Source organism: Agromyces seonyuensis (assembly GCF_009789225.1).
Lineage (GTDB): Bacteria > Actinomycetota > Actinomycetes > Actinomycetales > Microbacteriaceae > Agromyces > Agromyces seonyuensis.
In genome coordinates this window covers 1-56,347 of the sequence record NZ_WSTA01000015.1, presented here as the reverse complement: position 1 = coordinate 56,347, position 56,347 = coordinate 1, and the positions used below count along the sequence as shown (strand labels likewise).

Annotated in this window: 36 protein-coding genes; 10 read left to right on the top strand and 26 right to left on the bottom strand. The window is 71.8% G+C overall.

Annotated elements, in window-relative coordinates:
- Positions 1 to 160 precede the first annotated feature (160 nt).
- The 4 genes from GB864_RS05170 to GB864_RS05155 form a co-directional block, all read right to left on the bottom strand.
- Entirely contained in the window at positions 161 to 1,264 is a 1,104-nt protein-coding gene (locus tag GB864_RS05170) for an AI-2E family transporter (protein ID WP_160423278.1), read from the bottom strand.
- 203 nt (positions 1,265 to 1,467) lie between these two features.
- The gene (locus tag GB864_RS05165) at positions 1,468 to 3,177 is read right to left on the bottom strand and encodes a SulP family inorganic anion transporter (RefSeq protein ID WP_160423277.1); all 1,710 of its coding nucleotides are present in this window, start codon (positions 3,175 to 3,177) and stop codon (positions 1,468 to 1,470) included.
- On the bottom strand, positions 3,177 to 3,911 hold the full coding sequence (locus tag GB864_RS05160; RefSeq protein WP_336603881.1) for a GAP family protein: 735 nt from the start codon (positions 3,909 to 3,911) through the stop codon (positions 3,177 to 3,179). The genes GB864_RS05165 and GB864_RS05160 overlap by 1 nt, the downstream gene beginning before the upstream one ends.
- A gap of 137 nt (positions 3,912 to 4,048) precedes the next feature.
- Positions 4,049 to 8,248, bottom strand: coding sequence for a discoidin domain-containing protein (locus tag GB864_RS05155; protein WP_160423276.1), 4,200 nt, complete (start codon positions 8,246 to 8,248; stop codon positions 4,049 to 4,051).
- Positions 8,249 to 8,410: 162 nt separating this feature from the next.
- On the opposite strand from GB864_RS05155, the gene GB864_RS05150 reads away from it, so the two are divergent.
- Entirely contained in the window at positions 8,411 to 9,445 is a 1,035-nt protein-coding gene (locus GB864_RS05150) for a LacI family DNA-binding transcriptional regulator (RefSeq protein WP_160423275.1), read from the top strand.
- Between the two features lie 10 nt (positions 9,446 to 9,455).
- Here the strand turns inward: GB864_RS05150 and GB864_RS05145 are convergent, their stop codons facing one another.
- The 3 genes from GB864_RS05145 to GB864_RS05135 all read right to left on the bottom strand — a co-directional run bounded on the left by GB864_RS05145 (position 9,456) and on the right by GB864_RS05135 (position 14,504).
- Positions 9,456 to 11,150, bottom strand: a complete 1,695-nt coding sequence (locus GB864_RS05145) for a SulP family inorganic anion transporter (RefSeq protein WP_160423274.1) — start codon at positions 11,148 to 11,150, stop codon at positions 9,456 to 9,458.
- 51 nt (positions 11,151 to 11,201) lie between these two features.
- Positions 11,202 to 13,073, bottom strand: a complete 1,872-nt coding sequence (locus GB864_RS05140) for an alkyl/aryl-sulfatase (RefSeq protein ID WP_160423273.1) — start codon at positions 13,071 to 13,073, stop codon at positions 11,202 to 11,204.
- Positions 13,074 to 13,163: 90 nt separating this feature from the next.
- Positions 13,164 to 14,504, bottom strand: a complete 1,341-nt coding sequence (locus GB864_RS05135; protein WP_160423272.1) for an ion channel protein — start codon at positions 14,502 to 14,504, stop codon at positions 13,164 to 13,166.
- A gap of 166 nt (positions 14,505 to 14,670) precedes the next feature.
- Here GB864_RS05135 and GB864_RS05130 point away from each other — a divergent pair, with 166 nt between their 5' ends.
- The 3 genes from GB864_RS05130 to GB864_RS05120 all read left to right on the top strand — a co-directional run bounded on the left by GB864_RS05130 (position 14,671) and on the right by GB864_RS05120 (position 18,279).
- Positions 14,671 to 15,072: an SHOCT domain-containing protein gene (locus GB864_RS05130; RefSeq protein WP_160423271.1), complete on the top strand. Its 402-nt coding sequence runs from the start codon at positions 14,671 to 14,673 to the stop codon at positions 15,070 to 15,072.
- A gap of 175 nt (positions 15,073 to 15,247) precedes the next feature.
- On the top strand, positions 15,248 to 16,663 hold the full coding sequence (locus GB864_RS05125; protein ID WP_160423270.1) for a DUF2252 domain-containing protein: 1,416 nt from the start codon (positions 15,248 to 15,250) through the stop codon (positions 16,661 to 16,663).
- Positions 16,660 to 18,279 (top strand): MFS transporter, encoded by a 1,620-nt coding sequence (locus GB864_RS05120; RefSeq protein ID WP_202106992.1) that lies wholly within the window; start codon positions 16,660 to 16,662, stop codon positions 18,277 to 18,279. The genes GB864_RS05125 and GB864_RS05120 overlap by 4 nt, the downstream gene beginning before the upstream one ends.
- Here GB864_RS05120 and GB864_RS05115 read toward each other — a convergent pair.
- From GB864_RS05115 to GB864_RS05100, 4 genes are all read right to left on the bottom strand, one after another.
- The gene (locus GB864_RS05115) at positions 18,215 to 19,450 is read right to left on the bottom strand and encodes an AI-2E family transporter (protein WP_160423269.1); all 1,236 of its coding nucleotides are present in this window, start codon (positions 19,448 to 19,450) and stop codon (positions 18,215 to 18,217) included. The two genes, GB864_RS05120 and GB864_RS05115, sit on opposite strands and share 65 nt — an antisense overlap.
- 89 nt (positions 19,451 to 19,539) lie before the next feature.
- Complete coding sequence (locus GB864_RS05110; protein ID WP_160423268.1) at positions 19,540 to 20,031, bottom strand: DUF2017 family protein; 492 nt, start codon at positions 20,029 to 20,031, stop codon at positions 19,540 to 19,542.
- Positions 20,028 to 20,324, bottom strand: coding sequence for an ATP-dependent Clp protease adapter ClpS (clpS, locus tag GB864_RS05105; RefSeq protein WP_160423267.1), 297 nt, complete (start codon positions 20,322 to 20,324; stop codon positions 20,028 to 20,030). The genes GB864_RS05110 and clpS overlap by 4 nt, the downstream gene beginning before the upstream one ends.
- 169 nt (positions 20,325 to 20,493) lie before the next feature.
- Positions 20,494 to 21,612 carry a class I SAM-dependent methyltransferase gene (locus tag GB864_RS05100; protein ID WP_160423279.1) on the bottom strand — a complete coding sequence of 373 codons (1,119 nt, stop codon included), beginning with the start codon at positions 21,610 to 21,612 and terminating at the stop codon, positions 20,494 to 20,496.
- Between the two features lie 177 nt (positions 21,613 to 21,789).
- On the opposite strand from GB864_RS05100, the gene GB864_RS05095 reads away from it, so the two are divergent.
- The gene (locus GB864_RS05095; RefSeq protein ID WP_160423266.1) at positions 21,790 to 22,527 is read left to right on the top strand and encodes a hypothetical protein; all 738 of its coding nucleotides are present in this window, start codon (positions 21,790 to 21,792) and stop codon (positions 22,525 to 22,527) included.
- 9 nt (positions 22,528 to 22,536) lie between these two features.
- Here GB864_RS05095 and GB864_RS05090 read toward each other — a convergent pair whose 3' ends face one another.
- The 4 genes from GB864_RS05090 to dnaK form a co-directional block, all read right to left on the bottom strand.
- Positions 22,537 to 22,950, bottom strand: a complete 414-nt coding sequence (locus tag GB864_RS05090; protein ID WP_160423265.1) for a heat shock protein transcriptional repressor HspR — start codon at positions 22,948 to 22,950, stop codon at positions 22,537 to 22,539.
- 2 nt (positions 22,951 to 22,952) lie between these two features.
- Positions 22,953 to 23,945: a DnaJ C-terminal domain-containing protein gene (locus tag GB864_RS05085; RefSeq protein ID WP_160423264.1), complete on the bottom strand. Its 993-nt coding sequence runs from the start codon at positions 23,943 to 23,945 to the stop codon at positions 22,953 to 22,955.
- A 153-nt stretch (positions 23,946 to 24,098) separates the two neighbouring features.
- Complete coding sequence (locus tag GB864_RS05080; protein WP_160423263.1) at positions 24,099 to 24,713, bottom strand: nucleotide exchange factor GrpE; 615 nt, start codon at positions 24,711 to 24,713, stop codon at positions 24,099 to 24,101.
- Positions 24,714 to 24,715: 2 nt separating this feature from the next.
- The gene (gene dnaK, locus GB864_RS05075) at positions 24,716 to 26,587 is read right to left on the bottom strand and encodes a molecular chaperone DnaK (RefSeq protein WP_160423262.1); all 1,872 of its coding nucleotides are present in this window, start codon (positions 26,585 to 26,587) and stop codon (positions 24,716 to 24,718) included.
- Between the two features lie 326 nt (positions 26,588 to 26,913).
- Here dnaK and GB864_RS05070 point away from each other — a divergent pair, with 326 nt between their 5' ends.
- Complete coding sequence (locus GB864_RS05070; RefSeq protein WP_160423261.1) at positions 26,914 to 28,650, top strand: hypothetical protein; 1,737 nt, start codon at positions 26,914 to 26,916, stop codon at positions 28,648 to 28,650.
- Between the two features lie 18 nt (positions 28,651 to 28,668).
- Here GB864_RS05070 and GB864_RS05065 read toward each other — a convergent pair whose 3' ends face one another.
- Positions 28,669 to 29,172, bottom strand: coding sequence for a GtrA family protein (locus tag GB864_RS05065; RefSeq protein ID WP_160423260.1), 504 nt, complete (start codon positions 29,170 to 29,172; stop codon positions 28,669 to 28,671).
- Positions 29,169 to 30,590 carry a UbiA family prenyltransferase gene (locus tag GB864_RS05060; protein ID WP_160423259.1) on the bottom strand — a complete coding sequence of 474 codons (1,422 nt, stop codon included), beginning with the start codon at positions 30,588 to 30,590 and terminating at the stop codon, positions 29,169 to 29,171. Before GB864_RS05060 ends, GB864_RS05065 begins: the two co-directional genes overlap by 4 nt.
- A 172-nt stretch (positions 30,591 to 30,762) precedes the next feature.
- Between GB864_RS05060 and GB864_RS05055 the strand changes: the two genes are divergently transcribed.
- Positions 30,763 to 31,320: a GNAT family N-acetyltransferase gene (locus GB864_RS05055; protein ID WP_160423258.1), complete on the top strand. Its 558-nt coding sequence runs from the start codon at positions 30,763 to 30,765 to the stop codon at positions 31,318 to 31,320.
- 31 nt (positions 31,321 to 31,351) lie between these two features.
- On the opposite strand, the gene GB864_RS05050 is transcribed toward GB864_RS05055, so the two are convergent.
- From GB864_RS05050 to GB864_RS05025, 6 genes are all read right to left on the bottom strand, one after another.
- A complete protein-coding gene (locus GB864_RS05050; protein WP_160423257.1) occupies positions 31,352 to 31,777 on the bottom strand; it encodes a DUF1801 domain-containing protein in 426 nt (141 codons plus the stop codon).
- Between the two features lie 33 nt (positions 31,778 to 31,810).
- The gene (locus GB864_RS05045) at positions 31,811 to 33,034 is read right to left on the bottom strand and encodes a nitrate/nitrite transporter (protein ID WP_160423256.1); all 1,224 of its coding nucleotides are present in this window, start codon (positions 33,032 to 33,034) and stop codon (positions 31,811 to 31,813) included.
- Between the two features lie 3 nt (positions 33,035 to 33,037).
- Positions 33,038 to 33,838 (bottom strand): respiratory nitrate reductase subunit gamma, encoded by an 801-nt coding sequence (gene narI, locus GB864_RS05040; protein ID WP_160423255.1) that lies wholly within the window; start codon positions 33,836 to 33,838, stop codon positions 33,038 to 33,040.
- On the bottom strand, positions 33,835 to 34,497 hold the full coding sequence (gene narJ, locus GB864_RS05035) for a nitrate reductase molybdenum cofactor assembly chaperone (RefSeq protein WP_160423254.1): 663 nt from the start codon (positions 34,495 to 34,497) through the stop codon (positions 33,835 to 33,837). Before narJ ends, narI begins: the two co-directional genes overlap by 4 nt.
- On the bottom strand, positions 34,494 to 36,188 hold the full coding sequence (gene narH / locus GB864_RS05030) for a nitrate reductase subunit beta (protein WP_160423253.1): 1,695 nt from the start codon (positions 36,186 to 36,188) through the stop codon (positions 34,494 to 34,496). Before narH ends, narJ begins: the two co-directional genes overlap by 4 nt.
- A gap of 142 nt (positions 36,189 to 36,330) precedes the next feature.
- Positions 36,331 to 40,065 carry a nitrate reductase subunit alpha gene (locus GB864_RS05025; protein ID WP_160423252.1) on the bottom strand — a complete coding sequence of 1,245 codons (3,735 nt, stop codon included), beginning with the start codon at positions 40,063 to 40,065 and terminating at the stop codon, positions 36,331 to 36,333.
- A 278-nt stretch (positions 40,066 to 40,343) separates the two neighbouring features.
- Between GB864_RS05025 and GB864_RS05020 the strand changes: the two genes are divergently transcribed.
- From GB864_RS05020 to rlmN, 3 genes are all read left to right on the top strand, one after another.
- Complete coding sequence (locus GB864_RS05020) at positions 40,344 to 41,222, top strand: serine protein kinase RIO (protein ID WP_160423251.1); 879 nt, start codon at positions 40,344 to 40,346, stop codon at positions 41,220 to 41,222.
- 215 nt (positions 41,223 to 41,437) lie between these two features.
- Positions 41,438 to 51,103: a DUF7927 domain-containing protein gene (locus GB864_RS05015; RefSeq protein ID WP_160423250.1), complete on the top strand. Its 9,666-nt coding sequence runs from the start codon at positions 41,438 to 41,440 to the stop codon at positions 51,101 to 51,103.
- A gap of 52 nt (positions 51,104 to 51,155) precedes the next feature.
- Positions 51,156 to 52,397: a dual-specificity RNA methyltransferase RlmN gene (rlmN, locus tag GB864_RS05010; RefSeq protein WP_160423249.1), complete on the top strand. Its 1,242-nt coding sequence runs from the start codon at positions 51,156 to 51,158 to the stop codon at positions 52,395 to 52,397.
- A gap of 160 nt (positions 52,398 to 52,557) precedes the next feature.
- On the opposite strand, the gene GB864_RS05005 is transcribed toward rlmN, so the two are convergent.
- From GB864_RS05005 to GB864_RS04995, 3 genes are all read right to left on the bottom strand, one after another.
- Positions 52,558 to 54,276, bottom strand: coding sequence for an AMP-binding protein (locus GB864_RS05005; protein ID WP_160423248.1), 1,719 nt, complete (start codon positions 54,274 to 54,276; stop codon positions 52,558 to 52,560).
- 80 nt (positions 54,277 to 54,356) lie between these two features.
- On the bottom strand, positions 54,357 to 55,598 hold the full coding sequence (locus tag GB864_RS05000) for a glycosyltransferase (protein WP_160423247.1): 1,242 nt from the start codon (positions 55,596 to 55,598) through the stop codon (positions 54,357 to 54,359).
- 20 nt (positions 55,599 to 55,618) lie between these two features.
- Positions 55,619 to 56,347, bottom strand: a 729-nt coding sequence (locus tag GB864_RS04995) for a TOPRIM nucleotidyl transferase/hydrolase domain-containing protein (RefSeq protein ID WP_236778898.1), incomplete at its 5' end; no start/stop codon positions are given.

Here is a 56,347-nt window from a genome sequence, read left to right as displayed (position 1 = left end):
GGGGGTGCGGGGGGCGCGGCGACCGACGCCGGGACGACCGCGGCAGGGACCGGTGCGTTCGCCGCCGACGCCGCCCCGGGCGCGTCCGGCGGGAGTCCCGCCGCGACGGCGCCGTCGGGTTCGGGCGTGCCCGGCTCGCCGCGTCCCTCCGACGACGCGGTCATGCCTTCGCCTGCCTCGGGACGACGACTTCCTTGATGATGAGCAGGATGCCCGCCGAGATCGGGATCGCGACGAGCGCGCCGAGCAGGCCGAGCAGGGTGCCGCCGGCGAGGGCGGAGATGAGCACGAGCGAGCCGGGCACCTGCACCGCCTTCGACATGACCCGCGGCGTGAGGATGTACGCCTCGACCTGCATGTAGATCAGCATCGCGATGAGCACGATGATGCCCGCCGTCGGGGAGACGAGCAGTGCCACGATCGTCATGACGACGGTCGTGATGATCGTGCCGATGAGGGGGATGAGCGTGATGAAGAGCGCGACGACACCGATGATGAGGGCGTACTTCACGCCGACCGCGTAGAGCAGGATCGTCGAGTACACGGCGTTGCAGAACGCGAGCACGACCATCCCCGAGAGGTAGTGGCCGACCGAGGCCATGATGCGCTCGCTGTAGCCGATGACGTTGTCGCGATGCGAGGCGGCGACGAGCCGGTAGCACGCGGCCTTCGTGGCATCCAGCGTCGCGATGAAGTAGATCGACAGGATGAAGACGAAGAAGCCCGTCGAGACGGCGTCGAGCACGGCGGCGCCGAACGCGAGCGCGCCGCTGCCGACGCTCGTCCAGAAGTTCGGGTCGCTGAGCGTCGTGCCGATCCACTGCAGCACCGTGGTGGCGAGCCCGTTCGTCACGTCGTCGACGTTCTTGAACCAGTCGGTGTCCTGCACGTTCGCGATCTGCCCGGGCAGGGACTGCGCGAGCACGACCGCCTGCGAGACGACGGGCGGGATCACGATCCAGACGATCACGACGACGACGAGGATGAACAGGAGGATGACCGTGACGATCGCCGTGCCGCGCTTCAGCCCCCGGCGCTGGAACCAGCGGATGAGGGGATCGAGCCCGAGCGCGACGAACGTCGCGATGAAGATCGACAGCAGCACCGACTGCAGGTTGAAGACCGCGAAGCCGAGCACCGCCGCCGCCATGAGCCCGATGCCCACGAGGAACGCCCAGCGCATCGGGTACCGCGAGACCGTGCTCTGCCCGCCCTCGTCCTCGCGTTCCCGTCGTCGCCGTTCCAGCCGCCCACCCGTGTCCATGCGTTCCCCTTCCGCCGGGCCCGAACGCCCCGCGACCGGGGCACCGGATGCTCCGCGCGATTCGCCGCGCGGCCGAGGCCGGATGCGGGCACGTCGCCGAGTCATCCGCCATTCTGCCTGCGGAGGCCCGCCCGGGGCGGCAGGCGGGCCGGAATCCTCCTGCCGGACGACGCGAGGCGGGACGGGCGGATCCTCCGGAACCGTCAGTCCGACGCCGGTGCCGACGGGTCCGTCGCCGCCGCACGGAGCTCCTCGGCGCGCTCGTAGGCCGCGTCGAGCGCGACGGTGAGCCCGGGCGTCTCCTCGAAGACATTGTCCGCGCCGATGACGTCGAGCGCGTGCGTCCGCTCGAGGAGGCGGTGCGTCGACGGCGCGACGCCGGCGATCACGAGCGGGATGCCTTGGGCCCGGAGCGCGGCGACCCGGCGGTCGAGCGACTTCAGGAACGTCGCGCTCGGCACCTCCGCGGATGCCCGGATCGACAGGACGATCGCGGCGCGCTCCGCGCCGGCGAGGTCGGGCCACTCCTGCTCGATGCGGTTCGCTTCGGCGAAGAAGCCGACGCCGCTGTAGTGGAGGACGGTCGTGCGGCCCGAGGCGAGCTCGGCGGGCGGATCTTGGATGCGCCACCCGCCGGCTTCGTCCGGGACGAGTTCGACGACGCGGCCGATGCGCGAGATGCTGACCGCCGTCAGGACGATCGAGAGCCCGGCGCCGATGAAGATCGCCTGCTGCAGCGGCAATTGCGTCGTCACGAGGAACGTCACGACCATGGCGATGAGCGAGAGCCAGGAGGTGCGGGCGACGAGCACGATATCGCGCCGGCGGCCGACGACGAGCTCGCCGCCGATGACGAGCATGAGCCCGCCGATGACCGCCATCGGGATGTACCCGGCGAGCGGGCCGAACAGCAGCACGATCAGGGCGAGCGAGACGCCCGCGAAGATGCCCGACCAACGGGTCCGGGCGCCCGCGCTCGTCGCGACGCCGGTGCGCGAGAGCGAACCGCCGGTCGGCAGCGCGGAGAAGAATCCTCCGGCGATGTTCGCGATCCCCTGCGCCGTGAAGTCCTTCGAGGCGTCGGAGCGGGATCCGTCCGGGTTCGCGACGGCCGCGCTGATGCCCGCCGCCTGAGCGAGCGCGACGAGGGCGACCGCGATGGCACCCGTGGCGAGCGCCGGGACGGCGGCGAGATCGGGCAGGGTGAGGGGCGGCAGCGAGCGGTTGATCGCGGCGATGTCGGAGACGAGTTCGACGGGCACCCGGATGAGCGCGGCGGCGACCGAGACGAGCACGAGGGCGAGCAGCGTGGCGAGCGACTTGAGCGGCTTGACGAAGTGGAACACGGCCCAGACCGCGACGGTCGCGGCGGCGACGCCGACGGTCGCCCAGTCCCACTCGGGCAGGTGCGCGAACGCCTCGACGAACTTGCCGATCGTATTGTGCACGTCGGGGTCGAAGCCGGTCGCGTCGCCGATGACGCCGGCGATGATCTGCAACGCGATGCCCGTCGTGAACCCGGTCATCACCGCGGTCGACACGAACGACATGACCGAGCCGAGTTTCAGCAGCCCGAGGATCAGCATGACGAGACCGGTCAGCACGGTGAGGGTCGCGACCGCGCCGAGGTCGCCGGGGTCGAGCCCGGCCCCGGCGAGGACGCTCGACGACGTCAGCGCGATCGCGCTCGTGAGCGTCGTGACCATGAGCACGGTGCGGGCGAAGACCGAGCCCAGGATGGTCGGGACGATGCCCGACCAGAGGCCGAGCGGAGCGGCGAAGCCGCCGATGCTCGCATACGCCATGCCCTCCGGGATCGAGAAGAGCCCCGTGACGAACCCGGAGACCACGTCCTTGCCGGTCGGCCGGCCGAACTTCGACCGCCCGGAGCGCCGCGGCGCGTCATCCGTCATCAGAACGCCGCGATTCCCTTGCCGACCAGTACGACGCCGATGACGAGCAGCAGGATCGTCATGATCGTCGCGTTGTTCGCCACCAACCAGGCCCGCAACGACTCGAGCGGTCCTGCGAGCCGCTCGGATGCCACGAGATAGGCGATCACGGGCCCCGCCACGGTGATCGCGGCGATGACGACGAACACGAGCGCCGCGACGACGACCTGCGCGACCGGAAGCTCGGCCGTGCCGATCTCGACGCCCGCGCCGGCGGCGAGCAGCAAGTTCTTCGGGTTCACCGCCGCTAGGACGAAGGCGAGGCCGAACCCGCGCCCGGCGCGCATCTGATCGATCGCGGACATCCAGCCGGGCAGCTCCGGTGCCTCGCCCGCCTTCGGGCGCCCTCGCCACTGCCGCCAGGCGAGGAGGAGCAGGGCGACGCCGAGCAGGAGCTTGATCGTGCCGGCGATCGGCTGCGAGGCATCCGGGTCACCGTCCGGGATGACCGCGGCGAGGAGGATGAACGCGGTCAGCGCGACGACGATGCCCGCCAGCCAGCCGAACAGGAACCCGACGCTCGTGCCCTTCGCCTGCGGCGAGAGCAGCATCAGGATCGCCGCGATGATCGGGATCGGACTGATCGCCACCCCGAGTGCGTAGGGCAGGATGCCCCCGATCACTTCGCCCAACGCCCACCCCGTTCCGCTCGTGCCGTGGAGGTGCGCGTCGCGCACCGCCGTCGGCTCCCCCACCTCCGAGCCTGCCGCATCGGCGGGGCCGCCCGTCGTCGCGGCGCGCCAGCACGGTCATCCTCGACCGCGACGCGGCGCCCACCCGTTCGGGGTGGACGCCGCGTCGCGGTGCGAACGGCCTCGGCGGCCGGGCCGGATCAGTTCAGCGTGAAGCGGACCGTGGTGCTGTTGCCCGCCACGTCGAAGACCACGAGGGTGTTCTCGCCGCGGACCGCACCGAACACGCCGGGCGCGATGAAGTTCACGTCGGACCACGCGTCGTTCGTCAGGTCCTTCACGACTCCGTTGATCGACACCTTGTCGATCTTCTGCGCGTCGAAGAGCTTGAAGCTGACCTTGTCGTACCCCGCGGCCGTGCCCGCGGTGAAGGAGGCGCCCTCCTTCACCGTCGCGGTCGGAGCGGTCGCGTCGACCGTGAACGCGAACGTGCCGGTCTTCGAGATGTTGCCCGAGAGGTCCTCCGCGTTGTACTTCACGGTGTAGTCGCCCGACGGCAGGTCCACCGTCGCGCTGTGCGACCCCGAGCGCGCACCGTGCAGCGCCGTCTGCGTGCTCTTCACGAGCGTCGAACCGCGGTAGACGTTCGCCACGATCCGCCGCAGGCCGACCTCGTCGGCGGCATCCACCTGCACCTGCAGACCCCGGAAGGGGCCGGCCGTGGTCGGCGAGACGAGCGTCGCCTCGGGTCGCGTGCCGTCGGCCGTCGGGAGCACCTGGAGCGCGGCCAGGCCGGCATCGCCCTCGGACCAGTCGGTCGACAGCGCGACGTACCGCGCGTGATCGCCCACCGCGACCGAACTGCCGGCGGTCGGGGTGCCGACCTCGCGGAACGTCACCCCGTCGTCGCTCACGGACACGGTGGCCGACGGCGCATCCGCACCGTCCCAGACCGCGAGCACCGAGCCGATCTCGCGCGGGGCGCCGAGGTCGGTCACCATCCGACCGTCCGGACCGGGGGTCCAGGTGGTCGCGAGATCGCCGTCGACCGCCGACTTCGGCGACGACATTCCGGCCGGCAGCACCGATGCGGGGAACGTGAGGGTGCTGAGCGCGAGGTCCTGCACCGGGAACGGCGTCGCCCCGAGGAAGCGGACCGGCACCGCGTTCGGCGTGCCGTCGAGCGCGACGGTGCGGGTCTCCCCGCTCTCGGCGTTGCGCACGTCCACGCTCGTCGGCGTCGTCGCGGCGAGCCGCAGGTCGCGACCGTCGAGGACCTCGACCGTGAGCGCCCCGGCTGCGGCGGCCGCGGCGGGCACGGTGGCTCGCGGGGCGAGCACCTGCGCGGTGTTCGCCGGCACCGTGACGGTCAGGCTCGAGGACGACTCCCCGAGTCGCTGCGATCCCTCGAAGAGCCCGACGGCGTCGCCGGAGTAGGGCACCGTGACCGTGACGTCCGCGTCCTCGTCCGTGAGGTTGAAGAGCGAGAGGTAGCCATCGAGCAGGCTCGCGACGACGCCGGGGCGATCCGTCGTGGGCACCGCGCGCTGCTGCTGCGCCGCCGTCGCGGCGGCGTCGCCGGGAACCATCTCCACCAGGAACGGCGAGTCGGCGCGGTCGGCGAGCCGCACGCGGTGCGCGTCGCCCTCCCGCGAGACCGTGATCGGGGCATCCGAGCCGCGGACGACGAAGCCCGCCTCGCCCTCGACGTTGAGCCACGACCCGTCGGTCTCGAGGACCCGGTCGCCGGTGTAGCGGTAGCTCGCGGCATCCGTCCAGGCCACGCCGTCGAGCGAGGTCTGGATGCGGTACTCGCGGCCGGCGGCCGCCTCCCAGCCGAGCTGCACCTGGGCGATCGCCGTCGGGGCGCCGAGGTCGACCTGGATCCACGAGTCGGCGCGGGTGCGGTCGTCGCGCGAGACCGCCCAACGGGTGCCCGCCTGGCCGTCGGTGACCGCGCTCGCGGTGCGGCCGCTCTCGGTGCTGGACGCCGTCGCGGGCCGGCCCGCCGCCGCGTCGGTGCCCTGCGGCGTGAACGCGCGGAAGTGGTACAGCGAGTAGCCGTAGGTCGGTGCCCCCTGGACGCCCTGCATCCGCACGTAGCGGGTCGTCACCGGGGCGGTCGTCCCCGCTGCGGCGAGGTCGATCGTGTCCATCCGCGCGACGTTCGCGTCGGCCGCGCCGTTGTAGGCGGCGCGGGTCGTCCACGTCGTGCCGTCGACGGAGGTCTGGACGAGGTAGCGCTCTCCCGCGCTCGCCTCCCAGGCCACCCGGACGGCGCCGACCGAGCGCTCGCCTCCCAGGTCCACCTGGATCCACGAGTCGGCGCGCGTCCGCTCACCGGTCGCGACCGCCCAGCGGCTGTTCGGGTCGGCGTCGGTCACTCGTGCGGCCGTGCGGCCGGCACCGGCATCCTCGCTCGACGCGGTCGCCGAGGCGCCCGCCGCGAGGTCGGTCGGGGTCGCCGGGTCGGCGCCGTAGACGTGCAGGGAGTACATGGAGTAGCCGTAGCGGGCGTTGCCCTGCTGCCCCTGGACGCGGACGTACCGGGCGTCGACGGGAGCGAACTCCAGCTCGTCGAGGCGCGCCGCCTTGACGTCGGCGGGGTCGGCGGGCCGCTCCACGGGAAGCGCCTCGGTGACCTCGCCGTCGGCGGTCGCGTAGGTGCGGGAACCGTCGAGTCCGGCGTAGCCGCCCATGTCGAGGTTGCGCACCTCCACGGTGCCGTCGTCGGCGCCCGCGCCGGAGGAGGCGTAGACCGCGCCGCCCGTCGGCAGGGTGACCTGGCCGGCGTGGTCGCCGCCGAGGCGGAACATCGACGCCGTGCCCTCGAACCCGTCTCGGGGTTCCGTGTACGTCGCGGTCTCGCGGTCGTCGACGGTCGCCCCCGTGTCCGGGTAGAGGAACGGCGTCGAACCCGAGACGCCGAAGAGCCACGAATCGTGGGCGGGCACCCAGGGGAACTTCACGAAGCCCTTCCGGCTCGAGGCCGCGGCCCAGGCGTTCGAAGACTGCTGGAGGGTGAGCCCGGGGCCGGCGCCGAAGTCGCGCACCCCTGCGAGCCGCTCGAAGAACACGTCCTGCTCGGTCGGGACGACGGGGCCGTCCGCGGACTCGTCGGCGTGGACGTGGAGCAGGTAGGAGATGGCGATCTCGGCACGGGCCTCGGGCTCGTACTTCGGCTCGCCCGAGAACTTGGTCAGCCGGTCGACGGGCGCGTAGGCCTGGTAGTCCTCGAGCGCGGCGGCGAGGTTGGCCTCGGCACGCGCCGCGTCGGGGTCGCGCAGCACTTGGCCGAGGAAGGCGATCGGCAGCACGTCGCGGCCGTAGAGGAACTCGCGGTCGGCGACCATCGGCATGAACGGCTCGCCCTGGTTCGACATGACGAGCTTGATCGATTCCCAGAGCTCGGCGGAGTTCGGCTGGTGGGTGAGGATCTCGGGCAGCGGCCGGTCGTTGAGGATGAACTGGATGGCGTTGCGCCCGCCCGAGCGCCAGATGTCCGACTGGTAGTGGGGACCGAACGACCCGTGGTTCTCGACGAGGTACGTGTCGTAGATCGTCTGCATCGTGTTGCTCGAGATGGGCTTCCCGGCCACGATCGCGGGGTTGTTGAGGTCGGCGGTCGGCTGGCCGGCGGCGTTGCGTCCCCAGTCGGCGAGCTGCTCGGCCCAGCGCGAGGCGTCCGCATCCCCCGGAGCCCACGCGAGCCCGGGCGCGAGCGCCTGGGTGTAGACGCCGGCCTCCTCCTGCGCGGTGTCGCCGATGTGCTTGCCGGTCGGCCAGTCCGCGGTCCAGCTGCCCGAGAGTGGATCGCGGCCGTGGTCGAGGTCGGACGCGTACGCGGACTGGCCGGTGGCGATCGTCGTGAGGTTGCGCTGCGTGACGGGATCGAGCTCGTCCCACATGAGGCGTCCCGCGTCGAGGAAGTACGACTGGAACGTGGAGTCCCAGAAGAGCTTCTTGCCCCAGACGCCGTTCGGGTCGACGAGGCGGTTGTTCGCCGCGTAGTGGCGGATCGTGGCGATGGTCTTCGCGCGGAGCTCCGACTCGGGGATGCCGGCGACGGACTCGTCGTAGTCGCCGTAGGTGAGGAGCACGGCGTTGCCGAGCACCACCGCGAAGTTGAAGTCCTTCAGCTCGTAGGCGCCGCGGGCGGAGTCCCAGACCCCGTTCACCCATCGGGTGTGGCGCAGCAGCGCACCGTAGTAGTCGGCGGCGATCTCGTCCGGTGCACCGTACTCGGCGGCGGTCGTCCCGACCGCCGGGGCGGCGGTCGCCGGTGCGACCGGCGAGAGCGAGAGGGCCGAGATGCCGATGCCGGCCGCGAGCGCGGCCGCCAGCGGGCGGGACTTCCAGGTCGCCCTCCGTGCGGGAGGTCGTGATTCGAGGGCTTCCACTGTGTCGACTCCTTCGGCGAGCGGGTGATCGGGCTGCCGACAGCGAGTTGCGCACTGGATATGACAACGCTGTCAGACGATGCTGGCGATGCTAACCGCATTTCGATGCCGGTGTCTACCGGGCGGTTCCTCGGAGCGGCACGGACCACTACCGTGGCTTCGATGAGCGGACCTTCGACACCTGCGCGACCGACCATGAGCGACGTCGCCGCGGCCGCCGGAGTCAGCCTCAAGACGGTGTCCCGAGTGGTGAACGCCGAGGGGTACGTGAGCACGGACACCGTCGCCGCGGTCAAAGCCGCGATCGAGCAGCTCGGGTTCCGCCGGAACGACGCGGCCCGGCAGCTCAGGCAAGGCACGGCCGCCACGATCGGCCTGATCTTCGAGGACCAGTCCGACCCGTTCTACTCGACGCTCGCGAGAGCCGTCGAGGACGTCGCGCTCGCCCACGGCTCGCTCCTGCTCATCGCCAGCTCGAACGGCGACCCGGCGCACTCGCAGACGATCGTCGATGCGTTCACGTCGCGAGGCGTCGACGGCCTCATCGTCGCCCCCGCAGCGGGGACGGAGCCCGGGCTCCTGCAGCGCGAGGCGGCCGCCGGGCGGGCGATCGTGTTCGTCGACCGCCCCGTCCCCGGCGTCGACGCCGACACCGTGCTCGCCGACAACGTCGGCGGTGCTGCGGCGGCCACGGCCCATCTCGTCGCGAACGGCCATCGCCGCATCGCGTTCTTCGGCGACGACCCCGGGGTCTTCACCGCGACCGAGCGGCTGGCCGGGTATTCGCGCGCGCTCCGCGAGGCGGGTCTGGAACCCGACGATCGGCTGGTCCGTCTGGCGGCGCCGACCGCCGACGGCCTCGACGACGTCATCGGGGGTGTGCTCGATCAGACGGACCCGCCGACGGCCCTGATCACGGGGAACAACCGGTGGAGCATCCGCATGCTCCGCCACCTGAAGGCGCACGCCTCGCGCGCGCCGCTCGCCTTCGTCGGGTTCGACGATTTCGAACTCGCCGACGTGCTCGACCCCGCGGTGACGGTGGTCGCGCAGGCGCCGGCGGAGATGGGCCGTATCGCCGCCGAGTTGCTGTTCCGCCGCGTGGGCGGGGCAGAGGAGCCGATCGAGTGCATCCGCATCCCGCCGAGGTTGATCGTCCGCGGTTCCGGCGAGCTCCCGGGGCCGGCGCTCGCCTGAGCGCGCACGCTCACCCCCGCTCGACCCACTCGCTCGCTTCGGCATAGGCGCGTCGCACGCCCTCGGTGACCCATTCGCCGCTGCGAACGAGGCCCTCGGGTCCGAGTTCGGCCAACAGCCCGCCCGCGTCGAGCTGGGCGAGCACCTTCTCCTCGCTCACCACGAGGACCAGTCGGCTGTCGCGGTCGGCGAGCTCGTGCGCGTAGCGTCGGAGCACGCCGACGAGGGAGAGCCCGATCTGCTCGACGCCGCGGAGCCGCACGATGACGACCGACCGCGTCGTCGTCGGGGTGAACGCGGGCAGGGCGCGCTCGAAGACCGGCGCGCTCGCGAAGAAGAGGCTGCCGTAGGGCTGGAGCACGACGACGGTGCGGGCGGGCAGTTCGGGATCCGGCGCGCGTTCGCGGAGCCGACCATCGCCGCCGAGATCGAGCTGGCGCACGCGCAACCCGTTCGACTGCTCGGCGACGAAGAGCAGGATGCCGAGGCCGACGCCGACGAGGACCGCGAACTGCAGCGGGATGACGAGGGTGAGCACGAACGTCACCGCCATCACGGCCGTCTGGAACGGTCCCGTGCCCAGCACCGAACGGATGCGCGCCGGCTTGATCGAGCTGATCCCGACGACGATGAGGAGCGCTGCGAGCGCGGGCATCGCCACGTAGGCGACGAGGCCGGATGCCACGAGGAGCAACGTCGCCATGGTGCCCGCGGCGATGAAGAGCGCGAGCTTCGTGCGGGCGCCCGCCGCGGCGACGATCGAGGAGCCGGACATGGTGCCCCCGACGGGCATCCCCTGGAAGAGCCCGGCGAGGACGCTGCCCGCGCCCTGCCCGACGAAGTCGCGCGAGGCGTCGCTGCGCCGGCCGTCCGGGTTCGGCAGCGCGTCCGAGACGGCCGCCCCCTGGATGAGCGCGACGAAGGAGAGCGAGAGCGCGGGCAGCAGCAGGTCGAACCAGCGCGAGAGATCCGGCAGCACGGGGCCGGGCAGACCGGGCGCGACCGGGGCGACGTCCTGCACGACGGCGATCGACGTGCCCGCCCACGCGTCGAGTGCCGCCGTGAGCGCCGAGCCGGTCACGACCGCGACGACGAGCCCGAGCGAGCGCAGCCGGCTGCGGGTGAGCCAGACGACCAAGCCCGCCGTGACTGCACCGACGAGCACCGTCGGCCAGTCGAAGCGGCCGACGTGCAGAATCAGGTCGACGGAGCGCGTGAGCCGGTTGCCGCCCTCGCCCTCGGCGCCGGTGAAGTTCGCGAGCTGGCCGAGCACGATGTTGACCCCGACGGCGGTGACGAACCCCGTCATGACGGCCGTCGGCACGAACCGCAGCAGCCGGCCCCCGCCGAGCACGCCCGCGATGATCATCACGAGCCCGGTGAGCAGCCCGAGCACGACGAGCGCGCCCGCCGGGTCCGGCCCCGCGCCGATGCCGGTGTCGGCGATGACGAGCGACATCGCGCTCGTCGCCTGCACGGCCATGAGCGTGCTGCTCGTGAACCACGTCGCGCCGAGCAGGCCGAACAGGTAGGCGTAGACGCCCGCGAGCGGGTTCAGCCCCGCGAGCAGTCCGCTCGCGAGTCCGTCCGGGATCGCCTCGACGCCGAGCACGACGCCGGCGACGGCATCCTTGCCGATGGTCTCCTTGCGGAAGACCCCGCGCACCCCGCCCCAGGCGGTGCGGGCTGCGTCGCGGAGTCCCATCGGCGCCTCCAGTTCGGGAGACGGGGCGAGCCGCGGCCCGCCCCGTCCGGGTCAGGGGAGGACGATCTCGAAGTCGGGGTCGCCCGGGGAGAGCACGCCGAGCAGCGTCCGCAGAATGCCGATGTCGCCGACGACCTCGATGCCGGGGCCGTCGACATCGCCGCCGGCCAGGGCGAGCAGTCGCGGCTTCGTCAGCGTCAGGTGCAGCGGCGAATCGGGGGCGGGCGCCTTCTCGACGTAGATCAGCACGCCGTTGCGGAGCGTGAGATGGAAGCTCCGGTCGAGGTCGCTCAGCGAGATGTCGAACGCGAGGTCGAGGTCCCAGGCCTTCGGGCCGTCGACCGTGATCGCGACGGAGTCGAAGAGCTGCTCGGGAGAGAGTTGCGCGATGATGTCGGGCGCGTTCGCGACCGTGGGCGTGCCGAAGTTCCCCTCCCGCAGCTCCGTCGCCCCCGAGAGGAAGAAGTTGCGCCAGGTGCCGTTCTCGCTGCCGTACCCGAGTTGCTCGAGCGTGTCGGCGTAGAGCGCTTTGGCTGCCCCGTGCGTCGAGTCGGCGAACACCGCGTGGTCGAGCAGGGTCGCCGCCCACCGGAAGTCGCCGGAGTCGTAGGCCGCCTGCGCGAGTTCGACGACGCGGTCGATCCCGCCGATCGCGTCGACGTAGCGCTCCGCGAGGGCCTGCGGCGGGTGGGGCCACAGGCGCGCCGGGTTGCCGTCGAACCAGCCGAGGTAGCGCTGGTAGATCGCCTTCACGTTGTGGCTGACCGAGCCGTAGTAGCCGTGCGTCGACCACTGCGCCTCGAGCGCGGGCGGGAGCTGGAAGGCCTCGGCGATCTCCGCGCCCTGGTAGCCCTGGTTGAGCAGACGGAGCGTCTGGTCGTGGAGGTAGGCGTAGAGGTCTCGCTGGATCCCGAGGAAGTGCTTGACCTCATCGGTGCCCCACGTCGGCCAGTGGTGCGAGGCGAAGACGACGTCCGTGCGGTCGCCGAATCGCTCGATCGCCTCGGTGAGGTACTGCGACCAGACATGCGGATCCCGCACGACGGCGCCTCGGAGCGTCAGGAGATTGTGGAGGGTGTGGGTCGAGTTCTCCGCCATGCAGAGCGCCCGGTACCTCGGGAGGTAGAAGTGCATCTCGCTCGGCGCTTCGGTCCCGGGAGCCATCTGGAACTCGATCTCCACGCCGTCGATCGTGTGCGTCTCGCCGGTGAGCGCGACGTCGATCGTCGGCACGATGAGACCGGCGGCGCCGGTCGAGGTGCTCTGCCCCAGGCCGGCCCCGACGGCGCCCTGGGGCCCACGCGCGAGCGCGGCACCGTACATGTACCCGGAGCGCCGGCTCATCGCCGTGCCCGCGTACACGTTCTCGGCGATGGCATGCTCGAGGAAACCCTCCGGTGCGAGGACCTGCACTGTTCCGGCATCGACCTCGGCCTGCGTCGTCACGCCGAGCACGCCGCCGAAATGGTCGATGTGGCTGTGCGAGTAGATCACGGCGACCACCGGTCGGTCGCCGCGATGGATGCGGTACAGACTCAGTGCGGCGGCGGCGGTCTCGGCCGAGATCAGCGGGTCGACGACGATCACCCCGGTGTCGCCCTCGATGAACGACGTCACCGAGAGGTCGAAGCCTCGGACTTGGTAGACGCCCTCCACGACGCTGTAGAGGCCGTGCTTCGCGACGAGCCCGGACTGGCGCCACAGGCTCGGGTGCACGGTCGCAGGCGCGTCCCCGGCCACGAAGTCGAACTCGGCGGTGTCCCAGACCTGCTTCCCCGCAGGATCTCGAATCACCGCTTCGTCGAGGGTGCCGAGGAAGCCGCGGTCCGAGGCGGCGAGGTCGCCCGTGTCCTCGAACGGCAGTTCGTCGCGCTGCGCCGCGTTGGCGGTCGCGATCGACGGAGTGGCCGGGTTCTGCTGCATGTCGGTGTCCTGCGCTTTCTGTTCGGTTTCGGTCGATGGAGGTCGATGGAGGTCTGCGGCGCCCGGCCGCACTGCGCTGCGCGGTCCGGATCAACTCGTTTGCGGAGCTGCCGAGCCGACCGTCGGCGGTGCGGTCGCGCGGCGCTTGACCACGAGCTCGGGCGCCTTGGTGACGAGGAGCCAGAGCGGCAGCACCGCGATGCACAGCAGCGGCAGCACATGGAGGTCTCCGACGAGGGCGACGCCGACGAAGATGGCGATCCACCCGTCCTTCGTGGCGGCGAGCGTCGCCCCGAAGGCGCCGGCGGCGATCGCGGCGGCGGGCGGCGCGTCGGGGAACACCGCCATGGCGAGCACGCCGACCGCGGTGCCGATGAAGACGATCGGGAAGATGCGGCCGCCCCGGAACCCGGCCGCTGCCGCCACCACGAGCGCGAACACCTTGATGAGGACGATCAGCACGAGCTGCCAGGCGGTGTAGGCGGTGGGGTCGTCGATGAGCTCACCGGTCTGCTCGAGCCCCTTGAAGAGCGTGATCGGACCGCCGATCGCACCGAGGAGGCCGAGCACGAGCCCGCCGAGGGTCGTGAAGACGATCGGATGCTTCAGGGCGTGGAAGAGCCGGTGGACGTGCGGCAGCAGCCAAGCGGCGAGGATGCCCGCCGCTGCGCTCGCGATCGCGATGCCGATGATCCAGGCCAGCGCCGAGAAGTCGACCGTCTCGAGCGGTTCGACCGAGAAGGCGAACGCCGGAGAGCCGAGCAGATGCATCGTGACCGCCCCGGTGCCGGCGGCGGCGAGCGGCAGGAAGAGCTTGTCCCAGAGGCTGCCGCCCATGCGCAGCGTCGCGACCGTGCCCGTCAGCACGAGCGCGGCCGCCACCGGCGTGCCGAACAGGGCGCCGATGGTCGCGGCCGAGGCGAGCAGCATCCCGAGCTTGCCGGGGATGCGTGTGAAACGCGTCAGCGCGGCGACGGCGATGGCGCTGTTGATCGCGATAATCGGGTTCTCGGGCCCGAGGCTGACACCGCCGGCGAGACTGATCGTCACGACGACCAGGAGGCTCGGCAGCACGTGCAGGGGCAACGGCGGCTCGTCGTCGCCGATCTCCGCGTGGGCCGAGTCGGGACCGGCGTGGCCCGGCACGAACTGCACGACGGCGCCGATCGCGAGGCCGACCACGGTGAGCATCCCGATGATCCACCACGGCGAGTCGGGCGAGATGCCGAACGCGCTCGGCAGGCTCCCCCACAGCCAGTCCTGGAGGTACTCGGCGAGCCGATCGAGGCACCACAGCACGAGCGCCGAGACCGCTCCGATGAGCAGCGCGGGGATCGCCATGAGCGCGAGCGTCTTCACGCTCGGCGCAAGGGCTTCCCCCTCGGGCGCGGCACCCGCCGCCGCTCGCTCCGAGTCCGTGCCGTCGGCCATCGCACCTCCCCCAAGGTCCGCAACCATCCTGGCCCAACCCCCGAGGTCATTGCGAGTCATCCTCGCGATTCGCTGGACGTTTCATGAGGATGGGCGATACCGTTCAGGCACCGGCGCGCCCGGGAGAGACGCGGGGGCGCATCACACCGAGGGGGAAAATCCGACCATGAACTTCTGGGAGAGCTTCTGGGACATCATCTGGTGGTTCCTGTGGATCTTCGTGTTCGTCGCCTACCTGTTCGCGCTGTTCGCGATCATCGGCGACCTGTTCCGCGACACGAAGCTCAACGGCTGGTGGAAAGCGGTGTGGATCATCTTCCTGATCTTCGTGCCGTTCCTCACCGCGCTCGTCTACCTCATCGCCCGAGGCACCGGCATGGCCGAGCGCTCGGCGAAGGAGGCCAAGCAGGTGCAGTCGGCGACGGATGACTACATCCGGCAGACTGCCGGCACCGCGGCGAGCCCGTCCGACGAGATCGCGAAGGCGAAGGGGCTGCTCGACACGGGTGCCATCTCGCCCGAGGAGTTCGAGTCGCTGAAGGCGCACGCGCTGTCGAAGACGAAGTGACGTCGCACGGTCGGGGCTCTCCGGCCGGGACGACGACGAGGGGCGGATGCTGCGGCATCCGCCCTTCGTCGTGCCGGGCGGACATCCACCACTCGCCGTGGGGCGTCGCCCGGGAATAGGCTCCGAGCATCGACGGCGCGCGGGGGCGACGCCGCGGCAAGGATCGGGGGATCCGATGACCGACACGATCGCATTCCAGAGCGAGGCGGCTGAGCGGCGCCGCGACCGCCGCGCAGACGGCCGGGCCGTGCGAGATCGGCTGCCGCTCGCCGACCTCGCCGTGCTGCCGCCCGTCGACCGCGACCCCATCGCGACGCTCGAGGAGCAGGCGAAGACCCGCGTGCCGCGCCTCATCGCCTTGCGGCACGGGCGGATGGCCGCGTCGCCGTTCGCGTTCTACCGCGGCGCCGCGGCGCTGATGGCGGACGATCTCCGGGCCGGGCCCGACACCGGTCTCGTGACGTGGCTCTGCGGCGACGCGCACCTCTCCAACGTCGGCGCCTATGCGTCGCCCGAGCGCACGCTCGTGCTCGACCTCAACGACTTCGACGAGACCTCGAAGGGGCCCTTCGAGTGGGACGTCAAGCGCATGGCCGCGAGCTTCGAGATCGCGGGCCGCACCCGGGGGTTCGACGAGGCGACGCGGCGCGGGATCGTCGCCGACCTCGCCCGCGCCTACGCGGAGGCCGCCCGCGACGCGTCCGAGATCCCGACGCTCGAGCTCTTCACCGCGCACGTCGACGTGCAGGACGTGCTCTCGCGCATCGCCGGCCGGTTGTCTCCGACCGCCACGAAGCGCCTGCGCAAGAGCGTGGCGAAGGCGCGCACGCGCAACAGCCGCCAGGCGGCGGCGAGCCTCGCCGACCGCGTCGACGGCCTGCCGCGGTTCCGGTCGGAGCCGCCGCTGCTCGTCTCGCTCGACGACGTCGCCGCGGAGTTCGGCGTCAGCACGCCGGACGCCACGAGGCGGATGGAGGACATCCTCGCCGCCTACATCGCGACCCTGCCGCCGGAGCGCAAGCGCATCCTCGAACGCTTCCGGCTCGTCGACGCCGCCATGAAGGTCGTCGGGGTCGGCAGCGTCGGCACGCGCGCGTGGCTCGCGCTGCTCGTCGGCAACGGCCCGAAGGACGTGCTCGTGCTCCAGGCGAAGGAGGCGCAGCGCTCCGTGCTCGACGACGCATCGCAGCCGAGCGTCTACCCGAACGAGGGGGAGCGGGTCGTGCACGGCCAGCGCATCATGCAGGCGCTCGGCGATCCGCTGCTCGGCTGGACCCGCGCCGAGGGGCTCGACGGCGTGGAGCGCGACTTCTACCTCCGCCAGTTCCGGGACTGGAAGGGCGGTGCCAGCACCGAGACGATGGAGGCCGAGACGATGACGGTCTACGCCGAGTACTGCGGGCTCGTGCTCGCCCGGGCGCACGCGCGCGGCACCGACGCCGCCCGCATCTCGGGCTACCTCGGCCGCTCGAAGGAGTTCGGCGAGGCGCTCGCGGAGTTCTCCGTCGCCTACGCCGACCGCACCGAGCTCGACCACGCCCGACTGCTGCAGGCGATCGCCGACGGCCGGCTCGAAGCGGTCGCCGAGTGAGCGCGCCGGCGACGTCGGGCACGTCGCGGGCGGTCATCCCGCTCGCCATCGCCCAGTTCCTGATGGTGCTCGACAGCTCGGTCATGAGCGTGTCGATCAGCCGGCTGGTCGAGGACTTCGACACCGACGTCGCGACCATCCAGCTCGCGATCACCCTCTACGCCCTCGTGATGGCCGCGCTCATGCTCACGGGCGGCAAGATCGGCGACTTCGTCGGACGGCTGAAGATCTTCCGCATCGGCCTCGTGATCTACGCGGTCGGCTCGCTCACCACGGCGCTCTCGCCGACGGTCGGCGTGCTCATCGCCGGCTGGTCGTTCGTCGAGGGCGCGGGCGCGGCGCTCGTGCTGCCCGCCCTCGCCGCGCTCGTCGCCGACAGCACCGAAGGGCCGAGTCGCGCCCGCGCGTACGGCATCATCGGCGGCTTCGCGGGTGCCGGCATCGCCATCGGACCGCTGCTCGGCGGCTGGGTGACGAGCGAGTTCACCTGGCGCTGGGTCTTCGCGGGCGAAGTGGTCTTCGTCATCCTCGTCATCGCCCTCAGCGGCTGGATCACCGACGCCGGCAAGCCCCAGCCGTTCCGGCTCGACGTCGTCGGCGCGATCCTCTCGGCGGGCGGGCTCTCGCTCGTCGTCGTCGGCGTGCTGCAGAGCGGCACGTGGGGCTGGTTCCAGCCGAAGGCCTCGCCGATCGAGCCGTTCGGCTTCGCCCTCACGCCGTTCGTGATCGGGGCGGGCCTCGCCGTGCTCTGGGCCTTCTTCTCGTGGGAACGACGGCGGAAGGCGCGCGGCCGGCTGCCGCTGCTCGACGTCTCGAACCTGTCGCGACCCGTGCTGCGCTCCGGGCTCTCGAGCCTGACGGCCCAGAACCTCATCCTGCTCGGCATCTTCTTCGCCGTGCCCGTCTACCTCCAGGTGACGCAGGGCATGGATGCCTTCCAGACCGGCCTGCAGCTGCTGCCGACGTCGATCATGATGCTGCTCGCCGCCGCGATCGGGGCACGGCTCGTCTCCCGCTTCGGCTCCCGGCTCATCGTGCGCGCCGGCCTGCTCACGATCGCCCTCGCCTGCGGCCTCATCGCCTGGACCATCGAGCCCGAGCTCGCGAGCGTGCCGTTCGCGATCGGCATGGCGCTCGTCGGCCTCGGCACCGGCCTGCTCGCCTCGCAGCTCGGCAACGTCGTGCTCTCCTCGGTGCCCGCCGAGGCCCGGAGCGAGGCGGGCGGGCTGCAGTACACCGCGCAGAACCTCGGCTCCTCCCTCGGCACGGCCCTCATCGGCTCGTTCATGATCGCGTCGCTCTCGAGCGCCGTGCTCGGGCTCGCCGCCGAGGACCCCGACATCGACGAGGCGGTGCGGCAGCAGACGACGACGGTCGTCTCCGCGGGCATCCAGTTCGTGCCGCCGGCGCAGGCCGAGGCCGCGCTGCTCGAGGCCGGATTCCCGCCGGAGCAGGTCGACGACCTCGTCGACGCCTACTCGGAAGCCCAGCTCACGGGCATCACCGCCGGCATGCTGACGTGCGCCGGCATCGCGCTGCTCGCCCTGCCGGTCACCCGCCGGCTGCCGGGCCGCCCGGAGCGCTCGAGCCCGGAGGCGGCGACCGCCGCGCGCTGACGGCGGCCTGCTTCCGGCCGCGGCGTGCGATCTTCGCCGCCTCGTCCTCGGCGTCCATGATGCGCCGAGTCGAGTCGAGGTCCCCGAGGGCGGGGCGGATCCAGGCGAGCTGCGGGTTCGAGTCGACGAGCAGCATCCGCACCATGAGCGTGAGCGGGATCGCGAGGATCGCGCCGATCGGCCCGAGCACGACCGCCCAGAACAGCACCGAGATGAAGGTGAGGGTCTGGCTGAGCGAGACGGCGTTGCCGACGACGCGCGGCTGGATGACCGACTGGATGACGCCGTTGATGACGCCGTAGACGACGATGACGGCGATCACGAGCGGCCAGCCGCCGACGAGCGCGCCGAAGACGATGGGCGGCACGAGCGCGATGAAGTAGCCGATGTTCGGGATGAAGCTGCACAGGAACGAGAGCATGCCCCACAGCAGTGCGCCGGGGATGCCCATGAGGGCGAGCGCCGCCCAGTTGACGATGCCCTGCGCCGCGCCGAGGGCCGTGGTCACGACCATGTAGCGGCGCACGCCGACGGTGAAGCCGACGAGCGCCCCGACGAGGATCGGCCGGCGGGGTCGCAGCTCCGCCAGGATCGTCGAGGAGTAGCCGGAGTCGGCCGCCATCAGGATGAGCAGCGTCAGCAGGATGACCGCCGCCGAGATCAGTCCCGCGGCGCTGCCGAGCACCCCGCCGAAGAAGCCGATGAGCGTGCCGGGGTCGAACCCGCCGAGGATCGATTGCACCTGCTCCGCGCCGATGCCGAGGCCCTCGAGCCAGGTGCCGAGGTTCGCGACCCAGGCCTCGAGCTGCGGGAGGTAGTCGGGCAGCAACGTGCCGAACTGGGCGATCGAGACGAACAGCAGGGCGCCGAAGCCGAAGAGCAGGAGCACGACGGCGAGGAGCACCGACACGGTCGCGACGCCGCGCGGCACCCCGCGACGCTCGAGGGCGGTGCGGATGGGATGGACGCAGATCGTGAGCACGAGCGCGAAGAACGCCGAGGCGAAGATCTCGGCGATCGCTGCGACCCCGAACGAGGCGACGGCGGCCCCGCCGAGGCCGAGCAGGATGAATGCCGTCCGGTGGGACGTTGGCGGCCCCTCGACGCTCGGGCCGTCCGGATTCGCCTCGGGCGCCGCCTTCGGCTTCTGCCGTGCACGCTTTCCCCACATGCGGGCCCCCCTCCCTCGCGCGACCGTCACGGCCGACGCGCTAGGACGAGCGTGGCACGCCGGGGGCCCGCGCGACAGAGGACGTGCGGTCAGGCCTCCATCGGGTCGAGCACTTCGAGCATCGACCCCTGCACGAATCCGGCCCACTCGTACGCGGCGCGGAGGTAGTCGTCGCGCTCGTCGTCGTCTTCGGGCTCGCCGTTCTCGCCGAGGCCGACCCGCTCCGACAGGATGAGCCGGAGATCGGTGAGGAACGTCAGCCACGACCACGCCTCGACCTCGTCGAGGACGACCTCGATCGTGGGATGGCCCTGCTCGTTGCGCGTGGCGTCGCGCACGATCTGCGCGGCCTGGCGCTTGCCGTCGCGGAGGCCGCCGCGCGTGTAGCGGGAGTACTCGGCCTCTGCCTCGGCATCGTCGGGATACGCGTTCGGCAGGAGCCGGCCGACGGCGGGGTCGTCGGGCGTGCCGAGCAGCAGCACCGAGTCGACCTGGTCGGCGAGCTCGGCGAGCAGCATCGCCTCCTCCGACTCGAGCACGAGCCGGACCCCCTCCGCCCCCGGGCGCGACGCGACGATCATCCGCTGCTCCGCTGCACGGTCGCCTGCAGCCCGTACCCGTGCATGGCCTCGACGTGCGCTTCCATCGACTCGCGCGGTCCCGACGCGACGACCGCTCGGCCTTCGTGGTGCACCAGCAGCATCCGTCGTTCCGCCTCGTCGGGCGTGAATCCGAAGTGGGTGCGGAAGACGTAGCTGACGTAGGTCATGAGATTGACCGGGTCGTCCCACACGATCGTCTGCCAGGGCAGGTCGGGGCGGAGCGCGGTGCGCGTCTCCTGCTCGACCTCTGGCCGTTCGATCGTCTGCGTCATGCCGTCCAGACTTGCACGATTCGCGGATGCTCGCACCAGGGGCAGCGGACGCTCGTGGCAAGCGTCCGGCGAGGGCGCTCCGGTCGCGTGTCGCGGCCGTGTCGCGCCCGTGTCGACGTCGGGTCGGGGGTCGAGTCGGGTCTCCCGGGCGGGATCGCTTCCGGGAGGGTCAGCGCCGGGTCGAGGCGGTGATCGTGAACTTCGGCGTGCGGGCGATCTGCCGCGTCGGACCGACGATCCGCTCCAGACGGCCGCGGTAGCGCAGGTGCGAGTTCCAGACCGTCCAGAGCTCGCCGCCGGGCGCGAGCACGCGGGCGGCATCCGCGAAGAGCGATTCGGCGATGCCCTCGGTGATCGCGGCGCCCGCGTGGAACGGCGGATTGAGGACGACGAGCCGCTCGCTCGAGTCCGGCAGGTGCTCGAGGCCGTCGGACTGCACGGCGCCGACGCGGTCGTCGAGCCCGTTCGCCGCGGCCGTCAGCGTCGCGCTCGCCGCCGCCGCCGCCGAGCGATCGCTCGCGACGACCTCGAGCGCCGGACGCCTCGCGGCGGCCCAGGCGCCGATGACGCCGTTGCCGCAGGCGAGGTCGATGAGCCGCGTCGGGGCGTCGGCACCGGCGAACGCCCCGTCGAGCACGCGGAGCAGCTCGCGCGTGCCGAGGTCGAGGCTCGCGCCGGCGAACACGCCGCCGTGCGCGACGAGCGTCAGGCCGACCTCGTCGACGCGGGCGTGCTTCGGCCAGGTCGGCGCGACGGCACGGGCATCCGGTTTCGGCGAGCGCGCGATCAGCACGCGGGACTTGCCGCGGGCGAGGGAGACGTCGAGTCGGTCGAAGTGCCGCCGCAGCACGTCGTTCATGCCGAGGGTCATGTGCTTGAGGCGGCCGCCGGCGACGATGACCGCCTCGGGGTCGGCGTGCCGAGCCGCGAGTTCGGCGACCTCGTCGAGCCGGTCGAGCGCGCGCGGCAGCCGCAGCAGCACGAGCCGCGCGCCGGCGAACGTCTCCGGGCCGAGCGGTGCGGCGGCGAACGCGTCGTCGAGCCCCACGCGCCCCGCGTTCGAGGCGACGGCCCGCTCGGAGGTGATCGTGTCGGTGTGCGAACGGATGCCTCGCGCTCCGGCGGCCGCCGCGCCGAGCGTGAGCGCGCCGTAGCCGTCGTCGATGACCGCGAGGCCGCCGTCCGCGGCATCCGCGAGCCAGGGCGCCGCCTCGTCGAGCAGCAGCGCATCGGCCGAGTCCGAGGCCGTCAGCCCCGGCCCCTCGACGTCGGGGGTCCGCCGCAGCATCCCGGGCTCGTAGTCCACCCGTCCACGCTACCCGGCGCTCCGCGCACCGGCCCGTCTGCGTCGCGGCAGGGCCGCCGACGGCCGCCGTGACCATTCTGTTACCCTCGTCGGTGCATGGGGAACGAACGCCGACCCGACGAACGTCGTCACCGCGCGGCTCCGCGACACGGAGCCGCGGTGCAGGGCGCCCCCGCGCGGCCCGCTCCCCCGACGCGACGCGAACGGCGGCTCGACCGGGCGATCGCCGCCCCTGAGCGCATCCGGCACTCCCGCTCGACGACGCGACTCGCCGCGGTCGCCGCGGTCTTCGGCCTCGTCGCGACCTTCGCCGCCGCGCCGCTCCTCGCGCACCCGTCGCTCACCGCGAGCACCGCGACCGCCGCATCGGGCTCCGTCTCCCTCGCCGAGGTCGCCCAGTCGCTCGAGTCCAGCGCGACGAGCCAGCCGACCGGGCTCGGCGTCGAGTCCTACGGCGTGGTGACCGGCACGAAGACCCTCGTCGAGAACGCCAGCACCAACTGGGACTGGGCGCGGCTCGTGCTCGTGGAGGGCGAGTTCCCCGTCACCGAGTCCAATACCGTCGTGCTGCTGCGGTGGATGCGCCAGGAGAACGGCGTCGACGACTGGTGGAACCGCAACAACCCGCTCAACAACGGCAACGGGTCGGGCGGCGGCGCGGGCCTCGGCAGCTACGACACCCTCGTCGACAGCGCGCACTACGCGGCCGACAGCCTGCGGCGCTTCTCGTTCTACGACTCCATCGAGACGGCGCTCGACACGGATGCCGACCCCGCCGTCACGGCCGCGGCGATCTGGGCGTCGCCGTGGGCGACGAGCCACTACGCGAACGGCACGCACTGGTCGACGCGCCCCGTGCAGGAGGTCGCCGCGCCCGAATCGGCGTGGGGCCGCTGAGCCGGCCCGTCAGCGGTCGAGCGGACGCCAGATGACGACGGCGTCGCGCCGCGAGGCGCGGGTGCCGGACTTCAACGGCACGACCTCGCCGTGCGCGGCGGCCGCGAACACCCGGCGGCCGGGGCGCTGGAGCAGCTCGTCGGCGAGCATCCCCTCGAGCTCGCGCACGCGCGTGCGGAGGGCCGTCACCTCGTCCTCCAGCTCGAGCACGCGCCGGATGCCCTCGAGACTCACGCCCTCGTTCGAGAGGTGCTGGATCTCCCGCAGCTTCACGACGTCGCGCATCGAGTAGCGGCGGGAACCGCCACGGGTGCGGCTCGGTTGCACGAGCCCGATCCGGTCGTACTGCCGCAGCGTCTGCGGATGCATCCCGGCGAGCTCGGCCGCGGCCGAGATCACGAAGATCGGGCTGTGCTCGTCCATGCTCAGTCCGCCCGGGCCTTCGCGAGCAGGTCCTCACGCGGGTTCTCGTCGGGCAGGTCCGCGGCGAACTCCTTGAGCTTCGCCTCGGCGTCGGCCGAGAGGTGCGACGGCACCGCGACCTGGACGACGGCGAGCAGGTCGCCGGTGCCCTTCTTCGTCTCGACGCCGCGGCCCTTGACCCGCAGCACCCGGCCGCTCGGCGTGCCGGGCGCGACGCGGAGCTTGACGGGGTTGCCGCCGAGCGTCGGCACTTCGATGGTCGCGCCGAGCGCCGCCTCGACGAAGGTGATCGGCACCGTGACGCGGAGGTTCAGGCCGTCGCGCTCGAACACCGGGTGCTTGCGCACGTTGACGGTGAGGATGAGGTCGCCGGGCTCCCCGCCGTCGGGCGAGGGGTTGCCCTTGCCGCGCAGGCGGATCTTCTGGCCGTCGGAGACGCCGGCCGGGATGCGGACGGTGATCTCCTTGCCCTCGCTCGTCTGCAGGGTGATCTGGTCGCCCTGCGTGGCCGTCGCGAACGAGAGCGTCGTCGACGCCGTCATGTCGCGGCCTCGCGACGGACCGCCGTACCCGCGGTAACCGCCGGTCGGCTGGCCGAAGCGGCCCGAGCCGAACATGCCGCCGAGCAGGTCGTCGAAATCGCCGCCGCCCTGCTGGTAGGTGAAGCGCTGGCCGCCGCCGCCCTGGCCGAACATGCCGCCGAAGACGTCCTCGAAGCCGCCCGAGCCGGCGCCGCCGGGCGCGGTGAACCGGGCACCCGAGCCCATCGCGCGCACCTGGTCGTACTCGGCCCGCTGCTCCTTGTCGGAGAGCACCGAGTTCGCCTCGCTGATCTCCTTGAACTTCGCCTCCGCGGCGGCGTCGCCGGGGTTCTGGTCGGGGTGGTAGGTGCGGGCGAGCTTGCGGTACGCCTTCTTGATGTCGGCGTCGCTCGCGTCCTTGGCGACGCCGAGCACCTGGTAGAAGTCCTTGTCGAACCAGTCCTGACTGGCCACGGGCACCTCCGATGCGTCGCGGGAAAATCTGGATGCCGCCGGTCGAGGAGGGCGGAGCCCGTATCGAGACCACGTTACGGGTCTCGATACGGCGCTGCGCGCCTACTCGACCGACGGATGCCGGTCTCTCGACCAGCGGATGGATGCGGGTGGTTACGCGGGGACCGCGACCACGACCTTCGCGGCCCGGAGCTGCACGGAACCGAGGCGGTAGCCGCGCTCGACGACGTCGAGCACGGTCTCGCCCTCGGCGTCGGGCTTCGGGAACTGCGCGATGGCCTCGTGCTGCTGCGGGTCGAACGCCTCGCCGACCTCGCCGAACGCCTCGAGTCCGAGCCGCTCCATGGAGGAGCGGAACTTCGCGGCGATCGTCGCGAACGGGCTGTCGGCCTCGAGGTCGCCGTGCTTCTCGGCACGGTCGAGGTCGTCGAGCACCGGCAGGAGGCCGGAGACGACCGAGCCGATGGCGCGCTCCTTCTCGACCTCGCGGTTGGCCTCGGTGCGACGCCGGTAGTTGGCGTACTCCGCGGTCAGGCGCTTGAGGTCGGCGAGGTGCTCGTCGCTCGGTTCGGCGGCTTCGGTCTCGGCGGCGTTGAGGATGTCCTCCACGTAGAGCTCGTCGTCGCCCGCGTCCTGCGCGTCCGAGGCATCCTCGGTCGCCTCGGTCGCGGCGTCGGTCGCGTCATCCGTCGAAGGGTCGGAGGCGGGCGCGCCCGCACCGGGCGTGCCCTCCTCCTCGGGCTCGACGGGCTGCTGCTCGTCGGTCATGATTACTTCTTCTCGTCCTCGTCGTCGATGACCTCGGCGTCGACGACGTCCTCGTCGGCCTTGGCCTCGCCGGGCTCGTCGGCCGGGGCGTCGCCCGCCGCGGCGGCCTGGTCGGCCTGCTGCTGCTGCTGGGCGTAGATCGCCTCGCCGAGCTTGCCCTGCGACTGCGAGAGCTTCTCGAAGGCGCCCTTCACCGCGTCGTCGTCATCACCCGCGAGGGCCGACTTCAGCGCGTCGACGTCGCCCTGCACCTCGGACTTGACGTCGGCGGGGAGCTTGTCGTCGTTGTCCTTGATGAGCTTCTCGACCGAGTAGGCGAGCTGCTCGGCGGAGTTGCGCGTCTCGGCGGACTCGCGGCGCTGCTTGTCCTCCGCCGCGTGCTCCTCGGCCTCGCGCACCATGCGGTCGATGTCGTCCTTCGGCAGGCTCGAGCCGCCCGAGATCGTCATCGACTGCTCCTTGCCCGTGCCCTTGTCCTTCGCGGACACGTGCACGATGCCGTTGGCGTCGATGTCGAAGGTGACCTCGATCTGCGGGATGCCGCGCGGCGCCGGCGCGATGCCGGTGAGCTCGAAGGTGCCGAGCGCCTTGTTGTCGCGCGTGAAGTCGCGCTCGCCCTGGAAGACCTGGATCGCGACCGACGGCTGGTTGTCGTCGGCGGTCGTGAAGGTCTCGGAACGCTTCGTCGGGATCGCGGTGTTGCGCTCGATGAGCTTCGTCATGATGCCGCCCTTGGTCTCGATGCCGAGGCTCAGCGGGGTGACGTCGATGAGGAGCACGTCCTTGCGCTCGCCCTTGAGAACGCCGGCCTGGAGCGCGGCGCCGACGGCGACGACCTCGTCCGGGTTGACGCCCTTGTTGGCCTCCTTGCCCGTCTCCTTCTTGACGAGCTCGGCGACGGCCGGCATGCGGGTCGAGCCGCCGACGAGGACGACGTGCGCGATGTCGGCGAGCTTGATTCCCGCCTCCTTGATGACGTCCTCGAAGGGCTTCTTCGTGCGGTCGAGCAGGTCGCTCGTCATGTTCTCGAACTGGGCGCGCGTGAGCGTCTCGTCGAGGTTGGCGGGGCCGTTCTCGGTGAGCGAGAGGTAGGGCAGCTGGATGCTGGTCGACATGGAGCTCGAGAGCTCCTTCTTCGCCTGCTCCGCGGCCTCCTTGAGGCGCTGCTTGGCGATCTTGTCGTTCGAGACGTCGACGCCGGTGGTCTCCCTGAACTTCTTCACGAGCCACTCGACGACGCGCTGGTCCCAGTCGTCGCCGCCGAGGCGGTTGTCGCCGGCGGTGGCGCGGACCTGGATGGTCGAGAAGTCGTCGTCCTTGCCCACCTCGAGGAGGGACACGTCGAACGTGCCGCCGCCGAGGTCGAAGACGAGGATGAGCTCGTCCTCCTTGCCCTTGTCGAGGCCGTAGGCGAGGGCGGCCGCGGTGGGCTCGTTGATGATGCGGAGCACGTTGAGGCCCGCGATCTCGCCGGCCTCCTTCGTGGCCTGGCGCTCGGCGTCGTTGAAGTACGCCGGGACGGTGATGACCGCGTCGGTCACCGTGTCGCCGAGGTACTGCTCGGCGTCGCGCTTGAGCTTCTGCAGGATGCGCGCCGAGATCTCCTGCGGCGTGTACTCCTTGCCGTCGATCGACTGCGTCTTCCAGGTCGTTCCCATGTGGCGCTTGACCGAGGCGATGGTGCGATCGACGTTGGTGACGGCCTGGCGCTTCGCGGTCTCGCCGACGAGCACCTCCCCGTCCTTGGTGAACGCGACGATCGAGGGCGTCGTCCGGAAGCCCTCCGCGTTGGCGATGACGACGGGCTCGCCGCCCTCCAGGACCGAGACGACCGAGTTAGTGGTTCCGAGGTCGATTCCGACTGCACGTGACATGTGTGTTTCTCCTCCTGCCTGTGCGGTGTCTGTCGCCGCACCGACGATGGCCCGCCCTTGCTGGGCCGCGGCCGAAAGTTCACGGGTGCCGGGAGTTGAGTCCCGACCGCTCAATGTTCCCTCCGGGCATCCTCGCTGTCAAACTCGGATGCCCGAAGTTGAGCACATCAGACTCAACTCTCGGCCGACGTTCAGTATTCCGACCCACGGCACTCGTTCTGGGGTCAGGCGGGCGCCCGCCGGGCCGACCGCGCCCGAATGCCCTGCGATAGCCTCGCTCAGATCGGCGCGGCCCCGCCGCCGGAGCATGCAGCTGAGGAGAACCCGTGAGGACACGCTGGTCGGAGGTACTGCTCGCCGTCGGAGCGGCGGTCACGGTGCTGCTCGCCGTCGTCGTCGTGGGGCAGTCGATCGTGCTCATCGCCGGCGGCACGGTGCAGCCCGCGGTCACCGTCGCGAGCCTGCTGCTCGTCCTCGTCGGCCTCTGGTTCGTCCTCCGCCGCTCGGGCCGATCCGAGCGGCTCATCGCGATCATCGGGCTGCTCCTCGTCGTCGGCGTCTCGATCGTCTTCGCCATGCTCACGATCGACCTCTCGTGGGACGGCAACCAGTACCACAAGGTCGCCACGGGCGCCCTCGCGGGCGGCTGGAACCCCGTGTGGGAGTCGATCAGCGCGTGGAACGTACGCCCCGGCAACCCGGTCCCGGTGCCCGAGGACTACGCGATCTGGAACGACCACTACCCCAAGGCGTCCTACCTCTTCGCCTCCTCGCTCTACCAGCTCACCGGCACGATCGAGGCGGGCAAGGCCTTCAACGCCCTCATGATGTTCGCGGTGTTCGCGCTCGTCGCCGGCTACCTCGCCCGGCGCATCGGCCGCTGGCCGGCCCTGACGGTCGCGCTCCTCGCTGCAGTGACGCCCGTGACGGTGGCACAGGTCACCACGTACTACGTCGACGGCATGCTCGGCGGCCTCATCCTCGTCATGGTCGTGCTCCTGACCATGTGGGTGGACCCCGGCTGGGAGGCGCCCGACTGGTGGCCCGCCGTCCAGGTGGCCACGCTCGCCGCCGCGATCGTCGTCCTCGTCAACGTGAAGTTCACGGGCCTCGTCTACGCCGGCCTCTTCGGCGTCGTCTACTTCGCGTGGCTCTGCATCCGCTGGCGCACCCTGCGGCGCGCGGCCCTCACGGTGCTCGCCACGGGCGCCGCGGCACTGGCGGTCGGCCTGCTCGTCGTCGGCGCTTCCTCGTACGTGCGCAACACCGTGACGATGGGCAACCCGCTCTACCCGCTCATCGGCGGCGACAGCGTCGACATCATCACGATGAACCAGCCCGATTCGTTCGACGGACTCGACCCGGTCTCGAAGTTCGTGCTCGCCAACCTCAGCGCGGCGTCCAACGACAGCGTGAGCGGCCCGATCGAGGCCGTGCTGAAGATCCCCTTCACGTTCACGTCGGACGAGCGCGGCCTGCTCGGCGCCGTCGATGTGCGCATCGGCGGGTACGGCGTGTGGTTCGGCGGCATCCTGATCGTCGCGCTCGCACTCGGCGTCTACCTGCTCGTCCGCCACGCCCGGTCGTCCACGGCGATGCTCCCTGCCTTCCTGCTGCCGCTCGTGGCGACGGCGATCGGCATCCTCATCGTCGACGGCTCCTGGTGGGCGCGGTACACGCCCCACCTCGTGCTGCTGCCGCTCATCGTGCTGATCGCGCTCTTCGCCACGCGGGCGCGCATCCTCGCGTGGCTGCTCGCCGCCCTCCTCGCCGTCAACGTCGCCCTCATCGCGCAGCCGCACGCGCTCGTGCAGGTGTGGGCCGCCTCGCCGTCGCTCGAGGAGGCGATCGACGAGGCCGGCGGCTGCGTCGCGGTCTACTCGCTCTCGAACACCGGCGGCGTCATGCCGGGCATGCTCTTCGACGTCGAGGACACCGCCCCGGAGACCCGATTCCTCACGACCGAGGAGTACGAGGACATCCCCGAGGACGAGTTCGTCTCCTACCGCATGGTCGGCTTCGTGGAACTGGAACTGCTCCCGGACGGCTGCCGGACGGACTGAGCCGGCGCGCGGACCGCGTCAGCGGTCGGAGGACGCGTCCTCGACGACGGGCACGTCGGAGCGCGACGCCGGGAACACCCAGTAGGTGTAGGCGAAGTAGCGGAAGACCGTCGCGACGGCCTGCCCGATGACCGTGCCCCAGAGGTTGTCGGCGACGATGTCGTCGAGCCCGAGCACGAAGCGCGAGAAGCCCAGGCACGCCAGGTGCAGGAGCACGGCGACGACGTTCGAGAGCAGGAAGCGCACCAGCTCCCCCGACGACAGGGGGGCGGGACGGTCCCGGTAGGTCCAGAGCTTGTTGCCGAGGTACGAGACGGCGAGGCTGATGACGAGCGAGATCGACTTCGCGAGCAGCGGCTGGTCGAAGAGCGGCCCGTGACCGCCGGCGAATACCAGGAGGTTGTAGACGACGGCGTCCACGAGGAAGCCGATGAGGCCCACGACGAGGAAGACCGACCCCCGCTTGAGATGTCCGACGAGGAACCCGATCGCCGGGTTCGAGCGGCGTGCGTCCTCGGTCATCCGCCCAGCACCGTCGCAGCGATCCAGACGATCGCGATCAGCCCGAAGGTCGCCAGGCTCACGCGGTTGCGGACCGCGTAGATGAGCGGATCGTCGTGCATCTCGCCCCGGATGGTGACGAGCCAGAGCCGGGACACCCAATAGAGCAGGAGCGGCACCGCGAGCCAGAGGATCTGCGGGATGCGGTACGCCTCGTCGCTCGCCGCCGAGTCGATGTAGAGCACGAAGACGAGCACCGCGATGAGGCTCGAGGCGACGCCGAGCGCGAGCACGAGCTGCGCGTCGCCGCGCTCGTAGCCGCGGGCCGTGCCCTTCGCGCCGACCGCGTAGAGCTCGCTGTAGCGCTTGACGAGCGCGAGACCGAAGAAGAAGAACGCGGCGAAGGCGAGCAGCCAGATCGTGGGCACCACGGCGATCGCGATGCAACCGGCGACGAGGCGCCACGTGTAGAGCAGCGCGAGCGTGGTGACGTCGATGATCACCTTCCGCTTCAGCCAGAACGAGTAGAGCGTCGTCATGACGACGTACGCGAGGATCGTGACGAGGAACCACGGCCCGACGACGAGCGCGAGCCCCAACCCGGCGAGCCCGACGACCGTGCCCCCCACGATGGCGTGCGGGATGGGGATCGTCCCCGCGGCGATGGGCCGGTGGCGCTTGCTGCGATGACGGCGGTCCGCGTCGATGTCGGTGAGGTCGTTCCAGATGTAGACGCTCGACGCGGTGAGGCTGAACGCCAGGAAGGCGAGCACGGCGCTCAGCAGCGCGGCCGGGTCGGCGAGCAGTTGCGCGGTCGCGAGCGGCACGAAGACGAGGAGGTTCTTCGCCCACTGGTGGACGCGGAGCTGGGAGATCCAGGCGCGCGCCTTCGAGCGGCGCGGGAAGTCGGCGTCGACGACCGGGATGCCCTGGTCGGCGAGGCGACCGCGGACGGAGCGCGGCGCGTCGACGGCGATCGCCGCGGCGGCGCCTTCCCAGACGGAGAGATCCTTGACGCTGTCGCCCGCGTACGTCCACGGCCCGCCGCCGAAGTGCTCGTCGACCGCGCGGGCCTTCTCGGCCGAGCGCAGGTTCGGCCCCTCCGGCGGGGTCGCGATGACGGCGTCGAAGCCGCCCAGGTGCGCCGCGACCGCTTCGGCGTAGGGCCGGGACGCCGCCGTCGCGAGCACGATCTCCGCACCTTCGGCTCGCCGCTCCTCGAGGAGGGCGAGGAGTCCGGCGTTGTACGGCAGCAACGACATGTCGAGGTCGACCCGCTCGGCGAGGCGGCTCTTCAGCTCGACGGGTCCGCGGGCCGTCCAGGCGAGCACGTCGGCCCAGCCGAGCGGCGTGCGGAGCACGTGGCGCACCGCGGACTCCCACAGCAGGTCGCTGCGGATGAGCGTGCCGTCCAGGTCGACGGCGATCTTCTCGGTCATATCCCTCGATGCTCGAAACCCGGTCGGACGCGGGAAGTCTACGGAAGGGGGCGCCGCGCCCGCAGCCCCCGTCCGGGGCCCACCGGGTGAACTCGCGCGCCGATCGATCGAGGGGCGACGACTCGCGACGCCGCGTCGACGCGGCGGGCCTCCCGCCGTGCAGGATGACCGCATGAGCCTGCCGTGGGAGTTCCATCCGCTCGCCGGCGAGCGCGTGCGCCTCGAGTTGCTGCGCCCCGACGATCTCGACGAGCTCGCCCGGATGCAGGGCGACCCGGAGATCTGCCGCTACCTGCTCTACGAGGCGCGCACACGGGAGCAGGTCGTCGACGTGCTCGCGACCGACTCGGCCGCCGTGCGGCTCGCCGGGAAGGGCGACTACGTCCAGCCGGCGATCCGGGGGGCCGAGGGCGAGTTCCTCGGCACGATGTACCTCGAGCTGACAAGCGTCGACGACCGCACCGCGGAGCTCGGCTGGATCCTCCTCCCGGAGGCGCAGGGCCGCGGCTTCGCCGCCGAGTCGGCGAGGCTGCTGCTGCGGCTCGCGTTCGAGGAGATCGGCCTGCACCGCGTCGTCGCCGAACTCGACCCGCGCAACGGGGCGTCGGTGCGGCTCTGCGAACGCCTCGGGATGCGCAAGGAGGCGCACATCCTCGAGCACATGTTCCTCAAGGGCGAATGGACCGACACTGGCTCCTACGCGATCCTCGAGCGGGAGTGGCAGGGCTGAGGCCGGGGTTCACCGACGGCACGGGACGAGTTCACCGCGCATCCGGCGCGAGCGCCCTGGCGCGGCGGAGGAGGTCGCCGAAGGCGGCGAGGTCGAGGTCGGCGACGCGGTGGAACGTGATCGCGGCCGCGCCGATCTTCACGTCGCCGAGCCGGTCGGCGAACTGCCGCACGAGGGAGCCGTCGGCGTCCGCCGCGTTGACGTAGAGCGAGAGGTGCGCCCGCTGCGCGGCGAGCCCGACGAGGAACCACTGGACGGGCGGTCCCTTCGGGCGTGGCTGCTCGATCGCGCCGTATCCGACGATCCGCTGGAAAGTGCCGCCCCACATCGGCCCCTCCCACAGCACCCGCTCGAGTCCGCCGAGCTCGGCCCGGATGAGGCCGTCGAGCGCCTCCAGCTCGGCCGCCCGCTCGTGCTCGGCGAGGAAGGCGTCGACGTCGGCTCCGGTGCGCTCCATGGGCCGACGCTAGCGCGAGGCCCGCTCCGCCGCTCAGGCCGCGTCTTCGACCTTGCGGCGTCCGAGGCCGATCGTGAAGACGAGGGCGATGACCGCGGTCAGGCAGAGCAGGCCGAGGCCGATCGTGTAGCTGCCCGTCGCCGCGTAGGTCGAGCCCATCACGAGCGGCGGGAAGTACCCGCCGAGGCCGCCCGCCGCGCCGACGATGCCCGTCACCGTGCCGACCCTCGCCGCCGGCGAGCGCTGTGCGACCCAGGTGAACACGGCGCCCGTGCCGAGCCCGAGGAACGCGGCCATGAGCACGAACGAGGTGCCGGCGGCGAGCTCCGGCGGCGGCACGAACGCGAGCACGACCGCCATCACGGCGGCGCCCGCGAGCGAGATCATGAGCACCCGCGCCGGGCCGATCTTGTCGCTCAGCACTCCGCCGAGCGGGCGGCAGACGACGGCGGCGATCGCGAAGCCGGCGGTGCGGGCGCCGGCGTCGGCGAGGTCGTAGGCGTAGACGACGTTGAGGTAGGTCGGCAGGTACGTCGAGAAGGCCACGAAGCCGCCGAACGTGACCGCGTAGAGGAAGGCCATCTGCCACGTCACCGCGAGCTTGGACGCGGCGGCGAGCTTCGGCAGCACCTTGTCGGTGTTGGGCTTCCAGTCCGGCGAGTCCCGCATGAACAGCCAGACGATGATCGCGACGGCCACGAGGGCGATCGCCATGATCCAGTGGGTCGCGTTGTACCCGAACCACTGCACGAAGCGGGGCGTGAAGAAGGCCGACAGGGCGGTGCCGCCCATCCCCGCGCCGAAGAGGCCCGTCGCGAACCCGCGCCGCGCCGGGTCGTACCAGGCGTTGACGAACGGGATGCCGACGGCGAAGGTCGTGCCGGCGATGCCGAGCAGGAAGCCGAAGACGAGGAGCAAGGCGTAGGAGCCGGCATCCCCGGCCCACATGACGAGCAGCACGGGGAGCGCGGAGAACGCAGTGAGCACGGTGAACATGAGCCGCCCGCCGAAGCGGTCGGTGAGGGCGCCGGTGATGATGCGTCCGAGCGAGCCGACGATGACCGGGGTCGCGACGAGCAGCGACTGCTGCGTCGAGTCCAGGCCGAGGTCCTCGGCGTACCGCACGCCGAGCGGCGCGATCATGTTCCACGCCCAGAACGTGATGGCGAACGCCAGCAGCGCGAGCGCGAGGTTGCGTCCCCGCCCGGGCAGTGCGGTCGCTTCAGGCGTCGGCGCGTCGGTGCGTTCCGTGCTCATCGGTTACCTCCTCGTGGTGCTGCCGGCATCGGAGCGCCCGCGGCGGCGCCCTCGGTCGCGTTCGCGGTCGGGGGTGCCGATCGGCGCCCAGCCGCGACGGCCGCTCGACGTCGGCACGGGACGGCCGTCGCGGGAGCGATAGACGATGTAGGGCCGGAACAGGTACTGCACCGGCGCGGTGAAGGCGTGCACGAGTCGGGTGAACGGCCAGATGATGAAGAGCGCCATGCCGATGAGCGTGTGCAGCTTGAAGGCGAAGGATGCCTCGGCCATCGAGGCGATGTCGGGCTGGAACCAGAACAGCGATCGGAACCACGGCGAGACCGTGTCCCGGTAGGTGACCTCCTCGTGCGGCCCGAACACGCTGATGAGCGTCGTCGAGAGCCCCGCGAGGATCGCCGCGACGAGCACGACGTACATCGTCTTGTCGTTCTTGGTCGTGGCGGCGAAGACGGGGCCGGTGGTGCGCCGCCGGTAGACGAGGATGCCGACGCCGACGAGCGTCGCGATGCCCGCGACCGACCCGAGGCCGAGCGCGACGACGTGGTACATCTCCTCGGAGACGCCGACGGCCTCGGTCCACGCCTTCGGGATGACGAGGCCGATGACATGGCCGACGATCACGACGAGGATGCCGAAGTGGAACAGCGGCGAGCCGATGCGCAGCAGCCGCGACTCGTAGAGCTGGGACGAACGCGTCGTCCAGCCGAACTGGTCGTAGCGGTAGCGCCAGACGAGGCCGCCGACGAGGATCGCGACCATGACGTAGGGCAGGATGCCCCAGAGCACCACGTCCCAGTTCATCGCCGGCCTCCCACGGGGATGAGCTTCGTGTCGGACGGTCGCGACGCGCGGGGCTCGAGCGGGATGAGCCGAGGATCGGCGTCTGCGAGGCCCACGGATTCCGCAGGCGGCCCGGCCGCCGCCATCGCCATCGCCTGCTGCGCGTCGGCCGGGGAGGCGCCCGGCAGGGTGGCGCACACGGCGGCCACGACGCCGGCGTACGGGGAGCCGCGCTCGGCGAGCGCGAGTCGGATGAGCTCGAGGCTCGCGCGATAGTCCTGCAGCAGCCCGGCGCCGGCCTTCGGCTCGTGCCGCGCGTACTCGAGCACGAGCGGCAGGTGGTCGGGCAGCTCGCCCGTGCCGGCGAGCTCGAGGCCGGCCTCCCGGAAGCGCTGCTTGAAGTCGGCGAGCACCTGCCCGCGGCGGCGGGTGTCGCCGTCGGTCCAGTACGAGAGGTAGAGCGCGTGCCGCTTGGACAGGTCGAAGACGTCGACGTAGACGCGCCGCACCTCTCCGATCGGGGTCGTCGCCCACCAGTCCAGCAACGGGGCGAAGGATGCCCGAGCCTTCGGCGCCGCTTCGGCGAGCGCGGCGTCGATCGTGGCCGCGAGCCCGAGCACCTCGTCGTCGGGGTAGCGGAGGCAGATCGAGGCCGCCTGGTAGACGATCGCGCGGTTCACCGGCCCGCACCGCCCTCCGGGTCGTCTTCGGCTGGGCGTTTCGCGGGGAAGAGGCCGCGCGGGGCGCCGTTGCCGTCCCAGTTGAGCAGGTTGACGCGCCCCCGCAGGTCGTCGCCCGCGGCCGCGCCGTCGGAGGTCTGCCGGTCCCGGAGCGCGTGGAACGTCTCGACGGCCACGGGCGCGGGGCGGCCGCTCGCCTCGCCGAAGGGCCCCGAGGCGTCCAGCTCGTACGGCCCGCCGTCGAAGTCGAGCGAGCAGCCGAGCTCTTCGAGTTCGTGCGCCTGCTCGTAGTGGGCGGTGGGGATGACGTAGCGCTCCTCGTACTTCGCGATCGCGAGCAGCCGGTACATCTCGTGGATCTCCGCACCGGTCATCCCGACGTGCTCGGCGATCGACTCGTCGGGCTCGTTGCCGAGCGCGACGTCGCGCATGAAGGCGCGCATCGCGGCGAGCTTGCCGAGCACGGTCGAGACGATGTCGGCGTCGCCCGCCGTGAAGAGCTCGGCGAGGTACTCGACGGGGATGCGCAGCGCCTCGATCGCGCCGAACAGCGTGCCGGCGTTCTCGGCGTCGTGCCCCTGCTCGCTCAGCAGGTCGACGATCGGGGAGAGCGGCGGGATGTACCAGACCATCGGCATCGTGCGGTACTCGGGGTGCAGCGGCAGCGCGACCCGGTACGTCTTCGCGAGCGCGTAGACGGGCGAGCGGCGGGCTGCGTCCATCCACTCGTCCTCGATGCCCTGCTCGCGTGCCGCCGCGATGACCTCCGGGTCGTTCGGGTCGAGCATGAGTTCGAGCTGGGCCTCGTAGAGGTCCTGCTCGTCGGGCGTCGCGGCGGCCTCGGTGACCTTGTCGGCGTCGTAGAGGAAGAGCCCGAGGTAGCGCAAGCGGCCGACGCACGTCTCGGAGCACACCGTCGGCAGGCCGACCTCGAGCCGCGGGTAGCAGAGCGTGCACTTCTCGGCCTTGCCCGTGCGGTGGTTGAAGTAGATCTTCTTGTACGGGCATCCGGTGATGCACTGGCGCCAACCCCGGCAGCGGTCCTGGTCGACGAGGACGATGCCGTCCTCCTCGCGCTTGTAGATCGCGCCGGAGGGGCAGGAGGCCATGCACGACGGGTTCAGGCAGTGCTCGCAGATGCGGGGCAGGTAGAACATGAACGTCTGCTCGAATTGGAACTTGATCTTGTCTTCCGACTCGCGCCGCACCTTCTCGACGACGGGGTCGAGGTGGCCGAGCTCGGCGACGCCGCCGAGGTCGTCGTCCCAGTTCGCCGACCAGGTGATCTTCGTGTCCTCGCCCGTGATGAGGGACTTCGGCCGTGCAACCGGGAAGTCGTCGCCGAGCGGCGCATCGGTGAGGGTGCGGTAGTCGTACGTCCAGGGCTCGTAGTAGTCGGCGAGCTTCGGCTGCACGGGCGACGAGAAGATCGTCAGCAGGCGCTTGAGGCGGCTGCCCGTGCGCAGCTTCAGGTTGCCGCGCTTGTTGAGCGTCCAGCCGCCGCGCCACTGCTCCTGGTCCTCGTAGCGGCGCGGGTAGCCCTGGCCGGGCCGCGTCTCGACGTTGTTGAACCAGACGTACTCGGTGCCGGCGCGGTTCGTCCACGCCTGCTTGCACGTGACCGAGCACGTGTGGCACCCGATGCACTTGTCGAGGTTCATCACCATGCCCATCTGGGCCATCACCCGCATCAGCGGCTCACCTCCACGGCCGCTTCCGTTGGTCGAGTAGCGAAGCGTATCGAGACCAGGTGAGCCGATTCGCGAGGTCTCGATACGGCGCTGGAGCGCCTACTCGACCAACGGAACTCTCGATGCCGGGCCATCGCGTGCATCAGTACGTCACCTCCTGCGAACGGCGGCGGATCGTGGCGACCATGTCGCGTTGATTGCCGGTCGGACCGAGATAGTTGAACGCGTACGAGAGCTGCGCGTATCCGCCGATGAGGTGCGTCGGCTTCACGAGCAGGCGGGTCACGGAGTTGTGGATGCCGCCGCGGCGGCCGGTCGTCTCCGACTTCGGCACGTCGATCGTGCGCTCCTGCGCATGGTGCACGTAGACGACGCCCTCGGGCATCCGGTGCGAGACGACGGCGCGGGCGACGAGCACGCCGTTCGAGTTGACGCACTCGACCCAGTCGTTGTCGGCCGCCCCGATCTCGGCGGCGTCCTGGGTGCTCATCCAGACGGTCGGCCCGCCGCGGGAGAGCGAGAGCATGAAGAGGTTGTCCTGGTACTCCGAGTGGATCGACCACTTCGAGTGGGGCGTGAGGTAGCGCACGACGACCTGGCGGCGGCCGTCCGGTCCGAGCTTGGGCTCGCCGAAGAGCCGGTGCATGTCGAGCGGCGCCCGGTAGATCGGCATCGCCTCGCCGAGATCGCGCATCCAGTCGTGATCGAGGTAGAAGTGCATCCGGCCGGTGAGCGTGTGGAACGGCTTCTGCCGCTCGATGTTGACCGTGAAGGGCGCGTAGCGCCGGCCGCCGGTCTCCGACCCCGACCATTCGGGGGAGGTGATGACCGGTTGCGGTGCGGATTGCGTCATCGCGAACGTGATGCGCTTCTCCGCGGAGCCCTCGGCGAGGTCGGCGAGCGGCTTGCCGACGCGGCGCTCGAGCGTGCGGAAGCCCTGGGTCGCGAGCTCGCCGTTCGTCGTGCCCGAGAAGGTCAGGATCGCCTCGGCGAGTTTCACGTCGGTGTCGATCGCGGGCCGCCCGGCGGCCGGGCCCGACGGGAGCACTCCGCCCTGCGCTGCGAGCCGTTCGACCTCGTGGGAGACGTCGTAGGTGACGTTCTTGACCGTGAACCCGAGTTTGTCGGCGAGCGGCCCGACCGTCGCGAGCTTGTCGGCGATCGCCGTGTAGTCGCGTTCGACGACGACGAACTGCGGCATGGTCTTGCCCGGGACGGGGGCGACGTCGCCGCGCGCCCAGTCGCGCACCACCCCGCCCGGCTGGCTCACCTCGCCCGGGGTGTCGTGCTGCATCGGCACCGACACGAGGTCGCGGCGGGTGCCGAGGTGGGTCTTCGCGAGCTCGGAGAACGAGCCCGCGATGGCGTGGAAGAGGTCGAAGTCGCTCTTCGCCTCCCACGGCGGGTCGATCGCCGGCGTGAACGCGTGCACGAACGGATGCATGTCGGTCGAGGACAGGTCGTGCTTCTCGTACCAGGTGGCCGCGGGGAACACGACGTCGGAGAGCAGCGTCGTCGAGGTCATCCGGAAGTCGGCCGAGACGAGCAGGTCGAGCTTGCCCTCGGGCGCCTCGTCGCGCCAACGCACGTCCTTGGGCCGGACGGCGGACTCCTCCGAGCCCAGCACGTTGTGGTGCGTGCCGAGCAGGTGCTTCAGGAAGTACTCGTTGCCCTTCGCCGAGGAGCCCATGAGGTTCGATCGCCACAGCGTCAGCAGGCGCGGCCAGTTCTCGGGCGCGTCGACGTCCTCGATCGCCGCCTGCAGCGAGCGGTCGGCGAGCCGGTCGGCGACGAAGGATGCCGCATCCGGCGCGTGCCCGTCCGCCACGGCCGCGGTCGCCTCGTCGGCGAGGTCGAGCGGGTTGCGGTCGAACTGCGGGTAGAAGGGCATCCACCCCAGTCGGGCGGACTGCGCGATCGTGTCGGCCGTGTGCATCCCGGTGAAGTTGCCCTCGGCGAGCGGCGAGGCGAGGGCGTCGGCCGCGTACCCGTCGTAGCGGTACTGGTCGGTGTGCAGGTACCAGTACGCCGTGCCGATCATCGTGCGCGGCGGCCTCGCCCAGTCGAGCGCGTTCGCGAGGGAGATCCAACCGGTGATCGGCCGGCACTTCTCCTGCCCGACGTAGTGGGCCCAGCCGCCGCCGTTTCGCCCCATGGCGCCCGTCAGGATCAGCATCGAGAGGATCGCCCGGTACGTCGCGTCGCCGTGGAACCACTGGCAGATGCCCGCGCCCATGATGATCATCGAGCGGCCGCCGGAGTCGATGGAGTTCTGCGCGAACTCGCGCGCGATGCGCGTGCACGCCTCGGCGGGGACGCCGGTGATGTCCTCCTGCCACGCGGGGGTGTACGGGGTCGACGGGTCGTCGTAGCCCGTCGGCCACTCGCCCGGGAGGCCGTCGCGGCCCACCCCGTACTGGGCGAGCATCAGATCGAGCACCGTCGTCACGAGGATGCCGTGCACGCGCGTCGCCGGAACCCCGCGCTGGAGGACTGCGCCCGAGCCGTCGGCGGCGTCGAACCGCGGCAGCAGCACCTCGACGGGCTCCTCGGCGACCTTCGCGTCCCGGATCGAGAGCGCCGGCACGATGTCGCCGAGGTCGAGGTTCCAGCTGCCCTCGCCCGAGTCGGCGTAGCGGAATCCCATCGAGCCGTTGGGCACGCGCGGCACTCCGCTCGCGGCATCCAGGACGACGGTCTTCCAGGCGTCCTCGGGGGCGGGCTCCGCGCCCGCCAGGTCCGCACTGGTCAGGAACTTGCCCGGGACGAGCCCGCCGCTCGCGTGCTCGGTGAGGGTGATGAGGTTCGGCAGGTCGGTGTACTGCCTCGTGTAGTCGACGAAGAACGGCACGCGGGAGTCGACGTAGCGCTCCTTGAGGATGACGTGCCCCATCGCCATCGCGAGGGCGGCGTCGGTGCCCGCCTGGCACGGCAGCCACTCATCGGCGAACTTCGTGTTGTCGGCGTAGTCGGGGCTGACCGTGACGACCTTCGTGCCGCGGTAGCGCACCTCGGCCATCCAGTGGGCGTCGGGCGTGCGGGTGACGGGCACGTTGGAACCCCACATCATCAGGTACGTGGCATCCCACCAGTCGCCGGACTCCGGCACGTCGGTCTGGTCGCCGAAGACCTGGGGGCTCGCGACCGGGAGGTCGGCGTACCAGTCGTAGAAGCTCGTCATGACGCCGCCGACGAGCTGCGTGAACCGGGTGCCGACGCAGTGCGAGACCATCGACATCGCGGGAATGGGCGAGAAGCCCGCGACGCGGTCGGGCCCGTACTCCTTGATCGTGTGCACGTAGCCGGCCGCGACGAGCTCGACGGCCTCGTCCCAGCTCGCTCGCACGAGCCCGCCCTTCCCGCGCGCCCGCTGATACCGCGCCCGCGTCTCGGGATTCGTCGTCACGTCGTGGATCGCGAGCACCGGGTCGCCGTCGTGTCGGGCCTTCGCCGCGCGGTACGCCTCGAGCAGCACGCCGCGCACGTACGGATAGCGCACGCGCGTCGGCGAGTACGTGTACCAGGAGAACGCGGCCCCGCGGGGGCATCCGCGGGGCTCGTACTCGGGGCGATCGGGACCGACGCTCGGGTAGTCGGTCTGCTGCGCCTCCCACGTGATGATGCCGTCCTTGACGTACACCTTCCACGAGCACGAGCCCGTGCAGTTCACCCCGTGCGTGGAGCGCACCACCTTGTCGTGGCTCCACCGGTCGCGGTAGAAGACGTCGCCCGATCGGCCGCCGTGCAAGAACTCCGCCCGATGGTCCGGCGTCTGCTCGCGCCGCGTGAAGAACTTCCCCGTGGCCAGCAGCGCATCCGACGCAGGCCCGTCGACTCCGACTCGCACGATGGCAACCCCCCAGCTGCGTCCCGTCATCCGGACCATATCGGCGGCGTCCGCGCACCGCCAGCATCCGGCCGACCGGCGGGTCGATGTCGGGACGAATCGCGGCCGGGGCTTCCGTCGAGCGTCGGCCGGGCGTATCGTGACCCTCGGCCCCGAGGCATCCACCGCCCGGCGCCCATCGGTCGGACCCGAACGGAAGGAGTGAGCCATGAACGCCGTCGTCGTCGCGCGCATCGCAGACACCCTTCCTCGCGAGGTCGCCGCTCGCTGAACGCCCGGCGGCCTCCACATCTTCTGGAGCCACCGAGTTGCGTTTTCTCTCCACGTTCGACGACGAGTCGAACCCCTTCCCCGTCCCCGCCTTCGCGGGCGACGACCTCGTCTTCGCCGGCATCGAGCCCGGTGAGGACCAGCGCTGGTCCACGTGGCCGGCGACCCTGCCCACCGACCGCGGCCCCGAGCCGCGCCCCGACTGGGTCGTGACCTCCGCCGCAGCCTTCGACACCGAGCTCGGCGTCGTGAAGTCCGGCAAGGAGGCCGACCTGTTCCTCATCGAACGGGCGATCCCCGACGCCGACCCGACGATGCCGGGCAACCGCGCGCTGCTCGCCGCGAAGCGGTACCGGGGCAGTCAGCAGTCCGACTTCCACCGTTCGGCGATCTACACCGAGGGGCGCGGCACCCGCCGCTCCCGCGACCAGCGCGCGATCTCGAACAGCTCGACGTACGGGCGGCTCGTCGCCCGCGCGCAGTGGGCGGTCGCCGAGTTCGCGGCACTGTCGCTGCTGCACTCGCTCGGCGCCGCGGTGCCGTACCCGGTGCAGATCCAGGACACCGAGGTGCTCATGGAGTTCATCGGCGACGGCCGCGCCGCGGCGCCGCGGCTCGCGCAGGTGCGCGGCTCGGTCGCCGACCTCCGCGACCTGTACGGGCAGATCGTCGAGTTCCTCGGCATCCTGGCCGACGCGGGGCTCGCCCACGGCGACCTCTCGCCGTACAACCTGCTCGTGCACCACGGGCGCGTCGTCGTCATCGACCTACCGCAGGTCGTCGACGTCATCGCGAACCCGGCGGGCTTCGACCTGCTGCACCGCGACTGCGTCAACGTCTGCACGTGGTTCACCCGCCAGGGCCTCGAATGCGACCCCGAGGAGCTCTTCGGCGACCTCGTGGCCCGGGCGGTGTGAGCGTGCCGGGGGGGGGCGGCGCAAGGCGCCGCCCCCTGGTGGGGTTACCGGTCCGGCATCCGCTCCGCTAGGTTGACGAGCATCGACGGAACCGAGCCTTCGTCGGATTCGCACTGGGGGGTGCGGGCGGCGGGCTCCACGGGGGGAACATGCGTCGTCGTCCAGCTCGAGCGCAGCGGGCAGCCGCTGGAGGCGCGCTCCGACGAGCCGTCGCATTGCTCGCCGCCGGCGTCCTCGTCTGCTCGAGCGCCGTCGCACTGACCGCGACCGTCGCCCCCGACGCCGCAATCGATCGGGCCGCCGCGGTGCCGGGGCAACCGGGCGTGCCGAGTCCGCCCGCCCAACTGCTGAACGAGACCTTCGAGAATCGGACGAGCTCGGCCGGTTCGGTGCAGCTGAACCTCTACGCGGGCGCCGGCGGCATGACGTACACCGCCGACCCGAACTGGCTCAGCCGGGCACGCTGCAACGGCATCGTGATGGACCGCACCGACCCGCGGCTGACCGGCGACTGCGTCACCACGAACGAGGCCAACGGCGCGGTCGCCTACAACGCCGCGACGGGCATCCCCGAGGCCATCGGGCAGTTCCACGGCGACGCCTCGCCGAGCGCCAACACCGCGCTCGTCGAGTACACGGCGGGCGCCGCGTTCGCGAACGGCCAGATCATGTTCCAGACGGGCCAGCCCATCGCCGCGGCCGGCCCCGGCCGATTCATCTCGTTCAGCGTCGTCGCCGCGGCCAGCAACTGCGGCACGGGCACGAACCCCGCATACTCGTTCTTCGTGGTCGACGGCGCCGGCGAGCACTCCATCAGCCCGACCGCTCTCGGCCCCTGCTCCGCCGCCGGCGGGGTCGTCTACCAAGGTGCACAGCAGAACGATGCCACCGCCGCGGTGCGCGTCGCCAGGCTCGCCCCCTCCACCGCCTTCCTGACCACCTCGGCCGACGTCGGCGTGCGCCTGCGCAACCTCGGGGCCACCACCGGCAACGACTCGGGCATCGACGACCTCGTCGTCAGCGACGTCACCCCGCAACTCGACAAGACGTTCAGCCCGACCCGGGTTCGCACTGGCGGCATCTCCACGCTCACGTTCACGATCACCAACACCACCGAGCTGGGCTCCAAGAACGGCTGGTCGATCACCGACGCCCTCCCCGCCGGGCTCCGGGTCGCCAGCCCGAACGGCGCGACCGACACGTGCGACGGCGCCCAGACGATCACCGCGGCGGCCGGCGGCACGAGCATTCAGGTTGCGGGCGGCGTCCTCGGCGTGGGCGACGTCTCGTGCACGGTCTCGGTGAACGTGACATCGTCCACGCCGGCCCCCTACCAGGCCGACGTGACCTATCAGAACTGCCCGACGACGAATGCGACCACGGTGGGCCTGAATCCGCCGAACTGCGACTCGGTCACCTTCTTCGACCCATACACGCCCGCCGGCACCCCGTTCCAGTGCTCGGCGCAGGGCTCCTATCTCTTCCAGAGCCCAGGAGTCGGTCAGGACTCGACCGCCTACGACGTGGACCTCGTCACGGGCGGCTACGACACCCTCGGCACTTGGGACGCGCCGATCAACGCGATGGGCTTCAATCCTCTCGACGGATTCATCTACGGGCTCGCGACGCCCTCGCAGCCGATGGAAGTCCTGCGGGTGAACGCCGACGGCACGACGCAGTCGCTCGGCACACCGGACTTCGGCGGCGTCTCGATCGGACCGGCTGCATTCCTGGACGCCGTCGCGGCGGGCGACATCTCCCCAGACGGGCATCTCTGGATCAGGGAGACCGCCAATCCCGCGTCCTGGGCCGAGATCGACCTCGTGCCGGGCTCCCCCACGTACATGCGGGTGCTGCGCGCAGGCAGTGCCTCCCCGCCCTCCGCCGCCGCCGACGGCGTGGTCGGTCTCGGCAACGACATCGTGTACTACAACGGAATCCTGTACTCGGTCGGCAACCGCCCGGCCAACAACAACGCCAAGATCATCCAGCGCTTCGATACGGTCACGGGCACGTACCTGCCGGTCATCGGTCTGGGACCGCTGAACGCGCCGAACGGCGCGAGCAGCGGCAACCTGAACGCCGGAGCCGCCTTCCTCGACGCGGACGGCTATATGTACGCGTCGTTCAATGCGAGCGGTCAGATCTGGCGCATCGACCTCGACGCACCGGTGCTGAACGCCGCCGCCGTCGATTTCTTCGCATACGGTCCCGCCTCGAACCAGAACGACGGGGCCCGTTGCTCGCTGTCGCCGCTGCGCTCCGACTTCGGTGACGCGCCCGAGTCGTACGGCACCACGCTCGCCGTGGACGGTGCCCGCCACGGCGCCGTGCTCGACGCGAACGGCGCACCTACCCTCACGCTGGGGGCCGCAGTCACGTGGGAGGAGGACGGGCTGCCGTCTGCCGCGGCGGCACTCGACGCCGACGATGCGGTCACGCCGCGGCCGATCGCCACGAACGCCGGGACGTATTCGCTCGACGTGCCCTTCACCAACACGACCGGTGCGCCCGCGACGCTCTCGGGCTGGATCGACTTCAACGGCGACGGCGCCTTCGACGCCGCCGAAGCCGCCGTCACGACGGCGACGACGAGCGGCACCGCCCGGCTCACCTGGACGATCCCGACGCTCGCGAGCTTCCCCGAGACGAGCTACTTGCGTCTGCGACTCGGCGACAACTCCGCGGCGACGGCCTCGCCGACCGGCGCGGTGGCCAACGGCGAGGTCGAGGACTACCTCGTCGACTTCGAACGTTTCGATCTCGCCGTGTCGAAGTCCGTCGATCCCGCCGACGGCAGCCCGGTCGAGGCGGGCGACACGCTGACCTACACGCTCACGTTCGTCGCGAGCGGCCCGGACGACGCGCCCGCCGACTTCACCGACGCGATCGCCGGGCTCGTCGATGACGCCGACCTCATTCCGGGTTCGCTCCAGGCGGATGCCCCCCTGACGGCGACGGCGGCCGCCGACGGGGCCTCGATCAGGGTGTCGGGGAGCCTGCCGCCCGGTACGTACCGCGTGACGTACTCCGTCACGGTGCAACCCGACGGTCAGCGCGGCGACGGTCTGCTCCAGAACTTCCTGGTGCCCACCGGCACCGCGCCCCCGACCCAGTGCGCGGTCGGCGACACGCGCTGCACCCAGAATCCCGTCGGCGAGCTCTCCGCGTCGAAGTCGGTGGATCCCGCCGACGGCGGGACGGTCGAACCCGGCGACGTGCTCACGTACACGTTGACCCTCTCCTCGACCGGCACCGGCGCCGTCGCGGTCGATCGCACCGACCTGCTCGCCGGAATCGTGGACGACGCCGATCTGACCGCCGGGCCGATCTCGAGCGATCCCGGGGTCACGGCGACCCTCGCCGCCGACGGAGCGTCGATCCGGGTCACGGGCACGATCCCGGCCGGGCAGACCGTGACCGTCACCTATTCGGCGACGGTGCGTGACGCCGACTCCGACCGCGGCGACGACGTGCTCGGCAACTTCCTCGTCGAGACCGGCCAGACACCGCCCGCGAGCTGCCCCGACGGCGACACGCGCTGCACCGCGAACCCGGTCGCCCAGATCATCGCCTTCAAATCGACGATCCCCCCGGTGGGCAGCGACGTGCAGGCGGGCGACACGATCGGGTTCACCCTGCACTTCCGCAACGTCGGCGCAGCGAGCGGATCGGTCTCCAAGGTCGACGATCTCTCCCGGCTCGTCGACGACGCCGACCTGACGACGGCCCCGACCGTCGGCGTCGGCGACCTCGCCGTCGGCCCCATCGGCCCCGACAACCGGTTCGCGGTCACCGGCGCGGTGCCGGCGGGCGCCGAGTTCACCGTCGTCTACGCCGTCACCGTGCGCGCCGACGGCGCCCGCGGCGACAGCGTCGTCGTCAACACGCTGCTGAACCCCGGCGACCCGACGCCGCCCGTGTGCGAGCCGGTCGATCCCGCCTTCCCCGACTGCACCGTCAACACGGTCTCCTCGCTCGTCGTCGAGAAGACCGCGACGCCGCCGAGCGGCACCGCCGTGCTGCCCGGAGCACCCGTCGTCTTCACGCTGACGTTCGTCAACGCGGGCGGCACCCCCGAACTCGTCGACCGCACCGACGACCTCTCCCGGGCGCTCGACGACGCGACACTGACCGGCGCCCCGACGAGCGGCGACCCCGCGCTCACGGTGACGCTCGCCGGCGACGGGCAGTCCTTCGACGTCGACGGCACGGTGCCGGCGGGGCAGACGATCGCCGTGACGTACACGCTCACGGTGAACGCCGACGGCGCACGCGGCGACGACCTGCTCGAGAACGTGCTCTACCCGAGCGTCCTCCCCAACCCGCCGTTCGGGCAGTGCGGCCTCAACGCCCTCATCGACTGCACGAGCCACCCGGTGCCGGAGCTGACGGTGACGAAGACGGTCGCCCCGGCATCCGGCACGACCGTCGCCGCCGGGGACGACCTCGTCTATACGATCACGCTGGCCTCGACCGGTCGGGCGAGCACCGAGGTGGACCGCACCGACCTGCTGGCGGGCGTGCTCGACGACGCCGAACTCACCGACGGCCCGACGGTCTCGCCCGTCGGACCCGTCACGGCGGCGGTCGTCGGCGACGCGCTGCAGCTGTCCGGGACGATTCCGGCCGGGGACGCCGTGACCGTGACCTACACCGTCACGGTCCGCCCAGACGGGCAGCGCGGCGACGATGCGCTCGCGAACTTCGTCGTACCGACGGGCGCGACGCCGCCGACCGAGTGCATCGCGGACGACGCGACCTGCACCGCGAACCCGGTCTCCGCGCTGACCGTCGAGAAGACCGCCGCGCCTCCCGCCGCTTCGACGGTGCTGCCCGGCGACGTCGTGACGTTCGCCGTCGCGTTCACCTCGACCGGGACGGGCGACGCGCCCGTCGACTGGACCGACGCCCTCGACGGCGTCATCGACGACGCGACGCTCGACCCCGCTTCCATCTCCGTGGATGCGCCGCTCGCCGCGACCCTCGCCGACGACGGCGCGAGCATCCGCGTCACCGGATCGCTCCCGCCCGGCACGGCGACCCTCACCTACTCGGCCACGGTGCGCGTGCTCGACTCGACCCGCGGCGACGAGTCGCTGGTCAACTTCGTCGTGCCGACCGGCAGTGAGCCGCCCGCGACCTGCGCGAGCGGCGAGCCGAGCTGCACGACGCATCCGATCGCCGACCTCGACGCGTGGAAGAGCGCCGATCCCGCCTCCGGCGCGTCGGTGCGCACCGGCGACGCCGTGACCTACACGCTGCACTTCCGCAACGACGGCACCGCTCCCGCGACGGTGTCGAAGCACGACGACCTCGCGGGGGTGCTCGACGATGCGGACCTCACGATCCCGCCCGCCGCAGGCGTCGGCGACCTGGCCGCGACTCCGGACGCCGACGAACAGGGCTTCGCCGTGACCGGCACGGTACCGGCGGGCGCCGAGTACACCGTCGTGTACTCGGTCACGGTGCGCGACGAGGCGACTCGCGGCGACGACGCGCTCCTGAACTGGCTGCTGGACCCGGGCGAGGACCCGCCCGGATTCTGCTTCGGCACCGGTTCCGAGCCGATCTGCACCGCGCACCCGATCTCCGAACTCGTCGTCGCCAAGTCGGTCGACCCCGCTTCGGGCTCCGTCGTGACGGCCGGTCAGGCGGTGACGTACTCCGTGACGTTCACGAATCTCGGCTCGACGGCCGAGACGATCGACTACGCCGACGACCTCGGGGGCGTCCTCGACGACGCCGCCCTCGTCTCCCCGCCGTCCGCGGACGACCCGTCGGTGCTCACCACGCCCGGCGCCGGGCAGACCTGGGTGTTCACCGGTACGGTCGCGGCAGGCGAGGTCGTCACGGTCTCGTACTCGGTCCAGGTCGGCGCCGACGGCGACCGCGGAGACGACGTGCTCGGCAACACGTTGCGACTGAGCTTCTTCCCGCCGGACGCGCCGTGCGACGGCGTGCTCGTGCTCTGCACGGACAACCCCGTGGCCGCCCTCGAGGTCGCGAAGGCGGCGGCCCCGGGCGACGGTGCGAGCGTCGAGGCGGGCGACGAGGTCTCCTACACGGTGACGTTCACCTCGACGGGCGCCGGCGACGCCCCGGTGGACTGGACCGACGCGCTCGACGGCGTGATCGACGACGCGACGCTCGACCCCGCCTCCATCTCCGTGGATGCCCCGCTGACGCCCGCCCTCGCCGCCGACGGCGCGAGCATCCGGATCACCGGGACCCTGCCCGCCGGGGCAACGGCTGCGCTGACCTACACGGTGACGGTGAACGCCGACGGCGCCCGCGGCGACGATGCGCTCGGCAACGCCGTCGTCCCGACCGGCACTACCCCGCCGACGACCTGCTCGGCCGACGACCCGACCTGCACGACGCACCCCGTCGGGTCGCTCGTCGTCGAGAAGACCTCCTCGCCCGCGGACGGCAGCGCGGTCGCCGCCGGGGACGCGGTGACGTACACGGTCGTGTTCACCTCGAACGGGCCGGGCGACGTCGCGGTCGACCGCACCGACGTGCTCGACGGCGTCATCGACGACGCGACGCTCGACCCCGCCTCCGTCACCGCCGAGGCGCCCCTCGTCGCCGAACTCGCCGCCGACGGCGCGAGCATCCGCGCGACCGGATTGCTGCCCCCCGGCGAGGCGACGCTGACGTACACCGTCACCGTGAACGCCGACGGCGCCCGCGGCGACGACACCCTCGGCAACGTCGTCGTGCCCACCGGCACGACCCCGCCGACGACCTGCGCGACCGACGACCCGACTTGCACGACGCATCCCGTCGCCGCGCTCGTCGCGACGAAGTCCGCGGACCCCGAGGACGGCGCGCCGGTGAGCGCCGGCCGCGTGCTCACCCACACGCTGACCTTCGTCTCCACCGGCACGGCGCCCGTCGAGGTGGATCGCACCGATCTGCTCGCCGGGCTCGTCGACGACGCGACCCTCGATCCGGGATCGATCACGGCCACCGCGCCCCTCGTCGCCGAACTCGCCGCCGACGGCGCGAGCATCCGCGTGACCGGACTGCTGCCGCCGGGGACCGCGATCGTGACGTACACGTCGACCGTGAACGCCGACGGCGAGCGCGGCGACGACGTGCTCGGCAACTTCCTCGTGCCCACCGGCACGCCGCCGCCGCCGACCTGCGCCGCCGACGACCTCACGTGCACGTCCCACCTCGTCGCCGCCCTCGAGATCGCCAAGACGAGCGACCCCGCCGACGGCGCGACGGTCGCCGCGGGCGACCTCGTCACGTACACGCTGACGTTCACCTCCACCGGCACGGCGGCGGCCGCGCTCGCCGCCACCGACGACCTCGCCGGAGTCGTCGACGACGCGGCGTTCGTGGGCGTGGTCGCCGCCTCTCCAGAGCTCGTCGTCGAGAACACCGGCAACCTCGTGGAGTTCACGGGGCTGCTGCCGCCGGGCGTCTACACCTGGTCGGCGCAGTTCCGGGTCGCCGACGACGGGTTCCGCGGCGACGACGTCCTCGCGAACTTCGTGTTCCCGAGCGGAACCGCTCCGCCGGCGGCGTGCGTCGCCGGCGACGCGCGCTGCACGAGCCACCCGGTGGCCGCCCTCGAGATCGTCAAGTCGAGCGACCCGCCCGACGGCAGCGCGGTCGAAGCCGGCGACACGATCACGTACACGGTCGCGTTCACCTCGACCGGCATTGGCGCCGCCGAGGTCGACCGCACCGACCTGCTCGCGGGGGTCGTCGACGACGCGACGCTCGACCCGGACTCGATCGCCGTGGATGCTCCACTGACGGCCGTCCGCTCGGCGGATGGCGCGAGCATCCGCATCACCGGCTCCCTGCCGCCCGGGACGGCGACCCTCACCTACACCGCGACCGTGAACGACGACGGCGCCAGGAACGACGACGTCCTCGGCAACGTCGTCGTCGCCACCGGCGCGACGCCTCCGGCGGAGTGCATGCCCGACGACCCGGTGTGCACGAGCCACCCGGTCGCCGACCTCGAGGTCGCCAAGACGGCCGCCCCGCCGTCGGGCACGAGCGTTCGCGCGGGCGAGGTGCTCGTCTTCACCGTGACGTTCACCTCGACGGGCGCCGCGCCCGCTCCCGTCGACCGCACCGACCTGCTCGCGGGCGTGGTCGACGACGCGACGCTCGATCCCGCGTCGGTGGTCGTTTCGGCGCCGCTGACGGCCGTCCCCGCTGCGGACGGTGCGAGCATCCGAGTGACCGGCACCCTCCCGCCCGGTACGGCGACCCTGACCTACGCCGTGACCGTGAACGCCGACAGCGCCCGGGGCGACGACGTGCTCGACAACTTCGTCGCGGCGACCGGCGACCCGCCGCCGGCGACCTGCGCCGACGACGACCCGGCGTGCACGAGCCATCCGGTCGGGTCGTACGCCGTCGCCAAGACCGCCGACCCCGCCGACGGTGCGAGCGTCCAGGCGGGCGACACGATCACGTACACGCTGACGTTCACGTCGAACGGGCCCGGCGCGGCGGCGGTCGACACGACCGACGTGCTCGCGGGCGTCGTCGACGACGCGACGCTCGATCCGACCTCGATCACCGCGACGGCACCGCTCGTCGCGGCACTGAACGCCGCGGGCGATGCGATCGCCGTCACGGGCGCTCTGCCGCCTGGGAGCGCGACCGTGACCTACACCGTGACGGTGAATGCCGACGGGGTGCGCGGCGACGGCCTCCTCGCCAACGCCGCGATCCCGACCGGCGGGACGCCGCCGTCGACGTGCGCCACCGACGACGCCGGCTGCACCGAACATCCGGTCGGTTCCCTCTCGCTCGCCAAGTCGTCCGATCCGCCGACCGGCTCGACGGTCGGCGTCGGGGACGAGATCGTCTACACCCTGACGTTCGCCTCGAACGGGCCGGGCGCCGTGCGCGTCGCCGTGAGCGACCGGTTCGCGGAGCTCGCCGACGACGCGATCGTCGACCTCACGGTCAGTGGCGCCGGACCACTGGCGGTCGCGCGCTCCGCGAGCGGCTTCGACTTCACGGGGGTGCTGCCGGCCGGCACGGTGGTCGCGGTGTCGTACCGGGCGATCGTCGACGCGGGAGGCGACGGCCGTCTGGAGAACTTCCTCGGGCCGACGGGGAGCCCGCCGCCCGCCGACTGCCTGCCCGGCAGCACCCTCTGCACCGTGCAGGGGCTCCCCGACCCGTATGTCGTCAAGTCGGCGTCGCCCGCCTCCGGCTCGGCCGTGGCCGGCGGCGAGACGATCGTCTACACGCTCGAGTTCGGCAACGCCGGCACGGGCACGGCGAGTCTCGCGTACGAGGACGACCTCTCCGGCGTCCTCGACGACGCGGACGTCGTGTCGGAGCCGGTCTCGAGCGACCCGGCGCTCCTGGTCGGGCCGATCGCCGACGGGCGGTTCTCGGTCGGGGGCGACCTGCCGGGCGGCTCGGTCGTCACGGTGACGTACGCCATCGTGGTGCGGGACGAGTCGGAGCTCGGCGACGGCATCCTGCTCAACGGCGTCGTCGACCCCGGAGAGGACGCCGCCGAGGTCTGCGCCGTCGCGGCTGGCACGGAGGGCCTCCCCGCCTTTGCATCGTTCGCCGGGCCGGCCCCCGTCGGGCTCATCGCGGCCGCCGCCGTCATCGGGCCGTACGACTCGGAGACGATGCCCCCGGGCTGCACCGTGCACGAGTCGCCGCGGGACGCGGTGCCGCCGCTCGAGCCGCCGACCTCGCCGCCCGGCGGCGAGACGACCCTGCCGCCCGGCCCCACCGGCTCGGCGCCCTCGCGGCTCTCCGGCACGGGCGTGGAAGCGTGGATCGCGATCGCCGCGGGCATCGCCCTGATCGCCGCGGGCGGCATCCTCGTCGTCCGGCGGAGGCCGCGCGCCGCCCGCACGGGCGACCGCTGAGGGACCCTCGCCTTCTCGGAGGCTTCGCAGGGCGGGCGAGTACGCTTTCACGGTGACTGCTGAGGACTCGACCCCCATCCGCCGGACCGGCGCCCGCCAGGTGCGCCCCGCGACCGAGGGCTGGACGCAGAAGCTCGGCACCGACGGCCGCCCCCTGCTGAACTTCGCCTCGCCGAAGCGCGGCAAGCCCCCCGTGCACCTCGCCGACCTCGCGCCGGCCGACTGGAAGGCGAAGGCCGAGGAGATCGGCATCCCCGCGTTCCGCCTCAAGCAGGTCGCGCGCCACTACTACACGCGCTGGACGAGCGACCCCGCCGAGATGACCGACCTGCCCGCCGAGGGCCGCGAGGAACTCGTCGCCGGCCTCCTGCCGCCGCTGCTCACCGAGGTGCGTCGCCTCGAGACCGACAAGGGCGACACGATCAAGTTCCTCTGGAAGCTCCACGACGGCGCCCTCGTCGAGTCGGTGCTCATGCGCTACCCGGGCCGCATCACGCTGTGCGTGTCGAGCCAGGCCGGCTGCGGCATGAACTGCCCCTTCTGCGCGACCGGCCAGCAGGGCCTCACGCGCAACATGTCGGCGGCCGAGATCGTCGACCAGGTCGTGCAGGCCAACCGCGCCATCGCGCGCGGCGAGCTCGGCGGCAAGAAGCACGACGACCACTCCGAGGAGCGCGTCTCGAACATCGTCTTCATGGGCATGGGCGAGCCGCTCGCGAACTACAACCGGCTCATGCGCGCGGTGCGCACGATGGTCGCGAAGACCCCCGAGGGCCTCGGGATGTCCGCGCGCGGCATCACCGTCTCGACCGTCGGCCTCGTGCCCGCGATCAAGAAGCTCACCGAGGAGGACATCCCGGTGACCTTCGCCCTCAGCCTCCACGCGCCCGACGACCACCTGCGCGACGAGCTCATCCCCGTGAACTCGCGCTGGAAGGTCGACGAGGCGCTGGATGCCGCACGCGCCTACTTCGACAAGACCGGCCGCCGCGTCTCGATCGAGTACGCCCTCATCAAGGACATGAACGACCACGCCTGGCGCGCCGACCTGCTCGCGGCCAAGCTCAACGAGCGCGGCCACGGCTGGGTGCACGTCAACCCGATCCCGCTCAACCCGACGCCGGGCTCCATCTGGACGTCGTCCGAGGTCCCCGTGCAGCTCGAGTTCGTGCGCCGCCTCGAGGAGGCGGGCATCCCGACGACCATCCGCGACACCCGCGGCAAGGAGATCGACGGGGCCTGCGGCCAGCTCGTCACCACCGAGGACGACGAAGAGGCCGCCGCGCTCGTCTGAGTGCGGTCCGGCTGGTCGGGCGCCAAGGTCTCGATACGGCGCTGCGCGCCGACTCGACCAACGCCGCACACCCGCCGGTCGAGTCGGGCGGAGCCCGTATCGAGACCCCGGGGCCCGGTCTCGATACGGCGCTGCGCGCCTACTCGACCGGCGGAGCCGCTCAGCGGTAGTCGCGCTCGAGGTGCTGGCCGGCCGCCTCGCCGCCCGCGATGCGGAGGTGCTCGCGCTCGCGCAGCTCGACGCGGCGGATCTTGCCCGAGATCGTCTTCGGCAGTTCGTCGACGAACTCGAGGATGCGCACGCGCAGGTGCGCCGACAGGCGTGCATTCGCGTGGGCGAAGATCGAGCGCGCGGCCTCGGACTCGTCGAGCGCGGCGCCCGCGGGCGCGCACACGTACGCCTTCGGCACCGCGAGGCGCAGCGGGTCGGGGCTCGGCACGACGGCGGCCTCGGCGACGAGCGGGTGCTCGAGCAGCACGGACTCGAGCTCGAACGGCGAGATCTTGTAGTCGGAGGCCTTGAAGACGTCGTCGGCGCGGCCGACGTAGGTGAGGTAGCCGTCGGTGTCGCGCGCGGCGATGTCGCCGGTGTGCCAGAAGCCGTCGCGGCGGGCATCCGCGGTCTTGGCCGGATCGCCCTCGTACCCGGCCATGAGGCCGAGGATCGGCTGCGAGAGGTCGAGGCAGATCTCGCCCTCGGTCTCGCTCACCGCGCCCGTCTGCGGGTCGACGAGCACGACGGGGTAGCCGGGCAGCGGCCGGCCCATCGACCCGTCCTTGACGAGCTGGCCGGGCGAGTTGCCGATGGCGCACGTCATCTCGGTCTGGCCGTAGCCGTCCCGGATCGTCGGGCCCCAGGCATCCCGCACCCGCACGATGACCTCGGGGTTGAGCGGCTCGCCCGCCCCGACGAGCTCGCGCGGCGGGTGCGCCAGCTGCGCCAGGTCGGCCTGGATGAGCATCCGCCACACGGTCGGCGGCGCGCAGAACGTCGAGACGCCGTGCTCGTCCATGACCCGCATGAGGGTCGATGCGTCGAAGCGCACGTAGTCGTAGACGAACACCGTCGCCTGCGCGAGGAAGGGGGCGTAGAAGTTGCTCCACGCGTGCTTGCCCCAGCCCGGGGAGGAGATGTTCAGGTGCACGTCGCCGGGCTTCACGCCGAGCCACCACATCGTCGAGAGGTGCCCGACCGGGTAGCTGACGTGGGTGTGGGCAACGAGCTTCGGCCGGCTCGTCGTGCCGGAGGTGAAGTAGAGCAGGCTCGTGTCGCCGGCGGGCGTGGGGCCGTCGGGCTCGAACGAGTCGGATGCCTCGAGCGAGGCGTCGAACGGGAGCGCACCGGCCGCGGCATCCTCGCCGACGGCGATCCGGAGCACGCCCACGGGGACGCCCGTCAGCCGGTCGGCGAGCGAGGACAGGGCGATGACCGCCGCGGCCCCGCCCGCCTCGACGCGGTAGGCGACGTCGTCGGCCGAGAGCAGCGTCGAGGTCGGGATCGACACGGCGCCGATCTTCATGAGGCCGAGCATGGCCTCCCACAGCTCGATGCGGTTGTTCAGCATGACGATGACGTTGGAGCCGCGGCCGAGCCCGAGTGAGCGCAAGTGGTTCGCGACCTGGTCGCTGCGACGGGCGAGCTCCCCGTACGTCCACGAGCGGGCCACGAGGTCGTCGCCGACGATCGTCACGGCGGCGCGGTCGGGGTGCTCCCCCGCGACGACGTCGAACCAGTCGAGGGCGAAGTTGAACTCTTCGAGCTCGGGCCAGGCGAAGCCGGCGACCGCGGCGTCGTAGTCGGTGCCGTGGTCGACGAGGAAGTCGCGCGCCGCGCGGACGGCGGCGGTGGCGGGGACGGCGGGGCGACCGGGGTGGGACATGGCAGAGCTCCAGCAAGCCGTGGGACGGATCGGCGCAGCGAGCCTACGCCTGCGGCCATGCCGGAGCGGCGATGGCCGGATCAGCGCGGGGCGGCCCGCTCGAGGATGGCGCCCTCGATGCTGCGGGCGGCCGCGGCGGCGCCGTCCTCGCCCGCGTACTCCTGCCGCACGAGCTCGGCCGCGGCCGCGATGCCCGGGTCGGTCAGCACGCGCCGCACGGCGTCGACGAACGCCGGGGTCCCCACCTGCTTCGGCGAGAGGGCGATGGCGTTCCCGCTGCGCGCGCACAGGCGCACGTGCCACGTCTGCTCGGGCTGCAGCCCCATCCCGACGAACGGGATGCCCGTCGCGCACGCCGTCTGCACCGTGCCCTGGCCGCCGTGGATGACCGCCGCATCCACGAGCCCGCCGAGGCGGTGCGCGGGCAGCAGCGGGGTCACGTGCACGTTGGGCGGCACGGCGTCCCCGGCTCGGAGATAGTGCCCGATGGGGGCGACGACCTCGACGTCGAGCGCCCCGAGCGCCCGGGCTGCGGCGAGCGCGAGCCCCCGATCGGCCGACGAGCCGAGCCCGAGGTAGACGACCTTGCGCGGGCCGGCCGCGAGGTCGGCGAGGAGCGGCGGGATGGGGGCATCCAGGTGGGCGAAGATCGGCCCGACCCGCTCGTAGCGCTCGGGCAGGGTGAAGCCCTCGAGGTCGGCGGCCACCTCGGTGATGAGGTTGCGGTCGGCTTCGAGGAGCGCGGAGACCGTGCGCAGCGGCCGGACGCCGTTCGCCTTCGCGACCGAGGCGAAGGCGCGGGGTGCGAGCGGTGCGGAGTTGTAGATCCAGCGGAACGCGGACGTCGCGATGCGGTCCACGAGGGAGGCGAGGCCGCCCTCCCCGTCGACGAAGCGCATGCGGCGGGTCTGCGCGACCTGCGGACGCGTCAGCGCGAACGGCACGGGATAGCAGAGCGGCACGCCCTCGGCACGCGCTGCGAGGAACGAGGTCAGGTTCGAGCCCGTGACCACCGCGACGGCGCCGACCTCCCGGATGAGTGCGCGTTCGAAGTCGACGCGCGCGGCGACGAGTTTGCGGGTGAACGGGCTGCGGAGCGAGCGGCCCTGGTCGAAGTCGATCGCCCGCTGCCGCTCGGCCGGACTCCAGACCGGTTCGCCGACGCGGAGTTCGAATCCCGCATCGCGCACGAGGTCGAGGTAGTCGGGCTCGTACCCGAGGAACACGGCGCGGTGCTGCGGCGACAGCGCCCGGGCGACCTGGATCATCCGCGTGGTCTCGGCGAGGTTGAACGTCACCGGACAGAACAGGATCGCGGCCATCGACACCCCCGTTGCGAACCCTAGCGGGCGGGCTCCCGGTCGGCCTGGAGCGCGTGGAAGAGCCGTCGGATGGGGGACGGGATGTCCGCGAGCGGCAGCCCGGCGACGATGCTCGCGCCGAAGCGGTGCTTGCGCCCGGCCGCGGTGCCCGCGAAGCGGTGGAGCTGCGCCTCGATCGGCCGCCCTCGCTGGGCCGGCTGACGCTGGAAGGAGCGCAGCTTGCCGAGCTCGCCGGCGGCGGCGATCGCCGCGACGACCGCCTCGGGGCCGGCGGCCCGGATGAGCTCGTCCTCGAGGTCGAGGGTGCAGGCGTAGTAGCCGAGGGCTTCGAGGCCCGCCGCATCGTCGGCGGTCGGGCGGCCGGCCTCGGCGAGCATCCGGCTCACCTGGCGCTGCTCGGCGCCGTCGTAGAGGCCGAAGACGTGGATGCCCGCCGGCTCCGCGGCGACGGCCCGGCGGAGGTTCGTGATCCCGTCGAGCACGACGACGCGGACGTCCGCGGCCGCGAGGTCGACGCCGAGGCGCTCGGCGACGAGGGCGAGCACCCGCCGGTCGCTCTCGCCCTCGACGAGGACGACGGCGTCGCTCACCGCGCGCCGCCCGGCGCGCATCGCGGACGTCGTCGGCACGCTGCGCCGGAGCCCGCCGAGGATGCGCTCATGGCGGCCGAGCCTATTCGGCGGGCGCAGCCGCCGCGACGGGCTGCGCCGCGGCGTCGCGCTCCGCTTCCCGTGCGGCCGCCCGGGAAG

What these genes read in the sequence shown, in the direction of transcription:
- GB864_RS05170 (WP_160423278.1), bottom strand. Translation starts at nt 1,264, where the DNA reads ATGGACACGGGTGGGCGGCTGGAACGGCGACGACGGGAACGCGAGGAC.
- GB864_RS05165 (WP_160423277.1), bottom strand. Translation starts at nt 3,177, where the DNA reads ATGACGGATGACGCGCCGCGGCGCTCCGGGCGGTCGAAGTTCGGCCGG.
- GB864_RS05150 (WP_160423275.1), top strand. Translation starts at nt 8,411, where the DNA reads ATGAGCGGACCTTCGACACCTGCGCGACCGACCATGAGCGACGTCGCC.
- GB864_RS05145 (WP_160423274.1), bottom strand. Translation starts at nt 11,150, where the DNA reads ATGGGACTCCGCGACGCAGCCCGCACCGCCTGGGGCGGGGTGCGCGGG.
- GB864_RS05140 (WP_160423273.1), bottom strand. Translation starts at nt 13,073, where the DNA reads ATGCAGCAGAACCCGGCCACTCCGTCGATCGCGACCGCCAACGCGGCG.
- GB864_RS05135 (WP_160423272.1), bottom strand. Translation starts at nt 14,504, where the DNA reads ATGGCCGACGGCACGGACTCGGAGCGAGCGGCGGCGGGTGCCGCGCCC.
- GB864_RS05130 (WP_160423271.1), top strand. Translation starts at nt 14,671, where the DNA reads ATGAACTTCTGGGAGAGCTTCTGGGACATCATCTGGTGGTTCCTGTGG.
- GB864_RS05125 (WP_160423270.1), top strand. Translation starts at nt 15,248, where the DNA reads ATGACCGACACGATCGCATTCCAGAGCGAGGCGGCTGAGCGGCGCCGC.
- GB864_RS05115 (WP_160423269.1), bottom strand. Translation starts at nt 19,450, where the DNA reads ATGTGGGGAAAGCGTGCACGGCAGAAGCCGAAGGCGGCGCCCGAGGCG.
- GB864_RS05110 (WP_160423268.1), bottom strand. Translation starts at nt 20,031, where the DNA reads ATGATCGTCGCGTCGCGCCCGGGGGCGGAGGGGGTCCGGCTCGTGCTC.
- clpS (WP_160423267.1), bottom strand. Translation starts at nt 20,324, where the DNA reads ATGACGCAGACGATCGAACGGCCAGAGGTCGAGCAGGAGACGCGCACC.
- GB864_RS05100 (WP_160423279.1), bottom strand. Translation starts at nt 21,612, where the DNA reads ATGCTGCGGCGGACCCCCGACGTCGAGGGGCCGGGGCTGACGGCCTCG.
- GB864_RS05090 (WP_160423265.1), bottom strand. Translation starts at nt 22,950, where the DNA reads ATGGACGAGCACAGCCCGATCTTCGTGATCTCGGCCGCGGCCGAGCTC.
- GB864_RS05080 (WP_160423263.1), bottom strand. Translation starts at nt 24,713, where the DNA reads ATGACCGACGAGCAGCAGCCCGTCGAGCCCGAGGAGGAGGGCACGCCC.
- dnaK (WP_160423262.1), bottom strand. Translation starts at nt 26,587, where the DNA reads ATGTCACGTGCAGTCGGAATCGACCTCGGAACCACTAACTCGGTCGTC.
- GB864_RS05065 (WP_160423260.1), bottom strand. Translation starts at nt 29,172, where the DNA reads ATGACCGAGGACGCACGCCGCTCGAACCCGGCGATCGGGTTCCTCGTC.
- GB864_RS05060 (WP_160423259.1), bottom strand. Translation starts at nt 30,590, where the DNA reads ATGACCGAGAAGATCGCCGTCGACCTGGACGGCACGCTCATCCGCAGC.
- GB864_RS05055 (WP_160423258.1), top strand. Translation starts at nt 30,763, where the DNA reads ATGAGCCTGCCGTGGGAGTTCCATCCGCTCGCCGGCGAGCGCGTGCGC.
- GB864_RS05050 (WP_160423257.1), bottom strand. Translation starts at nt 31,777, where the DNA reads ATGGAGCGCACCGGAGCCGACGTCGACGCCTTCCTCGCCGAGCACGAG.
- GB864_RS05045 (WP_160423256.1), bottom strand. Translation starts at nt 33,034, where the DNA reads ATGAGCACGGAACGCACCGACGCGCCGACGCCTGAAGCGACCGCACTG.
- narI (WP_160423255.1), bottom strand. Translation starts at nt 33,838, where the DNA reads ATGAACTGGGACGTGGTGCTCTGGGGCATCCTGCCCTACGTCATGGTC.
- narH (WP_160423253.1), bottom strand. Translation starts at nt 36,188, where the DNA reads ATGCGGGTGATGGCCCAGATGGGCATGGTGATGAACCTCGACAAGTGC.
- GB864_RS05025 (WP_160423252.1), bottom strand. Translation starts at nt 40,065, where the DNA reads ATGACGGGACGCAGCTGGGGGGTTGCCATCGTGCGAGTCGGAGTCGAC.
- GB864_RS05005 (WP_160423248.1), bottom strand. Translation starts at nt 54,276, where the DNA reads ATGTCCCACCCCGGTCGCCCCGCCGTCCCCGCCACCGCCGCCGTCCGC.
- GB864_RS05000 (WP_160423247.1), bottom strand. Translation starts at nt 55,598, where the DNA reads ATGGCCGCGATCCTGTTCTGTCCGGTGACGTTCAACCTCGCCGAGACC.